Here is a 56,422-nt window from a genome sequence, read left to right on the forward strand (position 1 = left end):
GTCGGTGGCTGGCCGTAGGCCGGGGATCCGGAGGTGGGGTATCCGTAGGTGGGCTGTCCCGCCGGCGACTGGCCGTACGGTGCCGCTCCCGCGTTGCCGTACGGCTGGGTTGGTGGGGTCTGGCCGTACGGCTGAGCTGGTGGGGTCTGTCCGTACGGCTGGGTTGGTGGGGTCTGTCCGTCGGGCTGGGTTGGTGCCGTCTGGCCGTAGGGCTGGGCTGGTGGGTTCTGTCCGTCGGGCTGGGTTGGTGGGGTCTGGCCGTACGGCTGGGACGATGCCTCCTGGCCGTGCGGCTTGGGCGGTGCCGTCTCAACGTCGGGCTGAGTTGGCGCGTTTTGGCCGTAAGGCTGAGTTGGTGGAATCTGGCCGCCGGGCTGAGCTGGTGCAGTCTGAGCGAAGGACTGATTGGGCCACGGCTGGCCGTAGAGCTGGGTTGGCGACGTTTGCCCGTAGGACTGGGTTGGTTGCGTCTGCCCGTCGAGCTGGGGCAGTGAGGTCTGGCCCTCGGGCTGAGCTGGTGCTGCCTGACCGCCGGGCCAGGTTGGTGCGTTCTGGGCGTAGGGCTGAGTTGGTGTCGTCTGCCCGTACGGCTGAGCCGGGTGCTGCCCGTACGGCTGAGCCGGGGGCGTCTGCTCCCGGGGGTGGACCGGGGGCGTCTGCCCGTACGGTTGAGTCGGGTAGGGCTGAGCTGGTGGCATCTGCCCGTACGGCTGGGCTGGGGGTTGCCCGTACGACTGAGCTGGGGGCTGCCCGTACGGCTGAGCCGGGTACGGCTGAGCCGGGTACGGCTGAGCTGGGGGCTGCCCGTGAGATGCGGGTTGCGCCGCTGCCGGCGCCTGTCCGTCGAACCGCGGGTCGGTCGCCTTCTCGCTCGCGGGCGCCTGCCCGGACCCGTCTGCGCGAGGATCCACGGCCTCCGGTGCCGCGGCGGTATCGTCTCGCGGTTGTGGCGGCGCGCCATCCGGAACCTCCGCTGCGGCCGGAACCGGTGCGGGCGGGAATGCGGGTTCCGATGCCCGCGGCGGATCGCCCTCCGATCCGTTCTGCTGCTGCGAATCCTGACGCTCGTCGCTCATGGACGCCCCCTTCGTCGTGTGCCGGACACGACCGCTGCGAAGGACGCGTCCATCACCCACATGCTACGTGGGCGATGTCCGACGCGGGGGCTCAGGCCTCGCGGATGGCGCGCAGTGCCTCGGCGAAGAGACGTGCCCGTCGCGTGATCTCCGCATAGTCCTCGGACGCGAGTGCTGCGCCCGGGACCAGGTCGCCGCCCGCGCCGGCTGCGACCGCGCCCGCGTCGAACCACGTCGCGAGGTTGTCGGGGGTCACGCCGCCGGTCGGCATGAGCGGCACGTTCGGGAACGGACCGCGCAGGGCGCCGAGGAAGCTCGGGCCGCCCAGCGACGCGGGGAAGATCTTGACGACGTCGGAGCCCAGCTCGACCGCCGACATCACCTCGGTGGGGGTGAGCGCGCCGGTCATCGTGACGGTGCCGGTCGCCTTCATCGCCTGCGTCAGGTCGGGGCGTGTGCCGGGGCTCACGAGGAACGCAGCGCCGGCGTCGGCGGCCTCGCGAGCCTGCTCGGCGGTGGTCACGGTGCCCGCTCCCACGTAGGCGGATGCGCCATAGGTAGCGATGGCGCGCGCGATCACGGCGGCCGCGTCTGGCGTGGAGTAGGTGACCTCGATACCGCGGATTCCACCGGTGATCAGGGCGTCGATCGCGCGCATCGCGTGCTCGGGCGAGGGAGCGCGGAGCACGGCGAGCACACCGGTGGCGCGGACAGGGGCGAGGACGTCGGTCGTCATGTCAATAACCTCACTGGCGCGAAAGAGGGGGGAGGGCACCGGTGCGAGCCTACCCGGCTCAGCTGAGCCGTCGCGCGCTCGCGGACGCCGAGCGGCGGGGCCGAGCCGGGCGTGCTCGCATGCGGATTGCGGATCGTCCCCATACGGATCGAGGCCGCGCGGATTGTCCCCATACGGATCGCCCCGCATACGGAATCCGGATCGCAGATCCCGGGCCCAGGATCCCGGATCGCTGGTACGCGGATCGCAGATCGTTGCCACCAGACCCCGCGAGACTTCCGCGTGTGGGCGAGAATCGGCGCAATGCGGTGATTTTCGCCCACAGAGGGAAGTCTCGCGGGCTCTGGGGACACGCGACGCGGGACGCGGACGGGCGAATCGGCGTGGGGGTGCCCTTCGGAGGAGTTGCTCGCGTGGCTGATGGCCCGGGTCCCTATCGCGTCTCGTGCCGGGGGAGGGGTGACGATTGCGCTGACTGCGGACCTCGAGATGCGCCCGCAGATCAATGTCGGAGGCCTGTGCTTCGCTGAGAGCGGACGCCGTGACGTTGCCGAGCAGGCGCGGAGCGCGTAGCGTTGTCCGTCGCCTCGCGCGCACCCGCGTGAGGAAATCCTGCATCGGAGACAACGTGCTCGGAAGAATTCTCGTCCGGTACTTGGGTCGATATTGGCCGTGGCTGACCGCCGTCGTGGTGTTTCAGTTCGCGTCCGCACTCGCATCCCTATACCTGCCACACCTGAACGCAGACATCATCAACACCGGCGTCGCGACCGGCGACACCGGCTACATCCTGTCCACCGGTGGGTGGATGCTGCTGATCTCGCTCGGGCAGATCGCCGCATCGCTCATCGCCACATACTTCGCCGCCCGCGCTTCGATGTCGGCGGGTCGCGACATCCGAGCCGACGTGTTCGGCAAGGTCTCCGGCTTCTCCGAGCGCGAAGTCTCGCAGTTCGGGCCCGGCTCGCTCATCACCCGCAACACGAACGATGTACAGCAGGTCCAGATGCTCGCGATGATGGGCTCCACCATGCTCGTCACCGCGCCGCTGCTGGCCATCGGCGGCATCATCATGGCGCTGCTGCAGGACGTCGGCCTCTCCTGGCTGCTTGCCGTGGCCATCCCGCTGCTGCTGATCGTCGCAGTGGCCATCATCAGTCGCATGGTGCCGCTGTTCCGCTCGTACCAGACCAAGCTCGACGCCGTGAACCGCGTGATGCGCGAGCAGCTCACCGGTGTTCGCGTGGTGCGCGCCTTCGTGCGCGAGCCGATCGAGGAGGGCCGCTTCCGCGAGGCGAACACCGACATCCGCATCGTCGGTCGCAAGGTCGGTTCACTCTTCGTGGTGCTGTTCCCCGTCGCCATGCTCATCCTCGATGTCACCATCGTGGGCGTCATCTGGTTCGGCGGCATCCAGGTGGATGCCGGTCACGTGCAGGTCGGCACGCTGTTCGCGTTCATGCAGTACGTGATGCAGATCCTCATGGGTGTGCTGATGGCGAGCTTCATGACGATCATGATCCCGCGCGCTGCCGTCTCCGCCGACCGCATCAGCGAGGTGCTCGACACCCCGTCAACGCTGCCGGCTCCGGACCAGCCGGTCACGTCGTTCCCCGAAGCCGGAACGGTGTCCTTCACCGACGTGTCGTTCCAGTACCCCGGTGCCGACGCACCCGTGCTGTCCGGCGTCACCTTCCGTGCCGACAAGGGAGAGACCGTCGCCATCGTGGGTTCGACAGGCGCGGGCAAGACCACGCTCGTTTCTCTCCTCCCGCGCCTGTTCGATGTCACCACCGGTTCGGTCCTCGTTGACGGCATCGATGTGCGCGAGGCCGATCCGGAAGCGCTGTGGTCGCGCCTGGGACTGGTGCCGCAGAAGGCGTTCCTGTTCAGCGGCACGATCGCCTCGAACCTCCGGTTCGGGCGCGAGAACGCCACGGATGACGAACTCTGGCACGCCCTCGAGATCGCACAGGGTGCCGCCTTCGTCCGCGAGATGCCGGATGGTCTGGAGTCGACGATCGCGCAGGGCGGGACGAACGTGTCCGGTGGTCAACGCCAGCGCCTCGCCATCGCCCGAGCCATCGTGCGTCAGCCCGAGATCCTCATCTTCGATGACTCGTTCTCCGCGCTGGACCTCACGACCGACGCTCACCTGCGGGAGGCGCTGTGGCGCGAGCTGCCGGAGGTCACGAAGATCGTGGTCGCCCAGCGCGTATCCACCATCACCGAGGCCGACCGCATCATCGTGCTGGAGGACGGCACGGTCGCGGGCATCGGCACACACGAGGAGCTGCTCGCCAGCAGCGAGACCTACCGTGAGATCGTCGAGTCGCAGCTGGGGGTGGACGCATGAGTGAGACACAGAGCAAGACAGACGACGACGCCGCCGTCAAGGAAGAACTCGAGCAGGCGCAGGCCATGGCACAGGCCATGGAAGCGGGCGAGTGGGCGCAGGGCGGGAAGCCCAAGAACTTCTGGCCCAGCTTCAAGCGCATGATCGGTCTGCTGCGTCCGTACGCGGCCGCCTTCATCGGAGTGTCCATCCTCGGCGCCATCAGCGTGGTGCTCGCGGTGGCTGCACCGAAGGTGCTCGGTGAGGCGACCAACCTCGTGTTCGAGGGTGCGATGTCGAGCATTGCCGCGGCCATCCTCGGAGCGAGCGCGACTCCCGGAATGGACCAGGCCGCTGTCGTCGAGGCGCTGCGGCAGATGGGTCAGACCGACTTCGCGAACGTCATCAACGGGCTGCAGGACTTCGAGCTCGGTGCAGGCGTCAACTTCGACGCCCTGCGTCTGGTGATTCTCGCGGTGCTGGCGATCTATGTCGCCTCGGCACTGCTGAACTGGATCCAGGGTTACGTGGTCAACGTGATCATGGTGCGCGCCATGTGGTCGCTGCGTGAAGACGTCGAGGCGAAGATCAACCGCCTGCCGCTGGCGTACTTCGACAAGGTGCAGCGCGGTCAGCTGATCTCACGTGTCACGAACGACATCGACAACATCACGCAGACGATGCAGCAGTCCCTCTCCGGTGCGGTCACCTCGGTGCTCACCGTGGTGGGCGTTCTCATCATGATGTTCTCCATCAATTGGATCCTGGCGCTGATCGCTCTGGTCTCCCTGCCGCTGATGGGTGTCATCTTCGGTGTGATCGGTCCGCGTTCGCAGGCCGCCTTCAAGGTCCAGTGGGCCCAGGTCGGCAAGCTGAACGCGCGTGTGGAGGAGTCCTTCTCCGGTCACGCGCTCGTGAAGGTGTTCGGGCGTGAGAAGGCAGCCGCCGAGGCGTTCGCCGTCGAGAACGAGGAGCTGTACAGGGCTTCGTTCAAGGCGCAGTTCCTGTCCAACATCATGATGCCGGCGATGATGTTCATCGGCTCCGTGGTGTACGTCGGAATCGCCGTGGTCGGCGCTCTCATGGTGGCCGGCGGCACGCTCCGCCTCGGTGACGTTCAGGCCTTCCTGCAGTACTCGCAGCAGTTCACCCAGCCGCTCTCGCAGCTGGGCGGAATGGCCGCGGTGGTGCAGTCGGGCACGGCGTCCGCCGAGCGCGTGTTCGAGCTGCTGGACGAGGAGGAGCAGGAGCCCGACGCGACCGACGCACCGGCGCTGGTCGCCGGTCCGGGCGTCATCGAGTTCCAGGACGTGAAGTTCGCCTACTCGCCCGAGAAGCCGCTGATCACCGGCCTGTCTTTCCGGGTGGAGCCGGGGCAGACCGTGGCGATCGTCGGTCCGACCGGTGCCGGCAAGACCACCCTGGTCAACCTGATCATGCGCTTCTACGAGCTGGACGGCGGGCGCATCCTGTTGGACGGCCAGGACATCGCGGAGCTGACTCGCCACGACGTGCGCTCGCGCACCGGCATGGTGCTGCAGGACCCGTGGCTGTTCGCCGGTACGATCCGCGAGAACATCCGTTACGGGCGGGAGACCGCCACTGACGAGGAGATCGTCGCGGCGGCGGTCGCCACCCGTGTGGACAACTTCGTGCGTTCGCTGCCGGATGGCTACGACACCGTGCTCGACGAGGATGCGTCCAACGTGTCGGCGGGTGAGCGTCAGCTCATCACGATCGCCCGTGCCTTCGTCGCCCAGCCTTCGGTGCTGATCCTCGACGAAGCGACAAGCTCCGTCGACACCCGCACCGAGGTGCTGCTGCAGCACGCCATGGCTGCACTTCGCGAAGGACGCACGTCGTTCGTCATCGCGCACCGCCTCTCCACCATCCGTGACGCCGACCTCATCCTGGTGATGGAGCATGGCGACATCGTGGAGCAGGGCAACCACGAAGAACTCATCGCGAAGAAGGGCGCGTACTGGAACCTGTACCAGTCGCAGTTCGAGCACGCGGTGAGCGACATCGAGGAAGCGCCCGCAACGGGCACGATTCCGGTGCTCACCGGCGCGCTTCCCGTGGTCACGGGCTCTGTGGCTGTGGCGACGGGCGCCGAGACGGTCGCCGTCGATGCGGTCACGGTTGCGGAAGGTGCGCCGGTTCCCGGCGAGACCCCCGCTGCCGCAGCGGAGGAAGCCGGCACGGCCGAAGCCTCCGGTGATGGACGGGCTCGTTCCACCGACGCCTGACGGCTCGATCCGATGGGCCCGACTCCGCAGCTGCGGAGCCGGGCCCATCGGCGTTTTCGGTGGCGGGCGCCGTCAGCGGGGCAGCTGGCCAGCCCTGTCAACGGGCGCTGCCAGCGGGGCGCTGTCAGCCGGCGCTGTCGACGGGTGCTGTCAGCGGGGCAGCCCGCCGGCGCTGTTTCGGTGGCGGCCGGCGGGGCAGCCCGCCTGCGCTGTCGACGGAAGCCGTCGACAGGTGCTGTGCGGCCAGCGGGCTCTGTCGACGCGGTGGCAGCCGGCGGGGACTGGTGTCAGTGTCGCCCGAAGCGACGGTGGGCGGCCTGCTTGCTGACGCCGAGGGCGCTGGCAATCGCCTGCCAGGAGTAACCGAGATTGCGGGCTCTGCGCACCTGGGCTTCTTCGGCACGGGCCAGCTGCTGCCGGATGCCCGTGAGCCGGTGAAGTTCAGCGATCGGCTCGCCGGAATCCTCGGCGGCAATGGATGTCTCAGGCATGGGATGTCTCAGGCATGGGATGTCTCAATGGTCATGTCGAACCTCCAACGTCAATATAGGTTGACCCGTCGCCAGGTGTCAACACGTATTGACGCCTGGCTCGAGTGGCCGCTGTGCGACCGTGGTGGGTCGCCAGTGCATGAACATGCGCCAGATCCAGGAGGGATTCGCCGAATCGCTCCTGGATTCGGCTCATCTTCATGGATTCACGCCGTCCCCGTGCGTGTCAACGCGGCCAGACACGTGCCGACAGGGGTGGGCGCAGAGATCCCCCGTGAAACCATGGGGTTATGACGTCCGGTATCACGCAGCTGATCCCGCATCTCAGCGGATTCCTCGATGACTGGATCGAGCGGCAGCGTGTGATCCACACCGTGCCGGGGATCCAGGTGGCGGTGCGTATCGGTGCGGAGCTGCTCTACTCCCGTGCCTTCGGTGTTGCGGACACGGCGACGGGGGAGACGCTCGACACCGAGCACGTGTTCCGGATCGCTTCCCACTCCAAGACGTTCACGGCCACTGCCATCATGAAGCAGGTCGAAGGCGGGCGACTCCGCCTGGACGACACCGTGGCTCAGCACGTCCCGGAGCTGGCGGACGCTCCCCTCGGGTCATCCCGCATTCGCGAACTGCTCGGGCACCAGTCCGGCGCCGAGCGTGATGGCCGTGCCGCGGACTTCTGGCAGCGCGAAGCGCCCTTCCTCGACCGCGACGGCCTCATTGCCCAGCTCCAGCACGACCGGGTGTTCCCGGCCAACACCCACTTCCACTACTCGAACCTCGCCTACTCGCTCCTCGGGCTCATTCTCGAAGCGGTGACAGGCACCTCCTACGATGCGGTCATCCGCGATCTGCTGCGCCCGATGTCCGACGCCATGACCGAGCCGGTGCGGATCGGCCCGGAGCTCGGCGTCGACGGCGGGTTCGGTTTGCCGGAATACTCGGCGTCCGGTCACGGCATTCCTCAGGCCGAACGCGGCGCGGGCGACGACACCGATCGCACCCCGCCCGTCATTCCGCCGGTCGATACGCGTGCCGAGTCCGCGGCAACAGGGTTCTGGGCCAATGCGGAAACAGCGTCAGCGTGGGTGGCCGCACACGCCCTCGGTACGGGACTGTTCCTCACCGACGACACCAAGCGTCTGATGCAGCGGGACGAATCGCAGGTCTCGACGGGCGGGACGACGCGCTGGTACGGGCTCGGCTGGATCATCCGAAAGATCGGCGACCGTCGGGTGATCGGCCACTCCGGCGGATTCCCTGGACACATCACGCAGACCTGGGCTGATCCGAAGACAGGCCTCGCGGTCAGCGTCCTCACCAACCGGATCGACGGGCCGGCGAGCGCCCTGGCCACCGGCATCATCGCCCTCCTCGACCTCGCGATCGACGAAGTCAGCGACGGAACCGAGAACACGTCGGACGAACTTCTCGAGCCGGACGCCGCGGGGCGCTACCTCTCGCTGTGGGGCGACGTGAACCTGGTGTCGCTGCCCGGCGTCATGCTGCAGCTGTCCGATACCGGACTAGACCCGGCCGGCACGGCCGTCGTCATGCATCCCGACGACGACGGCGCTCTGCGAGCCGACGCGGAGTCGAGCTTCGGCGACGCCGGGGAAGCGGGCGATCTGCAGCGCGATGAGTCCGGTAGGGTCACCGCCGTCACCATCACGGGCGTCACTCACTACCGACCGGACGTCTATCTCTCCCGCGAAGCGGACATGCTGGCGCCCTGACGGGAGTCTCTGCGTCGCGGCCGCGCCATCATCGCGATGCGGGATGCGACGATGACCGCGGAACCACTTCGGGGGTGAGGACGAGTTCAACGTGTTCGTGGGTGTGCGCAGCACTCGTCTGCTGATCGAGCAGGTGCGCGGCGGCGATGCCGAGTTCAGCGATCGGCTGCCGCACCGTGCTCAGCGGCACCACCCAGTCCTTCGCGAACTCGATGTCGTCGTACCCAACCAGGGCGATGTCGCCCGGCACGGAGGCCCCGGCGGCGATCAGCGCACGGTACGCCCCGAACGCCAGCATGTCATTGCCGCAGAAGATCGCCGTGGGCCATTCGTCGGATTTCGTGGCTGAGAGCAGACGACGAGCGGCACTCTCCCCGTCGCTGATGCCGATGCCTCGCGTGTGCACCGGGATGAACGCCATGTCGGGGTCGAGACCGGCCTCGGCCAGGACTGCCCGCGCGCCCCTCGCCCGCTGTTCGAACTGCCGGAGTCGTCGGGGACCGGCGATGTAGCCGATCCGTTCGTGACCGCGTTCGAGGAGCATCGTGGCGGCAAGCCGGCCGCCCTGCTCATGATCGACCGTGATCGTGCACAGCCCGGAGCTGCCCGGATAATCCAGCAACACCATGGGCAGCTCCGCGTGCACCGCACGATAGTGCGCGGCAGCCGAAACGCCTCGGGCTGGTGCGAGGATGACGCCTCGGACCCGCTGCGCGGAGAGCATGGTGAGCAGCTCCTGTTCACGACGGGGGTCTCCTTCGGAATCGCAGAGCAGCACCACCTGTCCGTTGCGACGCGCGGCTTGCTCCACCGCGTGCGCGACGCCCATGTAGAACGGGCTCGCGATGTCGAGCACGACCAGGCCGATCACATTGCTGGTTGCTCCGGTGAGCACCCGAGCATGCTGGTTGGGAACGAAGCCGAGCGTGGTGATGGCCTGCAGGACGCGTTCGCGCAGGGCGGGACGAACGCGTTCAGGATGATTGATGGTGTTCGAAACGGTGCCGACGGAGACGCCCGCGTGCTCGGCCACCTCGCGGATTCGCACGGGCGCGAGGGAGGGCGCCGCCTCGGAACTCGACGGGCCGCCGCCGCCCGAGAGGTCGTCGTGTCGGCGCGCGGGCGTCACGCGTGCTCCCTGACGCGTCTCGCGATGAGGGGCGAAACCATGAGACCTCCTGGATCGACAGCGATCAGTGGGGCGAGCCGCAGGTACGGGATGTCACAGCTCTGCATCACCTGTTGAATCCTAGTGATTCTCCCGCTACGTTTGAAGCGCTTCAAGAATGAAGCGCTTCAAATCGAGCAACGACGCCAAAACACCGTGTGTCGCCTGTAGACATCTCATCGGGTGAGCAGCGACAGTGCGGGGCGTTCTGCCCGACGTACTGCACCAGAGACACCCACACGAGGAGACGTACATGAAGAAGCAGCGACGCTTCGCAGCAGTGATGCTGGGTCTGACCGCCTCGGTCGCCCTGACCATGACCGGTTGCACCGCCGGTGGAGCTTCGTCCGGCGGCGCGAACGCCGGCGGAGGCGATGCAGAGGGCGGCGACTACACGATCGTGATCGTCCCCAAGGACTCGACGAACCCGTGGTTCGTCCGCATGGAGGAGGGCGTCAAGAAGTACGCCGCCGACTCCGGCCTCAACGTCTATCAGAAGGGTCCGGCCGAGACGGACGCGACCATGCAGGCCCAGGTGATCCAGGACCTCATCGCGCAGGGCGTCGACGCGATCGGCGTCGTGCCGGTCGACCCCGGCGCTCTGGAGCCCGTTCTCAAGCAGGCGATGGACGCCGGCATCGTCGTCGTCACCCACGAGGGTGCGACCCAGGAGAACACCCAGTACGACATCGAGGCCTTTAACAACAGCGACTACGGCGCCTTCATCATGGACAACCTCGCCGAGGCGATGGGTGAGAAGGGCACGTACACGACCATGGTCGGTCACGTGACCAACGCCTCGCACAACGAGTGGGCCGATGGCGCTGTCGCGCATCAGAAGGAGGCCTACCCGGACATGACGCTGCTGGAGGCCGAGCCCCGCGTGGAGTCGCAGGACGACGGCGAGGTGGCCTACCAGACCGCCAAGGAGGTCCTGAAGAAGTACCCGGAGGTCACCGGCTTCGTGGGCACCAGCTCCTTTGACGCGCCTGGCGTGGCTCGCGCCATCGAAGAGCTCGGGCTCAAGGACAAGGTGTTCGTCACCGGCACCGGTCTGCCCGCAGCCAACAAGCAGATCCTCGACAGCGGTCTGGTGAAGAGCCTGACTCTGTGGGATCCGGCCGACTCGGGCTACGCGCTCGCGGCGCTCGCCACCAAGATCCTCGACGGCGAGAAGGTCGCGGACGGCATCGACCTGGGAGTCAAGGGCTACGAGGACATGAAGTTCTCGCCGGGCAGCGACAAGATCCTCGAGGGCAACGGCTGGGTCGTCATCAACAAGGAGAACGTGGACGATTTCGGCTTCTGAGCCGCGGGGTCCGCACCGGTGTGTGGACCCCGGTTCGCGGACCCGGCGAAGCATCGCCGGGTCCGCACCCCACCCGTCTCGTTAAGGAGAGAAATGACGGCACCCGTGCTGGCAGTCCGGGGCATCAGCAAGGCCTTCGCCGGCGTTCACGCGCTGAGCGACGTGTCGCTGGAGATCGCCCCGGGCGAGATCCACTGTCTTGCCGGTGAGAACGGCAGCGGTAAGTCCACGCTCATCAAGGTGATCTCGGGCGTTCACGCCCCGGACTCCGGAACCGTCGAGATGAACGGCGAGGAACAGCATCGCCTCACGCCCGTCGTGGCGATCGAGAACGGCGTCCAAGTCATCTACCAGGACTTCTCCGTGTTCCCCAACCTCACCGTCCTCGAGAACCTCGCCCTGCCTTCGGAGATATCCGAAGGACGCAAGGTCATCAACTGGCGTCGTATGCGCGTCAAGGCCGAAGCGGCCATCGCGAAGATCAACGTCGATATCGACCTCGACGCGAAGGTGGGGAGTCTGTCGGTTGCGCAGAAGCAGCTGGTCGCGATCTCCCGGGCCCTGATGACCGAGGCGAAGCTCATCATCATGGACGAGCCGACCACCGCTCTGACCAAGCGAGAAGTCGATGCCCTGTTCCGGATCATCCTCGACCTCAAGTCGCGCGGGATCGCGACACTGTTCGTGAGCCACAAGCTCGACGAGGTGTTCGAGATCAGCGAGAAGTTCACCATCATCCGCAACGGGCGCACGGTCATCACCTGTCTGCCCGAGGAACTGAACCGACGCTCGTTCTCCCAGTACATGACGGGACGGGAATTCGAGGAGTCGACGTTCTCCGGCCCGCAGGCTGAGGCTCCGATGGCACTGGAAGTCAACGACCTGAGTGTGGAGGGTGCGTTCGCCGATGTGTCGCTGACCCTGCGCTCCGGCGAGATCCTGGGCATCACGGGTCTGCTGGGCTCCGGTCGCACGGAGTTGGCTCTCGCGCTCTTCGGCGCTCTCGGAGTCGACTCGGGGGAGATCCGTCTGGGTGGCGTGCCGCAGCGATTCCGCAACGTGCGCGATGCGATTCGGGCCGGTATCGGATACGTGCCCGAGGACCGCCTGACCGAAGGCCTCGCGTTGGAGCGTTCGATCGGCGCCAACATCACGATCAGCGAGATCGACCGTTTCGTCTCTCGACTCGGTCTGCTCCAGCGCACAGCGCTGCGCGCCGAGCAACGCGCCTGGGTGGATGAGCTGCGCATCGCCACGCCGAACCCCGACAACGCGGCCAACACCCTGTCCGGTGGCAACCAGCAGCGCATCGTCCTGGCGAAGTGGCTTGCCACCAAACCCCGGGTGCTCATCCTCAACGGTCCCACCGTCGGCGTGGACATCGGCTCCAAGCACGACATCCACGAGACCCTGCGCCGTCTCGCCGCCGAGGGCCTCGCGGTCATCATCATCTCCGACGACATCCCCGAGGTGCTGGAGAACTGCAACCGCGTGCTCGTCATGAACGGCGGACGCATCAGCGGTCGTTTCGAGACGGCGGACGTCGCCGAATCCGACATCACTGCACTGATGAGCGATGACACCATCCACGCCATCAACGAGAAGGAGGTCTGAGATGACGAATCTCTGGCGCCGCGCGCGCAGCTCGAACGAGTTCTACGTCCTGCTCGTGATCATCGCCCTGAGCCTGGTGATCCAGTTCCGCAGCGGACAGTTCTTCACCGTCAACAACATCGTCGACATCGCCAACGCGATGGTCGTGCCCGGTCTGTTCGGAGTCGCCACCTTCATGGTGCTGGTCTCGGGCGGCATCGACGTCTCCTTCCCCGCCCTCGCCTCGCTGTCGGTGTACGCGACCACGCGCATGCTGGTCGACGCGGGGTATGACGGGGCCCTCTGGCTGCCGATCCTGCTGGTCGTGCTGCTGGGCGCGATCCTCGGTGCGTTCAACGGACTGCTGGTGTCCCGGATCGCCATCCCCGTGCTGATCATCACCCTCGGCACGGCGAACGTGTTCTCCGGCATCATGCAGGGCGCACTCAGCTCGGTGCAGATCCCCACGCTTCCGCCCAGCATGAGCGAGTTCGGGCGAGCATCGATCCTCACGGTCACCAACCCCGACTCCGGACTGACCTCGAAGCTTCCGATCTCCTTCCTCCTGCTCGTCGCGGTGGTCATCATCGCCTTCTTCGTGATGCGTTTCACCACGTTCGGACGGGGTCTCTACGCGGTCGGTGGTGACGAGAGCTCGGCGGTACGCGCCGGGTTCAAGGTGCGCGCGATCAAGTTCTGGCTCTACGTGGCCGTGGGAGTGATCGCTTCGCTGGCAGGACTCGTCCGCACCAGCATGATGGACCAGATGCACCCGACCAACCTGCTCGGCAGCGAGCTGATGGTCATCGCCGCCGTGGTCCTCGGTGGCGCGGCGATCACCGGTGGAACCGGCACACTGACGGGCACGATGCTCGGCACGCTGCTGATCGTGATCGTGCAGAACAGCATGATCCTCGTCGGCATCCCCACCTATTGGCAGAGCATCGCCCTCGGCGCGCTCATCATCATCGGCACCGGAATCTCCGCGCTGCAGCTGGCTCGCCAGCACCGCCGCAGTCGGATTCTGGCGTGAAAGGGGTCGTCATGAACAACTCGACGATCGAGAAGGCGCCCGCGGGCGTCATCGCGCGGCTGCGCTCCTGGGCGAGCGCCGACCCTCACGTGACCCGCCTCGCTGTTGTGCTCGTGCTCCTGCTCGTGGCGTTCGCCGTGATGAAGCCCAAGAACTTCGGCAACGTGGCGACGTGGCAGTCCATGGCGGTGCAGTTCCCCGAGTACGGCCTGATGGCGCTCGGCGTGATGCTCACGATGATCATCGGCGGCATCGATCTGTCCGTCGTGGCCATCGCGAACCTGGCATCCATCGCCAGCGCCGTGATGATGCTGTCGCTCGCGCCCAAGGGATCGGATGCGGGCATCGGCTACCTGGCCGCGTTCCTCGCCGTTCCCCTGTGCCTGGTGATCGGCGCGATCGCCGGTGCCTTCAACGGCTTCCTCGTGGCGAAGATCCGCATCCCGGCGATCCTGGTGACGCTGGGAACGTTCGAGCTGTTCACCGGTATCGCGATCGTGCTGACGGCCGGCAAGCCGCTCAGCGGGCTTCCGATGCAGTACAGCGAGGTGTTCGCGGCCCGCGTTGCCGGTATCCCCGTCCCCCTCATCATCTTCGCTCTCGCGGTGGTGATCGTGGCCGTGCTGATGAACCGGACGGCCTTCGGGGCGAAGCTCTACATGCTCGGATCGAACGAGAAGGCGGCGGCCTTCAGCGGCCTGAAGACCACCAGCCTGACCATTCGCACCTACATGACCTCCGGCGTGCTCGCCTCGGCAGCAGGCCTCGTGATGCTGGCGAACTACAACTCGGCCAAGGCCGACTACGGATCGACTTACACGCTGCTGGCAGTGCTCATCGTGGTCCTCGGCGGTGTGAATCCCAACGGCGGCTCGGGCAAGCTCAGCGGTGTCGTGCTCGGCATCGTCGTGCTGCAGGTGCTCTCCAGCTTCCTGAACACCTTCCCCAACATCAGCAACTTCTACCGCCCGCTGATCTGGGGCGGGGTGCTCCTGCTCGTCATCGTCATCAACCAGTGGTACAAGCCGGGCGGTCTGTCCCGGTTCTTCCAGAAGAGGAGTGCGTCATGAAGACGGTCAAGGATCAACACGTCGTCCTGGGAGCGGACTTTGCCGGATTCGATCTGAAGGAGGCGGTGAAGGCGCACCTGGAGGAGCGCGGCTGGACCGTCGCCGATCTCACACCGGACCGCGATTCCGCGCCGATGTACCACCGCGTCGGATTCCTCGTGGGCTCGCGCATCGCGGAGCAGGAGTACGAGAAGGCACTGCTGTTCTGCGGCAGCGGGATGGGCATCCACGTCGCCGCGAGCAAGGTGCCGCACGTTCACTCGGCCGTCGTGGAGTCAGTCGCCGCTGCGCGACGCGCCGCCACGGCGAACAACTGCAACGTGCTGGCGATGGGCGGGTTCTTCACCGGCCCTGCGCTGGGCATGGCGATGGCCGATGCGTTCCTCGAGGGCGAACTCGGCCAGGGGTATGAGGACTGGGACGGCTTCTACGAGTACCACCGCGTGGGCTATCAGGAGTGCGAGGACTTCGACTACGAGGCGTACAAGGCCAACGGCTTCCAGGTGCCGGACCCGAGCGTTCCGACGCTCGGTCCGGAGCCGCGCGGTCTGGCGTTCTGAGCGATCATGGCACGCGTACTTCTCGCCGGAGAGTCCTGGTCCACCACGTCGATCCACACCAAGGGATTCGATTCCTTCATCACCTCCGCCTATGCGGAGGGCGGCACCGAGTTCATCGCCGCCCTGCGCGCAGCCGGGCATGAGGTCACCTTCCAGCCCAACCATGTCGCGGCCGACCACTTCCCCTGGTCGGCCGAGGAGCTGTCGGCGTTCGACGTCGTCGTGCTGAGCGACATCGGAGCGAACACCCTGCTGCTGCCGAACGATGTGTTCGCTCGCGGTCAGGTGCGCCCGAACCGTTTGCAGGTGCTGGCCGACTGGGTCCGCGAAGGCGGGTCGCTGCTGATGGTCGGCGGTTACCTGAGCTTCCAGGGCATCGAGGCCAAGGCCAACTACCGCGCCACTCCGATCGCCGAGATCCTGCCGATCGAGATGGAGATCGGTGACGACCGGGAGGAGACGCCGCAGGGCGCCGCTCCCCGGGTGATCGCCGAGCACCCGATCACGGAGGGTCTGGGCGAGGAATGGCCCGTCGTGCTCGGATATCACCGCCTGCGGACGCGGACGGAGGCGACGGAGCTCGTCGCCGTCGACGGCCTGCCCTTCGTCGTCGTGGGCGAGGCGGGGGCCGGACGAACCGCCGTGTTCGCCAGCGACATGGGTCCGCACTGGCTGCCGGACGAGTTCCGCGTCTGGGACGGTTTCGCGACGATCTGGGATCGTCTCGTGCGCTGGCTGGCGCGGGAGAGCTGAGGCAGATGACACAACGGGGGCCCGGATTCCGGGCCCCCGTTGTGTCGTGCGGTAAGGATCCCGCTCAGCGAGGTTCGTAGCGGATGGGCGATACGGCGGTCCGGATCAGCGCCCGCAGGGCATCGACGTCTCCGGTGAGCGTGCCGATGGCGCGCGCCTGCACGAGGAGGTTTCCGATCGCGGTGGCCTCCACCGGCCCCGCTTCGACGGCCACACCCGCGCGCTGGGCGAGCAGACGGCACAGGAGGACGTTCTGGCTTCCCCCGCCGACGACGTGGATCGTACGCAGCGGCGTCCCGGCGAGATCGGCAGCGGCGTGCGCCGCTTCTGCGAACGCGTGAGCGAGCGATTCGACGATGGCGCGGCACACCTCTGCCGGCGTCGACGGGGCGGGCAGGCCGCGCTCGCGGTACCAGGCGGCGATCCGAGACGGCATGTCTCCCGGGGGCGAGAACCGCGGATCGTCGACGTCGAACACCGCGGCGACCGGTGCGGACGCCGCCGCCTCCAGAAGGGCGGTGAGGTCGAGGTCGTGGCCGGCCTCTCGCCAGGTCCGCAGCGATTCGGTGAGGATGAACGTGCCCATCGAATTGCGCTGCAGCAGCACGCGACCGTCCGCGCCGAGCTCGTTGGTGAATCCGCCCCGTCGAGCGGCGTCCGACAGGGCCGGGGTGTTCGTCTCCACTCCCACCAGCCCCCATGTTCCGCAGGAGATGTAGGCCGAACCGGCACCGGCCAGCGGCGTCGCAACGACGGCGGATGCGGTGTCGTGGGCGGCGACGGCGACGACCTGGGGCGGCCTGCTCGCGAAGGCGGCGGCCGCGGCAGGGAGCTCCGACGCGGCCGCCGCGACCGGGGAGTGGAGGGTGAGGCGGCCCAGCACGGTGCCCGCGTCCACCAGCTCCGCCAGCACACCGGCGGGGATTCGCGCCGCGTCCACCAGGCGCGGATCCCACGAGCGGGAGACCGTGTCGATCAGCCCGGTGGTCGATGCGAGGGTCCGTTCCGCGATCTGCACACCGGACAGCCAGGAGGAGAACAGATCCGCGGTCAGCAGCACGCTGTCACCGGGGTGGAGCCGGTTATGGGCCACATCATCGGCCAGCTGGTAGATGGTGTTGATCGGCATGGGCTCCACGCCGGAGATCCGGAACTGTTCGGTCGGATCGAGGCGCGCGGCCACGGCGGCCACGGCCTCCGCGGTCCGTTCGTCCCGGTAGTGGTGCGGATTCGCCGTGAGCAGGCCATCGCGGACAATGCCGTAGTCGACGCCCCAGGTGTCCACCCCCACCGAGTCGATCGGCGCGCGCAGGTGGGCCTCGGCAAGGCGGGTCAATGCCGAGGCCCACGTGCGCGTGATGTCCCAGCGCAGCGAACCGTGCTCCCGAACGACGGGGTTCTCGAACCGCGCGGGCGCATCCAGTCGGAAGCCCTGCGGAGTGACTTCGGCCATGATGACGCGCCCGCTGGACGCGCCGAGGTCGATCGCTGCGTGGACGGTCATCGCTCGATCATCGCAGGAAAGCCGCCGCGACCCCCGAGTCCACCGGGATGTGCAGGCCGGTGGTGCGGGTGAGCTCGGGACCTGTGAGGACGAACACCGCGTCGGCCACGTTCTCCGGCACGACCTCGCGCTTGAGGATGGTGCGGTTGGCGTAGTACTGGCCCAGGTCCTCTTCCTTCACGCCGTAAGTGGCGGCGCGGTTTGCACCCCAGCCCGAGGCGAAGATTCCGGAGCCGCGAACCACGCCGTCGGGGTTGATGCCGTTGACACGCACCCCGTGCTCGCCGAGCTCCACCGCGAGCAGACGCACCTGGTGAGCCTGGTCGGCCTTGGTGGCGGAGTAGGCGATGTTGTTCGGGCCGGCGAACACGCTGTTCTTCGACGAGATGTAGATGATGTCGCCACCGAGCTTCTGCTCGATGAGGATCTTGGCCGCGGCCTTCGACACCAGGAACGAACCCTTGGCCATCACGTCGTGCTGCAGGTTCCAGTCCGCCTCGGTGGTCTCCAGCAGCGGCTTGGACAGCGACAGGCCCGCGTTGTTGACGACGAGGTCGACTCCACCGAAGGCCAGCACGGCGGCATCGAGCGCGGCCTGGACGGCGTCTGCGTTCGCCACGTTCGCCGCGACGCCGATCGCGACGTCGGTGTTGCCGAGCTCGGCAGCAGCCGCCTGCGCCTTCTCCAGATCCAGATCGGCGACCACGACGCAGGCGCCCTCGGCGGCCAGGCGAGTGGCGATGGCCTTGCCGATGCCCGACGCGGCACCGGTCACGAAGGCGATGCGGCCGGCGTGGGACTTCGGCTTCGGCATCCGCTGCAGCTTCGCCTCCTCCAGTGCCCAGTACTCGATGCGGAACTTCTCCGCGTCGGAGATGGGGGAGTACGTCGACAGCGCCTCGGCGCCGCGCATCACGTTGATCGCGTTGACGTAGAACTCACCCGCGACCCGCGCGGTCTGCTTGTCCTTGCCGTAGGAGAACATGCCCACGCCCGGAATCAGGATGATGAGCGGGTCCGCGCCGCGCATCGCGGGCGAGTCGGCGGTGGCATGCGCGTCGTAGTAGGCCGCGTAGTCGGCGCGGTACTGCTCGTGCAGCTCCGCCAGGCGGGCCTGAGCCTCATCGATCGTGGCGGTGGTGGGCAGGTCCAGCACCAGCGGCTTGACCTTGGTGCGCAGGAAGTGATCGGGGCACGAGGTGCCCAGCGCGGCCAGAGGTGCGAGCTTCTCCGATGCGAGGAAGTCGAGCACAGCGTCGCTGTCGGTGAAGTGGCCGATCATCGGCTTGTCGTGCGAGGCGATGGCGCGCAGGGTGGGGGCGAGGGCGGCGGCGCGCTCACGGCGCTCCGCCTCCGGCAGAGCCTCGAACCCGGCGACGACGCCGCCGAACGGGGCCGGGTCGCCGTGCTCGGCGATGTAAGCCGTGGCGGTGTCGATGATCCAGCGGCTGTTGGCCTCGGCCTCCTCCGAGGTGTCGCCCCAGGCCGTGATGCCGTGGCCGCCGAGGATCGTGCCGATGGCCTGCGGGTTCTGCTCCTTGATGGCCGCGATGTCCAGGCCCAGCTGGAAGCCGGGGCGACGCCACGGCACCCACACCACCTTGTCGCCGAAGATCGTGCCGGTGAGCTGCTCGCCATCGGCCGCCGTGGCGATCGCGATGCCGGCGTCGGGGTGGAGATGGTCCACGTGCGCCGCGTCGACGAGTCCGTGCATGGCCGTGTCGATGGAGGGAGCGGCGCCGCCCTTGCCGTGCAGGCAGTAGTCGAAGGCCGCGACCATCTCGTCTTCACGGTCGACGCCCGGGTAGACGTCCACCAGCTTGCGGAAGCGGTCCAGGCGCAGCACGGCGAGGCCGGGCTCGGTGAGCGTGCCCAGGTCGCCGCCGGAGCCCTTGACCCAGAGCAGCTCGACCGGCTCGCCGGTGACCGGGTCCGTTTCGGTGCCCTTCGCGGACGTGTTGCCGCCCGCGTAGTTGGTGATGCGCGAGTCGGCTCCCAGGCGGTTGCTGCGGGAGAGCAGATCGGTGACGGCGGGGGTGGTCATGAGGCTCCTTCATGCGCGACGATGTCCTGCCACGGTAGCGCGCTAGCTTTCGTTCGTCAAACAAAATAGTTTCGTTTGAAACTCTCTATTCATGGCAGACTGGCCGAGGAAGGTGGTGACCATGTCTGAAGCGGACGATCGCGGGCTGCGGATCCTGGAGATCCTGGAGGACCGTGAAGAGGTCACCGTGCTCGATCTGGTCTCCGTTCTCGGCGTGTCCGCTGTCACCGTGCGCAAGGACGTCGAGAGCCTGGAACGACGAGCCCTCGCGGAGCGCACTCGAGGCGGCGTTCGTTCGCTGCGCGCCGGGGTTGAGGGCGCCTTCGGTGACCGCCTCGCGCAGGGCGTGCGAGCGAAGCAGGGGATTGCGGCGGCCGCGGCCGCGCTCGTTCCGGACGGAGCGGCCATCGCCGTCGACGCCTCCACCACCTCGTACTTCTTCGCGCTGGAGCTGCTTGCCCGACGCGAGCTCACGGTCATCACCAACTCCCTGCGCATCGCCGGTCTCCTCTCGGCGCAGTCCGACGCCGAGATCGTGCTGCTCGGTGGCGCGGTCCGGCGGGCGAGCGAGGCGACCACCGGTGCCGATCCGAGCGCGCTGCTCGGCTATGGCCGGATCCGCACCGCGTTCTTCGGGGCCGCCGGGCTGTCGATCGAGCGCGGACTGCTGGAGGCGTCCGTGGCGGAGGCCGAGACCAAACGGGCCATGGCCGCCATCGCGGATCAGGTCGTGGTGCTCGCCGATGCCCGGAAATTCACCGGGTTCGGCATGCACCCGGTGATCGCAGCGGATCGCATCGGCCACATCATCACCGATCACGCGCCGCCGAGCCTGCTCGAGGACTGGCAGCGCGTCGGCGTCCGCGTGGAGCCCATCTCCGCCGCCGAGTGATCGGCGATCACCCACCGAGTATCCCCCGCGTCCCGCGCACCGAAGGAGTTCCGCATGACCGCTCGCATCGACCCGTCCACCGTCTCAGACGCCCTCGTGGGCCTCACCCGTTCCCTAGGTGAGCCCCACCGTGACCTCGTGATCATGGCGGAGGGCAACACCAGTGAGCTCGTCGCCCCCGGCACCATCGTCGTCAAGGCCTCCGGGTCTGCGATGAGCGTTGCCGGGCGGGACGACTTCGTCGTCGTCGATGTCGAGCCTCTGATCTCGATCATGCGCGACGCCTCGTCGTCCCAGGAGGAGCTCAGCGCCGCCCTGACGGCCGTGGCCGATGGCGTGCTGCGCAAGGCCTCGATCGAGACGCTGGTGCACGTCGCGTTCCGTGCTTTCAGCGACGTCCGCTTCGTCGCCCACACGCACCCGACGGCCGTGGTGTCGTTGCTGGCGAGCGTGCACGCACCTGTGGCGTTCGCGGGGCCGGTCTACACGGAGGAGCTGCTGACGCTGGGCGTCCCGCTCTATGTTCCCTACGCGGAGCCGGGCATCGAACTCGGTCGCGTGGTGCTGGAGGCGATCGCGGACTATGTGGCACAGCACGGCCGGGTCCCGTCGCTGGTGCTGCTGGGAAATCACGGCATCATCGCGGCCTCGGACACCGTCGACGGAATCGAGGCGGTGTCGACGATGGCTGTGAAGAGCGCGCGTGTTCGCGTCGGGGCGCTGTCTGCCGGTGGTATCGCGCCCATCGATCCGGAACGAGTGGCGCACTACTTCCAGCGCCCGGACTTCATCGAGCGCAGCGCGCACCTGTCGGGCCGCAGCGCCTGAGCGAACTCAGTTCAGGCCGAACAGCTCCACGGGGTGGGTCAGTCGCCACCAGGCGTCGGGACCGGGAAGCTCGTCCGTCAACTCCAGATCGACCGTGCTGGCACCGAGCGCGCCCGTCACGGTGAGGGTCCCCGCCTTCGCGCCCGCGGAGGTGTCTTCGTCGAGCTTCAGCTCGCGCGTCACCGTCGGCAGCTTCTGCCAGAGGCTGACATTCGCATCCGCCGCGGTGCGCACCGTGCTCGTCGCTCCCCACGTCGTGGTCACCGTCGCGACCTCGGTGCCCGCCGGCACGGCCGTAGCCGGAGCGAGCAGCGCGGTCAACTGGTCGTACAGCGATCGCGATACCGCGTCACGGTCATCAGAGCTCTCCTGATCCAGCGCCACCGCGAACGCACGCACGCGGGTGCCGGCGATGTCGAGGTCCTTCGCCGACAGCAGGTTGTAGCCCTCGAGGGTTCCGGTCTTCAGCCCGACGACTCCCGGGTCGCCGATGATGCCATTGGTGTTGGTGACCAAGCCGGCACCGGGCAGCTCCGTGCTCTGCTTCGCGGCGATCTCGGCCACCACCGGGTTCTGCAGTGCGACCTCCGCAAGGCGGATCAGCGCCTCCGGAGTCGCCGTGTTCTCGTGGTCGATGCCGGTGGGCTCGACCACGGTGATCTCGGTGAGTCCGACCTTCGCCAGCCACGCGTCTGCGGCCGCCACGTAGTCGGCATCCGTCGGCCAGAACTCCTGCGCCAGTCGATCGGTGTAGTTGCCGGCCGAACCCAGGATGATGCCCTCGAGCATCTGGTACTCCGTGAGCGTCCCGTCGACGGGAACATCCAGCGCGGACTCGTCTGAGCGCAGGTAATCCCAGTACGCATCGCTGTCAGACTGCGTGAAGGAGAACTCCCGACCGGTCTGGCCGAGCTCCAGCGGCTCCGTGTCGAGCACCGTCATCACGGTCACGATCTTCGTGATGCTCGCCATCTGCGTCCGCTCGGCCGTGGAGGCGTAGGTCGGGCCACCCTCATAGCCGATCGCGGCCGAGCCGACCGCGGGCCACACGGGCTGCTGCGTGCTGGCGACGGCCGGCTCCACGGCGATCGGAGCGACGGTGGGGGGAACCGATCCGAGCGGCCACAGCAGCGTCGTCGCCACATATCCGCCGACGATGGCGACCAGGATGGCACCCGGGATCCAGCCGCTGCGGGCGCGTGGCAAGCCCACCCCGGTGAGCAGGTCGCGCGCGACGAGAGTGGCACCCGCCGGCTCTGCGGCAATGGATGCGGGATCCACCCACTCCAGGGCGCGCGTGGTCGGTCCGCTCGGCGCGGGCTCCGGCTCCGCCGAAGCCGAAGGAGCATCGTCAACCGCGGACGAATCCGCGACAAGCGCGGCCGCGTCGGCGGACCCTCGGGTAGCGGGTCCGGTGGGTGAGGCAGAGTGCACTCGCCTAACGTACCGTGACGTCGCCGGGGGAGCCCTGGTGGAGTGGCCTCCACCCTGAGAGGTCCCCTGGGCTCGACCCCGAATCACCCCTGAGCATTACTGCAATTTCCTATCGATCACGTTTGAATGGCGGGATGACTGCGACAGAGGAGTCCCGGCCGCCGAGCATCTCGGTGGTGATCCCCGTCTACAACGAGGCGCCGATCATCGCTCGCTGTCTGACGGCGCTGCTCCAGCAGACGGACCTGCCAGACGAGATCATCGTCGTGGATAACGCCAGCACCGATGACACCGCCGCGATCGCGAGTCGCTTCGCGCGGGTGCGTGTGCTGCGTGAGGAGCGGCAGGGGATCACCTACGCACGGCAGACCGGTTTCGATGCGGCGCGGTTCGATGTCATCGCCCGAATCGACGCCGACACCCTGGTGCGCTCGGACTGGATCGAGCAGATCCGCGCCGACTTCCGCTCCTCGCGGGTGGACGCCCAGGGTGGTGGGGCGGCCATCGCCGAGCTCTCGCCCGGAGAGCGGTTCTGGTTCTCGTGGTGGTATCGAGGCTTCCGGTTCTGGCACCAGCGCAGCATCGGGGTGCAGCCGATGCTCTACGGTTTCAACAGTGCGCTGCGGCGTGAGGCGTGGCTGGCCGCGCGCCGGCTCGTGAGTATGGGGGATGACCGGGTGAGCGAGGATGTGGATGTCACGATCGCGCTCCTTCGCACCGGACACGCCCTGCGGTTCTCGCCCAACATGATGGTGAAGGCTCGGCTGTTCCGATCCATTGACCGGGAGAAGCTGGCGCGCTATTACGCCACCGACAGCATGACCCTGGCGCGGCATCGCTTCGGCAATCCGAAGCGGTGGGCGCAGGCGGAAGAACTCATGTCGTGACCCGGCGGTGGTATCGATCGCCCCGATTCTGGGTCAGTGCGATCACTGCGGTGCTGGTGATCGCGATCGTCATCGGCGCCTGGCCCACGGTGGTAGCGGCGTTCCACAGCCTGCCGCAGGTCAATCCCTGGGTGATGGCGCTGCTGATCCCGGTGCAGCTGGCAAGCTTCGCGGTGACCGGGGAGTCGCTGTTCTCCTACCTGCGCGCTCGCGGTGAGCTGCGCGGGCTGCATCCGCTGGCGGCGATGCGGATGTCGCTGGAGTTCAACTTCGCGAACCACATGCTGCCCTCGGGAGGTGCCGCCGGCATCACCTACGCGAGCTGGAAGCTGGCGACCCTGGGAGTGGCTCCGGCGAAGGGCACCCTCGCGCAGCTAGCCCGATTCGGTGTCACCTTCGTCTCGTTCACCATCGTGCTCGTGGTGTGCTCCGCCTGGCTGATCCTGAGCGGTCGCGGCACCCCGCTGCTGTTGTGGGTTGCCGCCGGAGTCGGCGGGCTGGCCCTGGTGGTGACCGTGGGTGGCGTGCTGCTGCTGCGTCGCCGTCGTCCCGTCCATCGCTTCGCGGGGCGGCTCGCGGCACTGGTGAATGCCGTGGGGCGCCGGGTCGGACGCCCGCAGCTGGTGGCGCCGATCGTGCTGGTGCGGTTCTTCGACGGCCTGCATCTGGAGCTGCGTGCCGTGCTGGAGCAGCCCCGGGCGCTGCTGGCTCCCTTCCTCTGGACGTTCCTCGTGCATGCGTGTGATGCGGGACTGTTCTGGGTGGGCCTGGCGTCGTTCGGACTCTGGCCCGATCCCGCCCTGGTGTTCGTGGCGTACGGCATGGCCACCGTGGTGAGCATGGTGGTCGCGACGCCGAACGGCATCGGCGGCTATGAGCTCGTCATGATCGGTCTGCTGGTGTCGGGAGGACTGCCCGGAGCGACCGTCGTGGCCGCGATCACGCTGACACGAGTGATCCTGCTGCTGGGCACGATCGTGTTCGGGTGGGCCTTCTACCAGCACAGCGTGACGAGATCGAGCGCCGCCGCCCCTGTGGTCTGACCACAGTAAACTGGAGGCATGCGGGTGCGATCATGACGGGGACGAGCGGAACCTCCTGGCGGATCTGGGCAATCTGGACCACGGGTGTCGCCGCCTATGTGCTCTCCGTCGCGAACCGCACGTCTCTCGGCGCGGTGGGCGTCGATGCCGCGCACCACTTCGGGGCCGATGCCTCCACGCTCGCGATGTTCGCCGTGCTGCAGCTCGCCGTCTACGGTCTCGCGCAGATCCCCGTGGGCCTCATGCTCGACCGGTGGGGCGCGCGTCCGATCATCACGGTCGGCATGATCCTGATGGCCGTCGGCCAGTTGGTGATGGCGCTCGCACCCAATGTGGGCATCGCGATCCTCGCCCGGATGCTGCTCGGGGCCGGTGATGCCGCCGTCTTCCCCAGCGTGCTGCGCGTGGTCGCGACGTGGTTTCCCGCCCAGCGCGCGCCGCTGCTGGTTCAGCTCACCGGCATCGTGGGGCAGGCCGGGCAGCTGCTGGCGCTCGTTCCGCTTGCAGCACTGCTGCACGCGACGACCTGGTCCATCGCGTTCGGCTCACTCGCCGGCCTCGGAGTGCTGTTCGCGATTCTCGTCTTCGCGGTGATCCGCAATCGCCCGCCGGAGCGACAGGAGGATGTCTCGGTCAACACCGACACCGGTGCGATCCGCGTGGTTCGCTCCTCCATCGACCTGCGACAGAGCGTGGCCGACGCGTGGGCGCACCCGGGCACGCGCCTGGGCTTCTGGTCGCACTTCACGACGCCCTTCGCCGGCACCGCGTTCATCATGCTGTGGGGCGTTCCCTTCCTCACCGAGGGGGAGGGGTTGAGCACCTCCGCGGCCTCGGTGGTCACCAATCTGTACGTGGTCTTCGGCATGGCGGTGGGGCCGATCCTCGGCGCGCTGTCGAGCAGGCATCCACTGCGCCGCTCGAACATGCTGGTGCTGCCCACCGTGGGACTGCAGCTGCTGATGTGGGTGATCGTGCTGGTCTGGCCCGGGCCCGCTCCGCTGTGGATCCTGATCCTGCTGGCCCTGGCTCTCGCAACGGGCGGCCCTGCGTCGATGATCGCGTTCGACCACGCCCGCACCTACAACCCGGAGCATCGGCTGTCGACTGCCACCGGCATCGTGAACGGTGGCGGTTTCCTCGCGGGGCTGCTTGCGATCCTGTTCATCGGGCTGGCCATGGACCTGCAGGGTGCCGGGGATCCGACCCACTACAGCCTGGACGCGTTCCGCATCGCGATGCTGACACAGGTGCCGCTGTGGCTGCTCGGGGCGGCCATGATCCTGCGCGAACGGCGTCTGGTGCGCCGGATGATGGGTCTCACGCGCCCACGCTGACACCTTCCCGATGACGCTCCGGGTCCCCCCCCGGACCGCTGCGCTCGGGGATGGCTATACTCGGGGGACACCACGGGAGTCCTCGTCGAGGGCTGAGAGGAAGCGATCGCGCTTCGACCGTTGAACCTGATCCGGGTCATGCCGGCGAAGGAAGGGAATATTTTCGTGCATTCATCCACGTCTCCACAGCTGCACGCAGCGGCTCGCCGCATCGACACCCGCTGGCGGGTGGTCGACATCGTCGTGGCCAGCGTCATCGCGGTGGCCTGCGCCGCCCTGTTCCTGATCTGGAACGTCGCCTATGAGGGACCGTCTGCGCTGCTCAAGCCGCTGCTTCCCGGCGTGCAGGGTCTGCTGGCCGGCCCCTGGCTGATCGCCGGCGTGCTCGCCGGGTTCATCGTGCGAAAGCCCGGTGCCGCGATCTACGCGGAACTCGTGGCCGCGTCCATCTCTGCGCTCCTCGGCGCGCAGTGGTCGGGCCTGACCGTCGTCTCCGGCGCGGTGCAGGGGCTGGGCGCGGAGCTCATCTTCCTGCTGTTCCTGTACCGCGTGTGGAACCTGCCGGTGGCTGCGCTCGCCGGCGCCGCCGCGGGTCTCGCCTGCGGCATCAACGACCGCATCCTCTGGTACGCCGGCATGGACTCGCTGTTCACGACCGTGTACATCATCAGCACGACCATCTCCGGTGCGGTGATCGCGGGAATCGGCGGCTGGCTCATCACGAAGGCGCTGGCCAAGACGGGCGCGCTCTCGCGCTTCGCCGCCGGGCGCCAAGCCGCCGCGCGCGTCTGAATCGGCCGCGATGACGGCGGTGGCGCTGGAAGCGCGGGACTGGGGGGGGCGATACGCCACCCGCAAGGCCTGGGCGGTGACCGACGTGACCTTCCGGGTGGAGCCGGGGGAACGTGTGCTGCTGCTGGGTGCTTCCGGATCCGGCAAGTCGACGGTGTTGCACGCCTTCGGTGGCGTGCTCGGCGGCGACGACGAGGGTGAGGCCCGTGGTGAGCTCCTCGTCGACGGATCCCCGGCCACCGCCGTCCGCGGTCGCGTCGGACTCGTGCTGCAAGACCCGGACACGCAGGCGGTGTTGTCGCGGGTCGGTGACGATGTCGCCTTCGGACCCGAGAACCTGGGCGTTGCGGCAGACGAGGTCCCGATGCGCGTGCGTCGGGCCCTGGATGAGGTCGGGCTCGATGTCGCCCTCGACCGCTCCACCTCCGCCCTGTCCGGAGGCCAGAAGCAGCGTCTCGCGCTGGCCGGCGTCCTCGCCATGCAGCCGGGCGCGATCGTGCTGGACGAACCCACCGCGAACCTCGATCCGGAGGGGGTCGCCGAGGTGCAGGGGGCTGTCCGTCGGGCGCTGGAGTCCACCGGTGCCACGCTGCTGGTGGTGGAGCATCGGATCGAGGCCTGGCTGCCGGTGATCGACCGGATCATCGTGCTGGGTGAGGGCGGAGTGATCGCCGACGGACCCGTGGATCGCGTACTCGGTGATCGCGGCGCGGAGTTAGCCGCTGCCGGCGTCTGGGTGCCGGATCATCCGCCTCGTCGCCCCGCCGCTCCCGTGTCCGCACCGGGTGCGACGTTGCTTCGCGCCACTGCGCTTGCCGTGGCTCGCGTCCCCGGCCACCCCGTCGCCGGACCGCTCGATGTCGAGGTGCGTGCCGGTGAGGCATTGGGCATCGTGGGGCGAAACGGTGCCGGCAAGTCGACGCTGGCACTGACCCTCGCCGGTCTCATCCGACGGTCTGCGGGCACGGTGACGGCGGCCGCCGACCTGTCCGACGGCCTGCGCAGCGACCCGTACCGCTGGCGCTCGCGCGAACTGCTCACGCGGATCGGAATGGTGTTCCAAGAGCCCGAGCACCAGCTGCTCGCCACCACTGTGCGCGGCGAACTGGAGGTGGGACTGCGCGCCCTGAAGCGCTCCGAGGCGGAGATTCGCATCCGGGTCGATGAGCTGCTCGCGCGCCTGCGACTGGATCGTCTCGCGGATGCCAATCCCTACACGCTCTCGGGTGGGGAACAGCGCCGGTTGACGGTCGCCGCGGTGCTGGCCACCGGTCCGCGGGTGATCGCGCTGGATGAGCCGACCTTCGGTCAGGATGCGGTCACCTGGGCGGAGCTGGTCGCGCTGATGGCGGAGCTTCGCGACGAGGGCCGAGCGATCGTCGCCGTCACACACGACGCCGACGTGCTCACCGCGCTGCATGCCCGCACCGTCCGCGTGGGGGCGGACACATGACTCTCGCGATGCCGGTCGGCACCACCACCCGCCAGCGTGGCGGTCCGATCGCGCCGCGGTCGCCGCTGGCGAAACTCGGCGCGTCCCTGCTGTTGGCGCTGCCGCTGATCCTCACGCTCGACGTCGTCTCCGCGTCGGTCGCGCTGCTGCTCGGGCTCGGCTTCGTGTTCGCGTCGGGACTGCGTCCGAGGGAGTTCTTCCTGCGAACGATTCCGGTGTGGGTCGCGGCTCCTGCAGCGGCGGTCGGCATCGGCCTGTACGGACGCAGTTCCGGGGCCGAGCTTTTCGAGTGGGGCGCGATCCACGTGAGCGAGGGTTCGCTGGAGCTGGCGCTCGCCACCACGATCCGGCTGTTCGCCATCGGGCTGCCCTCGATCGCCCTGTTCGCCTCCATCGACCCGACCGACCTCGCCGACGCGCTGTCACAGCGCCTGCGGCTGCCGAGCCGTTTCGTGCTCGGCGCCCTCGCCGGGATGCGGCTGCTCGGCCTGCTCGCGGACGATGTGCGCTCGCTCGGGCTCGCTCGCCGTGCGCGGGGCGTCGCCGATCAGGGACGCATCCGTCGCGTCCTGGGCACGGCCTTCGCGCTGTTCGTTTTGGCGATCCGCCGCGGCACGAAACTCGCGACCGCCATGGAGGCTCGTGGCTTCGGCTCGTCCAATGCGCGCAGCTGGTCGCGTCCGTCGCCCTTCGGCGGTGCAGACGTCACCCTCATGGCGGTGGCCGCGCTGATCTCGGCGGTGGCGCTGACAGCGTCCATCGCCACCGGATCGTTCAGCTTCGTCCTCGCTCCAGGCTGACCGCGTCGTCGGTACGCTGGAGGGGTGCACGAAGCGCCCGAACGAATCGTCCGCCGATTCGCCGCGGCGGGAAACCTCGTCGTCTCCGGGCAGCGCACCGCGGTGGTGCCCGCCCACCCTCCGCTCGAGGATCTCCTACGCCGCCTCGGCGCGGTGATCTGCGACGTTCGTGACGCGCAATACGTCTACGCGGACGGTGATGCCGGCATTCGTCTCACGGCTCGGGACCTCGCCGACGGTGCGGTGGTGATCGAATGCGGCGATGCGGCAGCCTTCGAACCCGGGGCGCGGGCGCAGGCTGAGAACACTCGCAGCCCGTTCCTCGCGTTCCGTGAGGGCGATCGGCTGACACGCGTGCTGCCCTCGGGCGCTCGCCGAACCCCGCGTACCGACGTCGACGATGCGGACGCCCGCCTGCGGTGGGCGCATGACTTCATGCCCGCGTGCACGGCACAGACCCGGCGACTCGGCAGCGCCCTCGCCGGAACGAGGTTCGGGATCAGCATGGTGCTGGAGCCCAAGACGGCGAATCTTGCCCTGTTCCTGCGTGCAGCGGGCGCCCACGTGGTGCTCTATGCTCACGCCGACGAGACGGATCCTGCCATCGCCGATGCGCTGCGTCGTCGTGGCTTCACGGTGCACGCCTCCACCGATGAGTCGCGGCAGCTCGCCCATGCGCGCGCGTTCCTAGCGGAGGGTATCGACTTCCTGCTGGACGACGGATCGCACCTGATCCGGCTCGCGCAGCTCGACGGCGTGGCACTGCGGGGCGCTGCGGAGGAGACCACCAGCGGCCTGCGCCCGTTGCGGGCGATGGGCGACGCGCTGACGATTCCCGTCGTGGCCGTCAACGATGCGCGTATGAAGACTCGCTTCGACAACCGCTATGGCACCGGACAGTCGTGCGTCTTCGCTATCGCCGATCTGCTCGACGGGATCGGTCGCGGATTCGCCGGATCGCCGGTCACGGTGATCGGCTACGGTCCCGTCGGGGAGGGCGTCGCGCAGCACGCCCGCGCTCTCGGCGCTGAGGTCACGGTGGTGGAGCACGACCCGGTGCGAGAGCTCGAAGCGCGTTCGGCCGGCTATCCGACGACCGAGGCCGCGGCGGCTGTCGCGCGCGGTGGCATCGTCATCTCCGCGACCGGCATGGCGGGCACGGTGCCTACGCAGCTGCTGCGCACGGCACCGCCCGACACCGTGTTCGCGGTGGCGGGCGGAGTCATCGACGAGATCGAGCTGTCGGCGGGTGGGGAGTGGGAATCCGAACTCGCGCCGAAGGTGGAGCGGCTGCGGCTGGAGGACGCGCACACCGTTCTCGTGCTCGATCGCGGAGGGTGCATCAACATCACGGCCGGCGAAGGCAACCCCGTGCAGATCATGGACTACTCGTTCGCCGCCCAGCTCGCCGCCGCGCGCCTGCTCGCGGAGGGTGCGTTCCCGGACCCCGGGGTGCACCCGCTGCCTGCGGCCGAGGACGAGGCGATCGCCGCGCTCCTGCTCGACCGTCCGGTTCCCACCCGCACCGCATCCACCCCGGCAGACGCCGACTGGCTCCCAGCCCGTTTCCCCACCGCGCGCCCCCGTCCGCGCCCCACCCCATGACCCCGTCCCGAAACACCCAAGCAAGTCCGAGAAACCCCGCAACGCAGGGTTTCTCGGACTTGCTTGGGTGTCTCGCGGAGTGTGCATGAACCCGAGAGAACCATGACCGACGCCAGCGACATCACCCTGTACTCCGCCCGTCTCGTGGTGCCGATGACCGCACCCGCGATGCGGGACGGAGCCGTCGCGGTGCGCCACGGCCGGATCCTCCACGTCGGCGAGCGCGCCTGGGTGCGCGACATGCTCACCGATCGCGGCGAGCGCTTCGACGAGGTCCGCGTCGACGGCGCGCTCCTTCCCGGGCTCGTGAACGCGCACTCGCACCTGCAGTACTCCGGAATGTCCGAGGTCGGGCAGGGGCGATACGCGGGTTTCGACGACTGGGCCGACGCCTTCGACGCGGTGTACGAGGGCCCGCACGACTGGCACGCGGATGCCGTGGTGGGCGCGCGGCAGATGATCCGAGCGGGCATCACCTCCGTGGCCGACATCGTCACCGACGCCGCGGCGCTGCCCGTGCTGGGCGAGACGGGCCTGGGCGGCATCACCTACTGGGAGGTGATGAGCTGGACCAACGAGGACTGGGCCGCTCGCGGGCGCGAGCTGATCATCGCCGAGCTCGATCGGATTCCGCCCGTGCCCGGTGCCGGCCTGTCGCCGCACGCGCCATACTCGCTGGATACCGAACCGCTGCTGGAGATCCCCGACATCGTCCGCGCTCGCGGGCTTCGCACACATCTGCACCTGGGCGAGAGCGCCTTCGAGGGGGAGCGGCCGGGAACGGACCCCGGCGATCCCTGGCGCTTCGCCAAGCTGGAGAGCTTCCAGTCCCTGCGCGCTGCGGGCTTCGGTGCCAGTGCCACGGAGTTCGTGGATCAGCTCGGCGTGCTCGGCCCGGACTGCCACGTCGCGCACGGGGTCTACATGACGGCCTCCGACCGCGCGTTGCTGCGTGCCCGTGGCACATCGGTGGCGCTGTGCCCGCGCTCGAACGACGTGATCGGTCTCGACGCGCCACCGGTGGCCGCCTATCTGCGCGAGGGCAGCCCCGTCGCCGTCGGCACTGACTCGCTCTCCTCCAGTCCATCGCTGGATCTGATGGCGGACGTGGCGGCGCTCGTGCGCATCGCTCGCGCGCAGGGCTACGCCGACCGCGACCTGCACGAGCGGCTGCTGTCGGCTGCCACTCTCGGCGGTGCACACGCGATGGGCATCGATGTGGGCCCGGATCGCACCGGCTACCTGGCCGTGGGAGCGCGTGCGGACCTCGCCTGCTTCCGGCTCGACGACGTCGACCTCGGTCGAGAGGCGGGAATGGCCGACGGGCTTGCCGCGCTCGCGGAAGACGGTGCCGGCCGTGCGATCCGCACCGTGATCGCCGGCGAGACGTCCTTTTCGAAGGAGAACGAATGACTGACAGCGATGCGCGTGTGGCCCGCCGGACTCCCGACGGAGAGCTCATCGAGTGGATCGCGGTGCCGCAGCGCGCGGCGGATCTGCAGCTGGAGCCCCATCCGGAGGGCGGCTGGTACCGACGCACGTGGACCGCGCCGGTGGAGGTGACCGCGCACGGCGGCATCCGTCCGGCGGCCACCATGATCCTGTTCCTGCTTCCGGTGGGGGAGGCGTCGGCCTGGCACGTCGTGACCAGCGACGAGATCTGGCTGTGGCACGGTCCCGGACCCGTTCGCGTGCAGCACGGCGGTGACGGCGAGGGCCCGCAGGACGGTCCGATTCACGTGCTTGATGCCGCGAACCCGCAGGTCCTGGTTCCTGCCGGAACCTGGCAGCGCACGGTCCCTGCGGCGGAAGAGGCGCTCGTGTCGTGCGTCGTATCGCCCGGCTTCAGCTTCGCCGATTTCACCCTTGCCTGACGCGCGACGACCGAGCGATGCCCGAGCGGTGCCGGTGCGGGATGAAAACCGCATCGCGCAGTGTCGTGGCAGGAGCGTTTTCGATCTTTCACCCGGCCGATCCGCGCTCCCAGGTACCGGTTCCGCAACAGTGCGTCACCGTGTTCGGCGTCGCGGCACCCGGCCGCCTACCCTGGAATCAACCCGAGCACACGCGTGCGTCCGTGATCGTGCTCATGCGCCGCCGCGAAACCGAGTCCGCTCCCGAGCGCACTCCCGAATCCTGAGGTCCGTCATGCCTTCCATCCTCCGCTCCGTCCGTCACGGGCTGGTCGTCGCCGGTGTTGCGGCCGGCCTGCTCGCCCTCTCCGCCTGCTCCACTGGGTCCTCGGCCGACGCCGGCCCCACCGCCGACGGCACGCCCATCGCCGGTGCGGAGTCGTCGCTGCCCACCGTCGTCGAGGGCAAGCTCACCATCGCGACTGGTGAGCCCGCCTACGAGCCGTGGGTCAAGAACGACGACCCCGCCTCTTGCGAGGGCTTCGAGGCCGCCGTCGCGTGCGCGGTCGCCGAGCAGCTCGGCTTCACCACCGATGACATCACCTGGGTGCGCACCACCTTCGATGCGGCGATCACGCCGGGTGAGAAGGACTGGGACCTGAACATCCAGCAGTACTCCATCAGCGAGGATCGCGCGAAGGTCGTCGACTTCTCGTCGCCGTATTACACCACCTCCCAGGTGGTCGTGGCGAAGGATGAAGCCACCGCGAAGACCCTCGGCTCGATCGATGCGCTGAAGAAGGCGTCGGTCGGCGTCATGGTCGGAACCACCAGCTACACCACGCTCGTGGACGCGACCGGTGCGGAGCCGCAGGTGTTCAACACCAACGCCGACCTGGTCGCAGCGCTGCAGTCCGGCCAGATCGACGCCATCGTCACCGACCTGCCCACCGCGTTCTACGTGACGGGCGCGCAGGTCGAGGGCTCGGCCATCGTGGGACAGTTCGCCGACACCACCGGGGGCGACGAACTCGCCTTCGTGCTGCCGAAGGACTCGAAGCTCACGGCCGACGTGACCGCCGCCGTCGACGCGCTTCGCGAGTCGGGCAAGCTCGAGGAGATCACCACCAAGTGGCTCTCCACCGAGGCCGCGGTTCCGGTCCTCAAGTAAGGACGCGCGTCTCACGGCGTACGCTGCGCAGAGACGACGCGGACAGGAGTCCTCCCATGACAGCTGGTGGTCCGCCCACCGAGATCAGTGAGATCGAACGGGAACGCCGTGCCTTCCGGGCACGGCGTTCCCGCCGTTCCGTTCTGCTGAGCCTCGCCTCGACTCTGATTTTCGCGATCGTGATCTGGCTCGTGTTGGTGAACACACCGGGCTGGGCGAGCGTGCAGAAGACGTTCTTCGACGTCGAGTACGGCATCGAGGTGTTCCCGAAGATCCTGCAGGGGCTGTGGCTGAACGTCCGCGTGCTCTTCTTCGCCACGATCGGCGTCGCGATCTTCGCGACCGTGCTGGCGGTGGTGCGGAGCCTTCGCGGCCCGGTCTTCTTCCCGCTGCGCGCGGCTGCCACCGTCTACGTGGACCTCTTCCGGGGTATCCCGGTGCTGATCGTGCTGTACCTCGTGGGTTTCGGCATCCCCACGCTGCGGATCTTCCCGAAGGTCGACATGGCCGTGTGGGGAACCATCGCGCTGATCATCACCTATTCGGCCTACGTGTCCGAGGTGCTGCGTGCCGGCATGGAGGCCGTCCACCCGTCCCAGCGCACCGCGTCGCGATCACTGGGCCTCACCCATGCGCAGACGCTCCGCATGGTGGTGATGCCGCAGGGCGTTCGCAAGGTGACTCCCGCCCTGATGAACGACTTCATCTCGTTGCAGAAGGACGTGGGACTGATCTCGGTGCTGGGTGCCGTTGATGCCGTCCGCGCCGCGCAGATCCAGAACGCGCTCACCTACAACTACACGCCATATGTGGTGGCGGGACTGCTCTTCGTACTCATCAGCTTCCCGATGATCCGTCTCACGGACTGGTATTCGGCGCGAGCGCAGAAGCGTGAGCAGCAGGGAGGCCTGGTATGACCGAGCTGGTTCTCGATATCCGCGGCGTGAAGAAGAGCTTCGGCGAAAACCTGGTGCTGCGTGGCATCGACCTCGCCGTGCACCGGCACGAGGTCATCGTGTTGATCGGTGCGTCCGGTTCCGGAAAGTCCACGTTGCTGAAGACCATCAACCTCATCGAGCAGATCGACGACGGCCAGATCCTCCTGGAGGGTCACGACATCACCGATCCGCGGGTCAACGCCGACCTCGTGCGTGCCCGCATCGGTGTGGTGTTCCAGCACTTCAACCTGTTCCCGCACATGAACGTGCTCGACAACGTCACCCTCGCCGCTCGCAAGGTGTTCAAGACGCCGCGGCCGCAGGCGGAGGGACGCGGGCGGGTGCTGCTGCAGCGGATGGGCCTCGGTGACAAGGCCGGCTCGTATCCCGACCGGCTGTCGGGCGGACAGCAGCAGCGCGTCGCGATCGCGCGGGCCGTGATGACGGACCCCCAGGTGCTGTTGTTGGACGAGATCACCAGCGCTCTGGATCCTCAGCTGGTCGGCGAAGTCCTCGACGTGGTGCGCGAGTTGAAGGAGTCGGGAACCACGATCCTGATGGCCACGCACGAGATGGCCTTCGCCCGCAGCGCCGCCGATCAGGTCGTTTTCCTCAAGGACGGCGTGCTCATCGAGCAGGGACCGCCGGAGCAGATCTTCGATGCGCCGCAGCGCCCCGAAACGGCCGAGTTCCTGTCCCGCGTGCTCTGATCGCGCGTTCGCCGTTGCGGCGTGCCCCTCGCGTAACGCGTTCGGAAGGTGCATGATGCACCTACCCGAATCGCGCTGAGGGGGCGCGTCCGGGCGAAGGGAAAACGCGTGAGTGCGGTCAATGAAGACCTGCTGGCGGCGTCGAGTTCACGCCGGTGCTGGCGATTCGTGCGGGATGTGATCGTCATCGCCGTCGTGCTATTGCTGCTGGCCTGGGGATCGAAGGTGTTCTTCATCCGGGTGTTCTCGATCCCGTCTGCGTCCATGTCGGCGACACTGCAGGTGGGCGACCGGGTGATGGTCAATCAGCTGCAGGCGGGGGAAGGGAGCTTCTCGCGCGGCGACGTGATCGTCTTTCATGACAGTCAGGATTGGGTTCCCGATGTGCCCGCCACGTCGAAGAATCCTGTCGAGGTGATGTTGGAGACGCTGAAGATCATCGATCCGCCTGAGGAGCAGTACGTGATCAAACGTGTGGTGGGACTGCCCGGGGACCACGTGGTGTGCTGCGATGCCCAGTTGCGGGTGTCGGTGAACGGTGTTGCGGTCATCGAGCCGTACCTGCACGATCCGCAGCTGGGGTCGTCGTTCGGTCTGCCGTTTGACGTGGTGGTGCCCGACGGATCGGTGTGGGTGATGGGGGACAACCGGCAGAACTCGTCGGACTCCCGTCGCCACCAGACCCAGCCGGGGCGGGGATTCGTGCCGATCTCCGACGTGGTCGGCACCGCCCTTGCGGTGACGTGGCCGATCCGCGACTGGCGCACGCTGGCCGCAACGCAGGCCTTCGGCGACGTCCCCGCCACCACGGCGGTGGCGACGAAGTAGCCGGTCTCAGGGCACCGGGCTTGCGATGCGGCCCGCGCGCTACTCCGCCGGGAACCAGAGTGTCATCCGGAGACCGTCCTCCGGGAGATGCAGGACCTCGTACCGTCGCGGCTGCAGCTGCGCGCCGGTGCGCACGTACGTGGTCGACGCTCGTCGACGCTCGACGAGGTGCTCGCCCCACCACTGCGCGAACTGGTCGCTGGCTTCACTGAGCTCCGCGACGAAGCTTGCCAGGGCGGGCGCGCGCAGGTCGTCCGCGTTCGCGGCGCGCAGCTGAGCCACAGCACCGCGGGCCAGGTCTTCCCACTCGGCGAACACGTCCCGGGCGCGAGGATCGAGCAGGAGATACCGACACGTGTTCCGCTCGGCTGCAGGCACCTCCGCGAACCCGGCGAACATCGCGAGACCTTCCGGATTCGCGGCCACCATGTTGCTCAGCCGATCCAGCACGTATGCGGGGTTCGGGCGTACGGCTGTGACGAGAGCAGCGAGGCGCTGCGGAAGGATATCGGCGCTCGCCGATCCGGGGCTCATCGGCCGAGGCTCCCGCAGCCGCGCGGCATGAGTCCGCGCATCGGGGGTGAGACGCAGCACGCCGGCAAGAGCGTCCAGCACGGCCTCGCTCGGATGATGCTCGCGCCCCTGCTCCAGCCGCGTGTAGTAGTCGACGCTGATCCCCGCGGCGCTGGCCACCTCCTCGCGTCGGAGCCCGGTGATGCGTCGTCGCGAGCTTGCTCCGATCGGACTGAGCGCCGGATCGGTACGCCGAGCCCGGAGGAAGTCACCCAGCTCGTGCGACACGGTTCCTCCTCGTCTCCCGCCGCGGGGGTGCGGGACTCCTAGGAAGAATACGGTCTTCCCGGTGTCTCGACCTGCGGGCAGGCTGGAGGAACGCACGACGGAAGGAACCCCATGGCTGCCTACACTCACGGTCACGCCGAATCGGTGCTGCGCTCACACCGCTGGCGCACGGCGGAGAACTCCGCGGCCTACCTGCTCCCGCACCTCGATCCGGGGGCGCATCTGCTCGACGTGGGTGCCGGTCCTGGCACCATCACGGCGGATCTCGCGCAGCGGGTGGCTCGCGTGACGGCGACCGAGATCGGTGAGACAGAGCTCGATCTCACGCGCGCGACGATCATCGAACGCGGGATCACCACCGTCGATTTCAGAGTCGCCGATGTGCATCGGCTGCCGTTCGACGACGACACGTTTGACATCACCCATGCGCACCAGGTCCTGCAGCACGTGGCCGATCCGGTCCAGGCTCTGCGCGAGATGGCGCGCGTCACCCGTCCGGGCGGAATCATCGCCGTTCGCGACAGTGACTACAGCGCCTTCACGTGGTGGCCGGCTGCTCCCCAGCTGGACGAGTGGCTGCGCCTGTATCTGGATGCCGCGCGAGCCAACGGCGGCGAGCCCGACGCCGGGCGGCGACTGCTGAGCTGGGCTCATGCGGCCGGGCTGGAGAACGTCGAGGCGGGCTCCAGCACCTGGTGCTTCGCCAACGACGACGATCGAGCCTGGTGGGGCGGCATGTGGGCCGACCGCATCGTCGACTCCGGGATCGCGCGTCAGCTCGTCGAGTCGGGGGCTGCAACGCCGGGTGACCTGCGCGAGATCCGCGACGCGTGGCTGCGCTGGGCTGCACACCCGGACGGCTGGTTCTCGATCCTGCACGGCGAGATCATCTGCCGCGTCGCCTGATCACCACTACGAAACACCCAAACAAGTCCGAGAAACTCCGCAATGCAGGGTTTCTCGGACTTGCTTGGGTTTCTCGCCGGCACGTGGCGTCGCGATCAGCGATCCACGTAGCCCATGTGCTGCGCGTTGTAGCGATCGCCGGCGACACCGACCCTGCTCGCCAGCGCATCGAGCTCCGAGACCTCGTCCGCGGAGAGGGCCACTTGAGTCGCGGCGGCGTTCTCCTGAATGCGCGAAACACGGCGAGTGCCGGGAATCGGCACGATCCACGGCTGCTGGGCGAGCAGCCACCCCAGCGCGATCTGCCCGGCCGTCGCGTCCTTCTGCCGGGCGAGCATCTTCACCTGATCGACGAGGGCCTGGTTTGCGGCGAGGTTCTCGGGTTCGAAGCGCGGCACCCGCTGACGGATATCGCCATCGCCGAATGTCGTTGAGGTGTCTACGGTGCCCGTAAGGAATCCCTTGCCGAGCGGACTGAACGGCACGAAGCCGATCCCCAGATCGGCCAATGTCGGCAGTACCTCGGCCTCCGGGTCACGAGTCCACAATGAGTATTCGCTCTGAACCGCGGTGACGGGTTGGACGGCGTGCGCGGCGCGGATGGTGAGAGCAGACGCTTCGGAGAGCCCGAAGTGGCGAACCTTGCCCTCCGCGATCAGTTCTCCCACAGTGCCGGCGACATCCTCGATCGGCACGGCGGGGTCGACCCGGTGCTGGTAGAGCAGGTCGATCACGTCGGTGCGGAGCCGACGCAGTGAAGCCTCCGCGACGCAGCGGATCTGCTCCGGACGGCTATCGAGACCCGCCATCTGCCCGTTCCGGATGTCCCAGCCGAACTTCGTCGCGATCACCACGTCGTCGCGGATCGGTTCGAGCGCCTCGCCGAGGAGCTCCTCATTGTCGTACGGGCCGTAGACCTCGGCTGTGTCGAAGAACGTCACGCCGTGATCCGGCGCGGATCGCAGCACGGCGATCATGTCGTTGCGATCGCCGGGGTTGGGCCCGTAGCTCTGGGACATGCCCATGGCACCGAGCCCGATCGCGGAGACGTCAAGTCCTTGTCCGAGATGTCTGATGTGCATCATTCCTCCTGCGTGGTGAGTGCGTGTTCTGGATCCGTGCTCTGGACCGGGAAGTCCGCGCTGGCCGCTGAGCTGGCGAGCAGATCAAGACGCTCCTGGCTGGGCGAATCGGCGGCGGTGTAGATGAGGAACGAGAGCCCGGGTTCTGCTGTGAGCTCCATCCCCTCGTAGGAAAGGGTGAGGTCGCCCACGACATGATGGCGGAAGTTCTTCGTGCCAGAGCCGTGGCGGCGCACATTGTGTGCGCCCCATCGCACACGGAACGTGTCCGAGCGCGTGCACAGCTCACCGATGAGGTCATGCAGCTGCTTATCCCGGGGGTTGCGTCCGGCTTCAGTTCGCAGAATCGAGACGGTCACATCAGCCGCGGCATCCCAATCGGAGTAGAACACGGTGGCGCGCTCGTCGAGGAAACAGTATCGGGAGAGATTTCCGTTGCCGGGACCATCGAGCACCTCATCGTAGAAGGCACGACCCAGCGCGTTGATGGCGAGGATGTCCATCCTCCCGTTGCGCACAAAGGCCGGTCCTCGTTCAATCAACTCCAGGGCGCGAATGAGGCTCTCTCGGGGTTGCCAGATCTTGGGGGATCGTCGGCGCACGGGCTGCGCGGCTCCGTTGGCGGTGCGCGCGAGGTCGAACAGGTGCTCGCGCTCCGCATCGTCGAGCTGCAGGGCTCGCGTGACAGCTTCCAGCACCGCATCCGAGACACCGGCAAGATGCCCGCGCTCGATCTTCGCGTAATACTCCGGACTCACGTCCGCGAGCATCGCAACTTCACCTCGACGCAGACCTTCGACCCGTCGCTGCCCGGAGACAGCGAGGCCAGCTTGTTCGGGAGTGAGCCTCGCGCGGCGAGACATCAGGAACTCCCGGGCTTCCGACCTGCCGTCCATACGTCCACGCTACGTCCCGACGCGGTCACGAGGGATCCTCTGTTAGTACCTCCTTCACCCGGCCATCCCTCATCGCCGCGGAAGCGGATGTGATGGATAGGAGAGGAAGGATGAAGAACCCATGACAACGACCACGACCACGACCCCCGGATGGACCGGCGGACAGAACGCCTTCGGTGACTTCGCCCCCGGACTGGTGCACTATACCGACAGAGTTCTGTTCGACGAAGTCTGGGAACGCGAAGGACTCACCAAACGAGACCGGTCACTGATCACCATTGCCGCGCTCACCGCGATGGGCAAGACGGACCAACTGAGATTCCACCTGGCCTATGCCCAACAGAACGGCGTCGCCGTCGACGAGCTCAAGGAAGCGATTCTTCAGCTCGCGTTCTACGCCGGATGGCCCAACGGCATGGGAGCGATGAGCGTGCTGAAGGACATCGCCGACGCGTAACATCCGCCCCCAGACACTGCGGCGATCGCCCTCGATCCGCAGATCATCGGCCGCGTCGCCTGCAGGTCCACCGCGAAACACCCAAGCAAGTCCGAGAAACCCCGCAATGCAGGGTTTCTCGGACTTGCCTGGGTTTCTCGCGGCTACGTGGCGTTCCAGAGATCGCGGTAGTAGGCGAGGCGTTCGCGATCGGGGCTGAGGCCATATGCCTCGATGAGAATATCTTCGAAACCCGGGCCGTAGTTCCACTCCGTCGACATGGAGGCGACCGCGATATCGGCCCATCGATCCGCTGTCCCCAGGGCGCCGAGATCGACGTGTGCGAGAGGTGATCCGTCGTCATCGAGCAGCGTGTTGGGCACGCAGGCGTCGCCGTGGCAGACGACCAGGAGGTCGATCGGGGGCGCAGTCCGCAGCGCTTCGGGAACCTCGATTCCGCGGTCTGCGGCACCGGCGATCCGCAGGGGCGCCGACCAGTCGAACGGGCACTGCGCCACCGGAAGCGCGTCGTGCAGCAGGCGCAGGCCGCGGCCGACCGCGCGTACGGCGATCTCGGGTCGTGCGATCCAGAACGGATCAACGGCGCTGCGGCCCGGGATCGCACGCGTGACCAACCACTCCTGGCCGTCTTGTTCGCCGTGCTCGATCACCTCGGGGACACGCGTGTAGCGACCGGCCCACGCCAGTCGCTCCGCTTCCTCAGCGCGCGACGACTCGGGGTCGATCGCACCGTACTTGATGTATCGCCCGTCGTCCGTCGAGAAGGTGGCCATGCCCAGACTGTTCAGCCATACCGGAGTGAGCGCGGCACCTGCCGCCAGGCGAAGCACACGATCAGGAACCGGCAGATTGATCGCGGGAATGCTCATGCGTTCATCCTCTCCGATCCGATCCGGTAGCGTCGGATTCGGCCATCGTGGGCCGCAGAGATGAGGGAGCACCCGTGAGCAGCGTTTTCGTCATCGGCTCGACCAACGTCGACACCGTGCTGACCGTCCACCGCCACCCGGAGGTGGGGGAGACCCTCACCGCCACCGGCGTCTCGGTGCGCCCGGGCGGCAAGGGCGCGAACCAGGCAGCCGCGTGCGCTTCGGCCGGCGGCAGTACCGTGTTCGTCACGCGGGTGGGCGATGACCCGCTGGCGGATCGCTATCGCCGTCACCTCGTCGCGCGCGGTGTCGATGACTCCCAGCTCGGTGTCGTTCCCGGGCCCACCGGACAGGCGAGCATCGTGGTGGATGACCGTGGCGAGAACACGATCATCGTGGTTCCCGGCGCGAATGCCGCACTGGACGTGTCGGCTGTCGCGGCTCTCGAGGACGTCGTGCAGGCCGGAGACATCGTCTCGCTGCAGCTCGAGGTCCCCGTGGACGTCGTGCGTGCCGCACTCGAACTCGCGCGCCGTCGCGGTGCGATCGGCATGCTGAACCCGTCGCCGTGGCGCGAGGACATCGCCGACCTGATCGCGCTGGCCGACATCGTCGTGGTCAACGAAGCCGAGGCCGCGCAACTCGGACTCGACGACGACCGCGTCGTCCGCACCCTCGGTGCCGACGGTGCGAGCTGGGGCGATGTCCGGGTGCCCGCTCCGAAGATCGAGGCCGTCGACACCACGGGTGCCGGAGACGCGTTCACCGGCACGCTGGCGGCCTCACTGGCGCAGGGACTCGCCCGCGCTGCCGCGCTGAGCGCCGCCGTCGCGGCCGCGAGTGAGGCGTGCCTCGAGCCGGGCGCGCAGCGCTGGGCCCCCGGTATCTGACCCCGCCGTCGTCCTCTTCCGGAACGGCCCTTTCTTCCCTCACGCCTCCCTGAGTTATCGGTTGCGTGCCCCCGCGGCTCCTGCGCGCTCTTCGTCTCGCCTCCGGCTCGCCCAGGTACCGCCGTCGGTGGACCAACCCGGCTCCTGAGCGAGCGTCGGCGAGATGACGGGCCTGAGCGCACGGGGTCTCATCGCCATGCCCTCACGCAGAAGTTCGTGTTCGCGGCGAGAGAGCCGATCAACATGCGTCCTCGCGCTGACGTTTGAATCCCTGATCAGAGGCAAATTTCCCGACGCTCCGAAAACTTCCTCAAAAAATGTTCCGTGTTTTGCGTCATAGATGGCGTGGGTTGTCGTCTCTATGGGTGAGACACCGTATGCGGTTCCGGGGGGAGTTGCAGCAGTCGGTGCGAGAGGGGAATGGCGATCCGTCGCCATTCGGTGGGGCTGGACCCGATGAGGTCCCACCGATCCTCGTCTCGTGTGTGGAGCGCTGGGGGGTGCTTCCGGAGGGCGCGGGATTGAGGAGAAGTTGAGGCGGGGTGGTTGGCGAGGGGCCACCACCCCGCCTTCTTCGTGCGTGCACCCAGGTCCCGTGAGACTTCCGCCTGTGGGCGACAATCCACGCAACGCGGCGATTCTCGCCCACAGACGGAAGTCTCGCGTTGGCGCTACGCGCGGTGTTGGCTACACGTCGGTGTCGACGGGGGCGCCGAGGCGCTCGCCGAGCTCCATCGCGAGAACGCCCGCGTGATTGTGCATGGAGTCGCGAGCGCCGTAGACGATCGTCACTGTCGGGTGTGGCCGAAGCTCTTGCACGAGCGCGGTGAGGGCGGCGGCCGTCGGCCCGGCCAGCTCGGCGCGATAGGGGTCGACGAAGTCGCCCCAGTGTTCGTCGTCGGCAGCATGCCAGGCCTTGCGCAGCTCCGGCGACGGCGCGACGTCCTTGGCCCACAGATCCACGGCAGCACGCTCTTTCGTGAGCCCGCGCGGCCAGAGTCGGTCCACCAGCACGCGATACCCGTCGTCGGCACTGGGCCTGTCGTACACGCGCTTGAGCCGGATCTCCATGATCCTCACGCTACCCCTGGACGTCGGGGAACGCGGCTCGGGAGAATGAGAGCGGAACGTGGGGGTGACGTGGCACTCAGTCCCGCGTAGGCTGACACACGATGTCAACCCAGTGCCGTCCGGTGCGGTGAGCGGGGGAGGCCTTTCGTCTCGCTCCGCTCGCTCAGGAACCGAGTTGGCGCCTCAGGAACCGGGTGCGGTGTCGAAGTTCGAAGGAGAACACATGGATATCAGTGGGGCCGGGGCCCTCGTCACGGGCGGCGCAAGCGGGCTGGGCAATGCCACCGCGAAGCGACTCGCTGAGGCGGGCGCTCACGTCACGATCATCGATCTGCCGTCGTCGCGCGGCACGGAGGCGGCCGCAGAGATCGGCGGGACTTTCGTCGCCGCAGATGTGACGGACGCTGCACAGGTGGCGGACGCCGTCGCCCAGGCGAATGCGGCAGCACCGCTGCGCGTGGTCGTGAACTGCGCCGGGATCGCGCCGCCGGCGAAGGTGCTGGACCGCGAGGGCAATCCGTCGCCGCTGGATGCGTTCGCGAAGATCATCCAGATCAACCTGATCGGCACGTACAACGTGATCGCTCAGGCGTCGGCGGTCATCGTGAAGACCGAGCCCACCGAGGGCGGCGATCGCGGCGTCATCGTGAACACCGCATCCGTAGCCGCGTTCGACGGTCAGATCGGTCAGCCGGCCTACTCGGCGTCCAAGGGTGGCGTGCACGCCATGACGCTGCCGATCGCGCGCGAGCTTGCCCGCTACGGTATTCGCGTGTGCACGATCGCGCCCGGAATCATGGAGACCCCGATGCTCGCCGGTCTGCCGGAGGCGGCGCAGGCGTCGCTGGGTGAGCAGGTGCCCTATCCGCAGCGCCTCGGGCGCCCCGACGAGTATGCGCGACTGGTGATGTCGATCGTCGACAACGGGTACCTCAATGGCGAGACGATCCGCCTCGACGGCGCGATCCGCATGGCACCGAAGTGATCGGCGAACAGAAATGAGCGACAACATGACGGACGACGTCCTGCTGGTCAGCGTCGAGGATGGCCTCGCGCGGATCACCCTCAACCGGCCCACGCGCCTGAACGCGTTCGATGAAACGCTGGCGCGCCGCTGGGAGGCGGTGACGGCCGAGGTCGTGGCGCGCGACGATGTCCGCGCGGTGCTCGTCGATGCCAACGGGCCCGCGTTCTGTGCGGGTGGCGATGTCGCCGCGATGGCCACCGGCGGCGGGTTCGGTGCGGGCGGAATCGAAGCCCTCGCGCATGTCATCAACGCCGGCATCCGCAGTCTCACCGAATCGTCGATCCCGGTCGCGGTGGCCGCTCAGGGCACGACGGCCGGCGGCGGACTCGGCATCCTGCTGACGGGCGACTACGTGGTCGTGGGTGAGGGATCGAGGATCGGCAGCATCTACGCGAACATGGGCCTGACTCCCGACCTGTCGGTGACGGAGGCGCTGTCGCGGGCGATCGGAGAGCGTCGCGCGCTGCAGCTGGTGCTTACGGATCGCCTGCTCACGTCTGCGCAGGCGCTCGACTGGGGGCTCGTCGCAGAGGTCGTGCCCGATGCCGACGTGCGGACGCGCGGCGAGGAGATCGCCCGTGGCTGGATCTCGGGTGCCGCTCGCGCGTACGGACAAGCGAAGCGGCTCATCCGCTCCCGCCCCACGCGCACCGCTGTGGAGCAGCTCGCCGAAGAGGCGCGCACCATCGGTGAGGCCTACGGCACCGATGAGGCGCAGGTGCGCATCCAGGCCTTCGCGGCGAAATCCGCGGGCAAGACGAAGTAAGCATGCCGCCCGCCGTTTCGCTGCGGGCAGCCGGTCGCGGCCTCGTCGCCGCATCGAAGGGAACCTCATGACCGAACGCAATCTCGCCGGAAAGACGATTCTGATGTCCGGCGGCAGCCGTGGCATCGGCCTCGCCATCGCGCTCAAGGCGGCCGCCGACGGCGCTAACATCGCGCTGCTCGCGAAGACCGACACCCCGCACCCCAAGCTCGAGGGAACGATCCACACCGCCGCCGAGCAGATTCGCGCCGCGGGCGGACGCGTGCTGCCGATCGTGGGCGACGTCCGCAACGACGACGATGTGACCGAGGCCGTGCTCAAGGCGCAGGGCGAGTTCGGCGGCATCGACATCGTCGTCAACAACGCGAGCGTGATCGATCTGTCACGTTCGCTCGATCTCGCCGCGAAGAAGTACGACCTGATGCAGGACGTGAACGTGCGCGGCACGTTCATGCTCAGCCGCACCGCCGTGCCGATTCTGCGCGAAGCCGGCAACCCGCACATCCTGTCGCTGTCACCGCCCCTGAACATCACGCCGAAGTGGCTGGGTGCGCACACCGGATACACGCTGGCGAAGTTCGGCATGACGATGGCGACGCTCGGTCTGGCGGCGGAGTTCGCATCCGACGGGATCGCCGCCAACACGCTGTGGCCGCGCACGACGATCGCCACCGCCGCCGTGCAGAATCTGCTGGGCGGCGACCAGGTGATGGCCGCGTCGCGCACCCCTGCGATCTACGCCGACGCCGCATACGCCGTTCTCACGCGCGATTCGCGCGAGAACACGGGCAACACGTACATCGTGGAGGACGTGCTGGAGGAGGAGGGTGTGACGGACTTCTCCGGCTACGCCGCCGTTCCCGGTACTCCCGACGATCGGCTGTTCCCCGACATCTTCCTGGGCTGAGACACGTCGCGAGCGCATGATCATGCGCCGAATCCATGACGGAATCGACGGATTGGTCATGGACTCGGCTCATCCTCATGCGTTCACGACGCACCGGTGGTCGCGAAACGGACGCCTGGGCGTGGCATAGCCTCGACACATGAGTGATGCGTACCTGGCCGGACTGTTCTCCCTCACCGGGCGCACCGCCGTGGTCACGGGCGGAAGCTCCGGGATCGGTGAGGGCATCGCGCACGCTCTCGCCGGAGCAGGTGCCCGGACGATCCTCGTCGCCCGGCGCGCCGAGGTGCTGGCGCAGGCGGCCGACCGCATCCACGCGGCGGGGTTCGACGCCGACACGGTCCCGGGCGATGTCACCACACGCGCGGGCGTGACGGCGATCGCTGATGAGGTGCTCGAGCGGTTCGGCACCCCCGACATCCTGGTGACCGCGGCGGGTATCAACCTGCGTCCCCCGATGATCGAGATCGACGAGGACGTGTGGGACACCACGATGGCGGTCAATCTCGACGCGCCGTTCCTGCTCGGTCAGCGCTTCGCGCCCGGGATGATCGAGCGTGGCTACGGCCGCCTCATCCACGTGAGCTCGCAGCAGGCGCAGCGCCCCTTCGCGAACAGCGGCGCGTACGGCGTTTCGAAGGCGGCGATCGAGGGATTGGCACGGGTGCAGTCCGAGGCATGGTCATCGCACGGCGTCACCTCGAACGCGCTCATTCCGGGCTTCGTTCCCACGCCGCTCAACACGCGACTCTCGTCGAATCCCGAGACCGTCGCCGCGCTCGCGGCGCGCACGACGGTGGGGCGCAACGGGCTTCCCGAGGACTTCGCCGCCGCTGCCGTCTTCCTCGCCGGCCCCGGATCGTCCTATGTCACCGGCCAGGCGATCGCTGTCGACGGCGGGTTCTCCGTCCACTGATCCCGTTCCTGACGCGTGACGGCAGCGCGCTAGGACGGCAGTTCCGACTCAACCTCGCACCCGCAGGACTCCCGAGTCACCAGCGTTGGTGCGAACCCGGTGTAGGCGGTGTGTTCGTCGTGGTGCACGATCGCCTTCACCGCGGCGCGCGCCATCTCCTGGATCGGCTGACTCACCGACGTGAGCGATGGCCAGGTGTACCGGCCCAGGGGGCTGCCGTCGAACGACGCCACGGCGATGTCCTCGGGGGCTCGAACCCCGCGCTCCGCCAGCGCGCGGAGGAACCCGATCGCCTGCTGATCCGCGCTGATGAACACCGCCGGCGGGCGGTCGGTCATGTCGGCGAACTCATGTCCAGCTCGGTACCCCGCCGCCATGCCGAAATCCACGCGCAGCACGGGGCCGGCCTCGAGTCCGCGCTCGTCAAGCGCCGCGCGCCAGCCGTCCTCGCGGGCATCGCGGGTGCCGTCGCGGTACGTGCCGATCACCAGGCCGATGCGGCGGTGTCCGTGGTCGGCGAGGTGCCCCACAGCCACTCGGGCCCCGGCCTCCAGGTCGACGCCGATCGCGTCGATGCCGTGCACCATCGAGGCATTGAGGAAGACGATGGGCACTCCCGCCTGGCGCAACGGCGCGAGTGCGGCGTCCGACATCGGCGTGCACAGGAGCACTCCGTCGACGCGGCGTCGCGCGAAGTGGCGGATATGGCTCAGGCCGTCATCGCCGGTGATGTCGGTGGTCGCGATGAGGACGTCCAGGCCGTGTCGTGTGGCCTCTCGCTCGACCTCCTCCGCCAGGCCCGCGAATAGGGGGTTGGCGAGACTCGGGAGCACCAGTCCGATCGCCTCGGTGGACCCGAGTCGCAGGGCGCGAGCGGCGGGGTTCGGCTGATAGCCCAGCATCTCGATCGCCTCGCGCACCCGGGCCTCGGTGGCGGGGGAGACGTGTTTGGTCTCGTTCACCACGTAGCTGACGACCGCGCTGCTCACTCCGGCCAGCCGCGCGACGTCGTCTCGCGTGGCTCGCGCACGCGCGTTCTGCTGGTCTCGGGGCGACACGTCGATCAGTCTAGGTCCGCTGCCCGGCGGCGAGACGCGTGAGCGTCACGCCGCCGGGCGAGCATCAGGCCAGCGATTCCGGAGCGTCGCCGAAATCCGGAACCGGCAGGCGTTCTCCGCCGCGCAGCGCGGACTGATGGGCGACGATGCCGGGCACCGTGTAGCGCGCTGCCTCCCAGGCGTTCACCGTCGGGATCGTGCCGTACGCGACAGCGCGGGCGAAATCGTCGACCAGGAAGTGGTGGCTTCCCTCGTGGCCGTTGGGCAGTCCCTGCAACTCGATCGGAAGTCGACCCGCATCGTGCACCGGGGCGAGCCCGGAGACGAACGCGTCGCGCAGTGCGGGATCCACGTCGGCCAGCGACGGGTCATCCAGGCTCATGCTCGGACGCGACTCGAGGTCGACCGTGATGTCGGTCCACCCCTCCTTGTCCTGCCAGACCGAGGTCTCGACGAGCTGCTCGAAGCTGCCCTCGGTGCCGAAGATGCGGAAGCGGCTCTCGCGGAGGTGCGACGGGTAGCCGACGCGGCGGAACTCGTTGATGCGCATCGACCCGCCGTCAGCCATCTCGAACAGCGCGGTGGCGTTGGAGAAGTCGTTGTCGAACATGCTGACGTCCTTGTCGAAGACGCCGTCACCGCGGTCATCGCGCACGCCGATGCAGCTGACGCTGACAGCGTGACCGCCGGTGGCGCCGAGCACGCCGCCGATCGCGTGGGTCGGGTAGTGCATGGGTGGGTAGCTGGCGGTGCTCTTCCACGCTTCGCCGCCGCTGTACTCGTAGGCGGCGTAGAAGCCAAGGTCCATGTCGTGAACGTAGTCGCCCTCGGCGTAGAAGATGCGACCGAAGGCACCGGACTCGCGCTGCTTGCGGCCGTAGACGGCCGCCGGGTTGTAGTAGCTGGTCTCGCCCATCATGTACGTCAGCCCGGTTTCGCGAACCGCGTCGATGATGTTCGAGACCTCCTCCACGGTGAACGCCATCGGGACGGCCGAATAGACGTGCTTGCCTGCGCGCAGCGCCTGCACAACGAGCGGGCCGTGAGTCCAGCGCTGGGTGAAGATCGCGACGGCATCGACACTGCTGGCGAGCAGGTCGTCGAACGTTGCGAACGTGCCGGCGAGACCCTGTCGCTCCACCAGCGCTTCGGCGCGATCGGGGAGCAGATCCGTTACGAAGATGTCCGTCACGAGGGGGTGGGCGTGCCAGAGCTTGGAGAACTGGCCGGAGAACTGCCCGGCACCGACGATGCCGAGCGAGAAGGGGCGGGGTGTGGTCATGCGGCGAGTCTGGCATTTCGGGGTTACACGAGTCAAGTTCCAAATTTCGATCCTCAATGCCCGGAAAAACAACCAGGAATGGCTCTTGCGCTCATCACGGTTACGCGTGTAGCTTGCCGGGAGGTCGTTCACTGACAACGGAGTACGGATGACGAATACACAGACGCTACGAGCCGCTACGGCTCAGCAAGCGGCTCGGAGCAGAGCCGGCGGATCGGGCAGACGGCGCTCGCGCAGTGATGTGCGGATAGCTCTCGTCTTCATCGCACCGGCCCTCATCGGGCTGCTGCTGTTCTATGTGGTGCCTACCGCGCGCGGGCTCTATCTGAGCTTTACGGAGTACAGCATCCTCGGCGAACCCGAGTGGATCGGCACCCGAAACTACGAACGCATCGCGCAGGATCCGCTGTTCTGGAACGCGCTGGTGGTGACGATCGAGTATGTCGTGATCAACATCGTGCTGCAGACGTCGATCGCGCTCTTGCTCGCCGTGCTGATGCAGCGCGTGGCCAAGTCCACGTTCGTGCGCGGCACGCTGCTGATGCCGTATCTGATGGCCAACGTGATCGCGGCCCTGCTGTGGTTCTGGATGCTCGACTACCAGATCGGCATCGTGAACCAGGTGATCGACTGGATCGGCCTGCCCCGGGTCGCTTTCTTCGGAAATCAGGAGTGGGCGATCCCGACGCAGGCGCTGATCAACACCTGGCGTCACGTCGGCTATACCGCGCTGCTGATCTTCGCGGGTCTTCAAGCCATTCCCGGCACCGTCTACGAGGCGGCGGCCATCGACGGTGCGGGGCCGTGGCGGACCTTCTCTCGCATCACGCTGCCACTGCTGCGTCCGGTCCTCGCCCTCGTCCTCGTGGTGACGGTCACCGGATCGTTCCAGGTCTTCGACACGGTCGCCGTCACCACCGCCGGAGGACCCGTCAACGCCAGCCGCGTGCTGCAGTACTACATCTTCCAGCGCGCCTTCAACGAGCAGGACTTCGGGTACGGGTCCGCCCTCGCCGCGATCTTGTTCATCATCCTCGCCATCGTGGCCGCACTGCAGATGAAGTTCCTGCGCGGCAACGAATCGGATCTGGACTGAGTGGAGAGCACCATGACCGAGACCATGAACATCGTCGTTCCCGGCCGCGCGCGCCGCCGGCCACGCAATGCCCGCTCCGTGCTCGCCTGGATCGTCATCGGGATCGCGATGGCCGTCAGCCTGCTGCCGTTCTACTGGGTGCTGCGGACTTCGCTCTCGCTGAACTCGAAGCTGGCCAGCGGATCGGCGGATCTGTTGCCCGTCGGCTTCAATTTCGGAGCGTACGAGCGGGTGTTCGGCCTGCAGAGCCCCGCGGAGGCGATCGCCCAGGGCGGATCGGGCGCCTCCATCAACTTCTGGCAGTACCTGGGCAACTCGTTCCTGTTCGCGGGGATCACCACGATCTGCGCGGTGTTCTTCAGCTCGATGGCCGCATACGCCTTCTCCCGCCTGCAGTGGCGCCACCGTGACAAGGTGTTCGGCCTGTTCCTGGCCACCGTGCTGGTGCCGCCGATCTTCACCGCGCTGCCGAACTTCCTCATGGTGCGAAACCTCGGACTCCTCGGCACGATGCTCGGTCTGGTGCTGCCGTACCTGTTCATGACTCCGTTCGCGATCTTCTTCATGCGGCAGTTCTTCCTGAACATGTCGCGGGAAGTCGAGGAGGCCGCGATGCTCGACGGAGCGCAGCACTGGCGCATCTTCTTCCAGATCGTCCTGCCCAACGCGGCCGCTCCGCTGGCGACGCTGGCGCTGCTGACCTTCATCGGCCAATGGAACGAGTATTTCTGGCCGCTGCTGGTCTCCGATGAGAGCACCCGCGTGCTCACGGTGGGACTCGGAGTGTTCAAGTCCCAATCGCCGCAGGGGGCCCCGGACTGGTCCGGCCTGATGGCCGCCACCCTCATCTCGGCGCTGCCCGTCCTCATCATCTTCCTCGCGTTCGGAAAACGGATCGTCAATTCGATCGGCTTCTCCGGCATGAAGTAATCCCCTGCACCACTTTCGAAAGGACCCCTCGATGAAGAAGAAGTTCCTTGCTGCCGCAGCCGCCCTCTCGGTCACCGGCCTCGCGCTTGCCGGCTGTTCCGGCGGCGGTGACGGTGGAGACTCGGCCGGCACCATCAACTACTGGCTGTGGGACGCGAACCAGCTCCCCGCCTACCAGCAGTGCGCGGACGATTTCCATGCCGCGAACCCCGACCTCACGGTGAAGATCACCCAGCTCGGCTGGGACGACTACTGGAGCAAGCTGACCAACTCGATGGCGGCCGGCAACGCACCGGACGTGTTCACGGACCACCTCGCAAAGTACCCCGACTTCCTCAAGACGAAGCAGCTCGTCGCACTCGATGACGTCAAGATGGGCGATTACGCCGACGGTCTCGCCGACCTGTGGGTGGGGCAGGACGGCACGCGATACGGCGTCCCCAAGGACTGGGACACCATCGCGCTGTTCTACAACAAGGCGATGCTCGCCGACGCAGGGTTGACGGACGCCGACATGGCCGATCTCACCTGGAACCCCGAGGACGGCGGCACGTACGAGAAGGTGATCGCTCACCTCACCGTGGACGAGAACGGCAAACGAGGGGATGAGGCCGGGTTCGACAAGAACAAGGTGGCGGTCTATGGTCTCGGTCTCGCCAATTCCGGTGGCGGCAACGGCCAGGCGGAGTGGAGCTACCTCACCGGTACGACGGGCTGGACTCACACCGACAAGAACCCGTGGGGCACGCACTACAACTACGACGACGAGCGCTTCCAGGACGCGATCGCCTGGTGGGCCGGGCTCATCGAGAAGGGCTACATGCCGAAGCTGGAGACGACGGTCGGTGCGAACATGGCCGACACGTTCGGCGCCGGCAAGTCGGCGATCAACGCGCACGGCTCGTGGATGATCGGTCAGTACACCGGCTACGAGGGCATCGAAGTGGGCATCGCGCCGACGCCGGTGGGCCCCTCCGGCACGAACGCCTCGATGTTCAACGGTCTCGCCGACTCGATCTGGGCGGGCACCAAGAACAAGGACGCAGCCATCTCCTGGGTGGAGTACCTCGGATCCTCCGCCTGCCAGGACGTCGTCGGCGAGCACGCGGTCGTGTTCCCAGCCATCTCGTCGGCTGCGGAGAAGGCGAAGGAGGCCTTCGCGGCAAAGGGCGTGGACATCGAGCCCTTCCTCCAGCACGTCACCGACGGCACCACATTCCTCTTCCCGATCACCGACAACGCGGCCAAGATCGACGGCATCATGAAGCCCGCCATGGACGCGGTGCTCTCGGGCCAGGCCCCGGCGTCGTCGCTCACCGCGGCGAACGATCAGGTGAACGCTCTGTTCGAGTGAGGTGAGACGTCGGGGGTGCCGCGGGCCCGAGCCCGTGGTGCCCCTGTTTCATGCGGTGCTAGCGTGCGGTCGGCCGTCCGACTGGCTCTCCAAATCAGGTTCAGAGTGCTGTGAAATGAAGCCGAGCCGCTCGCGCTCCCGAACGAGTTGTCGGTACTTGCGGGTCTCCTGCTCGGCTGCGAGTGGGACGAGCAGGTGCGCAAGATTGACGATGGCACCGCAGCCTGCCGCGAGCACGCCAGCAACGCCGAGCAACGCACCAGGCTGTGCGTAGCCACCCGCGCCGATCAAGAAACTGAGGGCGAGGACGAACGAGCCGCACCACCCCGCCGCGTGTGCGACACGAGTTCGCAGGCGGATTGCAGGGAGATCCTTCGGGTTGCCGTCGTGATTGGATTTCGCAATCGACAGCCACATGCGTTGTGCCCTCCTCGTTGCTGAGAGTGCGGTCATCAGAAACGGCATGGAGCAAACCAAGAGAGCGAGGACCAGGTGGACCGGTGTGAGGTGGCGGTTACCCAGTAGCAACACTGAAACCGCTGCCACCAGGGTCACCGTCGCGCCGCCACACACGACAGCAGGCAAGAGCGCAAGAAGCCACCGCAGCGCTCGTGCTCTCGCCCGGAGCGTATGGTCCGGGCTACCAGGGAGCGGTATGAGCTTGTACTGCGCTCGCACAAGGTCGCGCATTCGACCGCGAGCGTCTTCGAGAGCCTCGAACGACAGCCGGCCGATTGCGACGGCAATCACAAAGCCTGCAGCGCTGGTGATCGGAACACCGATGAGTGCGCCGCTGATGTGTTGGCGCTCGGATACTGCACCCACGAACCAAATGATCATCACCAACACAGACCACGCCGTGAGGAAGCTGCTGATCGCGATGACAGTTCCAGCTGTCGAAGAAGCGAACGAGCGATCTTCGCCCCATGAAGCCGGCATCGTCGGCACGATCGCGCTCAAGCCGGCGATGACAGTAAGGAGTACGGGAACACTCCAACTAGCGTGGGCTGCCGAATCGTTGACCACCGTCGTGACCCACGTCCACACTTCAGGTGTGCCGATACTGCCTGGGACGCCCGTTCGAAAGCTGATGACGAGAACTCCGATGAGAACCAGGCCGTAGCAGAGAACCAGGGCCAACGCGAGAATCGGGCCGATTGCTTCGCTGAGTCGGCGAGTGGCGAAGCGCGGACTGGGCTGAGGTCGAGACATGTTGTTCCTCCTGCTGCACGAGCCTTGCAGCAGATACGAACGAACAACGTGTGATCGGTCAGGCTGTGGAAACCTCCGGAACGCGCGTACAAGTGGGCTGCCGTAGCAATCACGGGTAACGGGGTGTACGCCGCGTGAAGGCAGCGATGTCGCCCGGACCCTGGCATGCCACCATCGCGGCCCGGGCTGAACACATGAACATGCGCCGGATCGATGAGCGGATCGCGGAATCAGTCCTGGATCCGGCGCACGTTCATGCGTTCGCGCACGGTGACCGCCGCGTGCGTAACACGCGTGACACACCGCCGTCGCATACTGGAGGCATGACAGCGCTGCAGCAGGAGATCATCGACGCCCTCGGTGTGAAGCCGACGATCGACGCCACCGCGGAGGTGGAGCGTCGGATCGAGTTCCTGACGGAGTACCTGCGCACCACGGGCGCGCGCGGTTACGTGCTCGGCATCTCCGGCGGGCAGGACTCGACCCTGGCCGGACGCCTCGCGCAGCTCGCGGTCGAGCGACTTCGCGCGGAGGGGCGCGAGGCGACCTTCGTGGCGATGCGACTGCCGTACAAGGTGCAGCACGACGAAGCCGATGCGCAGGCCGCCATGTCGTTCATCGGTGCGGATCGTGAGCTCACCGTCAACATCGCCGAGGCGGTGCAGGGGATGGAGAACGCGATCAAGACGGCTGGCGACGAGATCAGTGACTTCAACCGCGGCAACATCAAGGCGCGCACCCGCATGATCGCGCAGTTCACCGTGGCAGCGCAGCACGGGCTGCTGGTGATCGGAACCGACCACGCCGCGGAAGCGGTGACGGGATTCTTCACGAAGTTCGGCGACGGCGCAGCCGACCTCACGCCGCTCGCGGGGCTGAACAAGCGCCAGGGTCGCGCGCTGCTGCGTGTTCTGGGGGCACCGGAGCATCTGGCCACGAAGGTTCCCACCGCCGACCTCCTCGACGACAAGCCGGGTCGCACCGACGAGGACGAACTCGGCCTCACCTACGAGCAGATCGACGACTTCCTCGAGGGCAAGACGATCGATGCTGCGGCGGCCGGGAAGCTGGAGGCCAAGTACCTCGCCACCGAGCACAAGCGCCACCTCCCCGTGGCTCCGTTCGACACCTGGTGGCGCTGACCTCGCGCTTCGTCTCGCTGGCGCAAGGTCAGCGGTCTTGTTCTGGTTCCTGAACGCACTTTGTCGCTCACGCGGGTCCTGCGTGCTCATCTTGTGACGACACGAGGACGCTCACCAACCGGGGGTCGCGAGAGTCCAGCTTCTCAATCCGTGAGCGAGACGAAGGGCCCTCGTGAGGTGCTGCACATCAGGGGCAGCATGTCGCGAGGCCGTGTTGGTCTCGCTGGCGCAGCTCGGGGTGTGCGGTCGTTTCGCTGCGTGACAGGGACCGAGGCGCGCTCTGCTCAGGGGGTCGCGCGGGCGGCGTCGAGGAGCATGACGACCTCCGTGAAACCGCGCGAGACTGCGTGTTCGCGGGGCGTGACGCCGTCGCCATCCGCGATGTCCGGATCAGCGCCGGCATCCAACAGCATGCGCACCGTCTCGATGTGATCCGCGGATCCCGTGCCGAGGATGATCGCCTCGAGCAGCGCGGTCCAGTGCAGGTTGTTGATGTGGTCGACGTCGACTCCCGCGTCGATCAACAGACGCACGGCGGCGACGTGACCGTGCTCGCTGGCCGGGATCAGCGCCGTGCCGCCGTACCGGTTGGTGCTCGTCACGTCGGCGCCGTGGTCGAGCGTGAGCGCCAGAATGTCCGTGAGTCCCTCCGCGCCGGCATAGAGGTACGCGCTGTCCTGAATCGCGTCGGCAGCATTGGGGTCGGCGCCTTCCGCCAACAGGAGGCGCACGATGTCGACGTCCCCGGCGCGTGTGGCGATGAGTACGGCGGGACGATCCGAATCGCCCCGCACATCGGGGTCGGCGCCGTCGGCGAGGGCGGCACTCACTGCTGTCTCATCGCCGCTGCGGACAGCGTCGAGCAGGCGTTCGTCGGCGTACGCGGGCTTCGCCGCGGGGCCGGTGCAGGCAGTGAGCAGGATGGCTGCCGCCGCAGTGATGACGATCGCGATCGGAGTTCGGCGCATGGTTCGAGCCTAATGGGATACCAAATCCCGTTGTTCATGGTTGGCTGTCAGATTCCTGCCGGTCTGCGATTCAGCGCACCGGTCGCGCCTGCCGCCCGGGGCGTGAGGTCGCTGTCACCGTGTGCTCAGGACCCTGAGTTGCGGCGAAGACATGACCCGAGTGAGGCGACTGCTCGCGCTGTGATGAACGTCCGGGGGCCGTTCGTGGGCGCGTTTGCTGTCTCGAAACGAGGACGATGTCGCGAACGGAGGACGGGGGCTGGGCTGTCGTCCTCCGTTGGCGCAAATGTCCTCGTTTGGGGACACACCTGCGCTTCGCGACGCGCCCGCACTTGGCGACCCCTCCGTACTGCGGGACGCCCGTCACGTTTCTCGAGCCTGCCACCCTGTGGCGGCTGAGCGGCTTCGACGGCCAGACTCCAGCGGGGGGACGCAGTTCGACCTGGGCCCGTTCCTGGGCGAGTTCGCCGTCTCGAAACGAGGACGATGTCGCGAACGGAGGACGGGAGTCGGGCTGTCGTCCTCCGTTGGCGCAAATGTCCTCGTTTGGGGACACACCCGCAC

General features: G+C 67.6%; 50 protein-coding genes, 1 pseudogene and 1 riboswitch. Of the genes and pseudogenes, 35 read left to right on the forward strand and 16 right to left on the reverse strand.

The genetic code is table 11. The features are described 5' to 3' along the window. Window positions 1-1,076 (reverse strand): annotated as a pseudogene (locus ACI3KU_RS09865) (hypothetical protein); the annotation flags it as partial. A 91-nt stretch (window positions 1,077-1,167) separates the two neighbouring features. Then, entirely contained in the window at window positions 1,168-1,812 is a 645-nt protein-coding gene (locus ACI3KU_RS09870) for a bifunctional 4-hydroxy-2-oxoglutarate aldolase/2-dehydro-3-deoxy-phosphogluconate aldolase (RefSeq protein ID WP_404922140.1), read from the reverse strand. A 628-nt stretch (window positions 1,813-2,440) separates the two neighbouring features. Between ACI3KU_RS09870 and ACI3KU_RS09875 the strand changes: the two genes are divergently transcribed. Then, window positions 2,441-4,168 (forward strand): ABC transporter ATP-binding protein, encoded by a 1,728-nt coding sequence (locus ACI3KU_RS09875; RefSeq protein ID WP_404922141.1) that lies wholly within the window; start codon window positions 2,441-2,443, stop codon window positions 4,166-4,168. Next, window positions 4,165-6,396 carry an ABC transporter ATP-binding protein gene (locus ACI3KU_RS09880; RefSeq protein ID WP_404922142.1) on the forward strand — a complete coding sequence of 744 codons (2,232 nt, stop codon included), beginning with the start codon at window positions 4,165-4,167 and terminating at the stop codon, window positions 6,394-6,396. The genes ACI3KU_RS09875 and ACI3KU_RS09880 overlap by 4 nt, the downstream gene beginning before the upstream one ends. A gap of 287 nt (window positions 6,397-6,683) precedes the next feature. Here ACI3KU_RS09880 and ACI3KU_RS09885 read toward each other — a convergent pair whose 3' ends face one another. Beyond that, a complete protein-coding gene (locus ACI3KU_RS09885) occupies window positions 6,684-6,887 on the reverse strand; it encodes an AsnC family protein (RefSeq protein ID WP_404922143.1) in 204 nt (67 codons plus the stop codon). Between the two features lie 290 nt (window positions 6,888-7,177). On the opposite strand from ACI3KU_RS09885, the gene ACI3KU_RS09890 reads away from it, so the two are divergent. Next, the gene (locus ACI3KU_RS09890) at window positions 7,178-8,623 is read left to right on the forward strand and encodes a serine hydrolase domain-containing protein (RefSeq protein ID WP_404922144.1); all 1,446 of its coding nucleotides are present in this window, start codon (window positions 7,178-7,180) and stop codon (window positions 8,621-8,623) included. 28 nt (window positions 8,624-8,651) lie between these two features. Here the strand turns inward: ACI3KU_RS09890 and ACI3KU_RS09895 are convergent, their stop codons facing one another. Beyond that, window positions 8,652-9,752: a LacI family DNA-binding transcriptional regulator gene (locus ACI3KU_RS09895; protein WP_404922145.1), complete on the reverse strand. Its 1,101-nt coding sequence runs from the start codon at window positions 9,750-9,752 to the stop codon at window positions 8,652-8,654. 292 nt (window positions 9,753-10,044) lie between these two features. On the opposite strand from ACI3KU_RS09895, the gene ACI3KU_RS09900 reads away from it, so the two are divergent. The 6 genes from ACI3KU_RS09900 to ACI3KU_RS09925 all read left to right on the forward strand — a co-directional run bounded on the left by ACI3KU_RS09900 (window position 10,045) and on the right by ACI3KU_RS09925 (window position 16,109). Continuing rightward, complete coding sequence (locus ACI3KU_RS09900; RefSeq protein WP_404922146.1) at window positions 10,045-11,100, forward strand: autoinducer 2 ABC transporter substrate-binding protein; 1,056 nt, start codon at window positions 10,045-10,047, stop codon at window positions 11,098-11,100. A 93-nt stretch (window positions 11,101-11,193) separates the two neighbouring features. Continuing rightward, window positions 11,194-12,714 (forward strand): sugar ABC transporter ATP-binding protein, encoded by a 1,521-nt coding sequence (locus ACI3KU_RS09905; protein ID WP_404922147.1) that lies wholly within the window; start codon window positions 11,194-11,196, stop codon window positions 12,712-12,714. Window position 12,715: 1 nt separating this feature from the next. Continuing rightward, window positions 12,716-13,726 (forward strand): ABC transporter permease, encoded by a 1,011-nt coding sequence (locus ACI3KU_RS09910; protein WP_404922148.1) that lies wholly within the window; start codon window positions 12,716-12,718, stop codon window positions 13,724-13,726. Between the two features lie 11 nt (window positions 13,727-13,737). Further along, a complete protein-coding gene (locus ACI3KU_RS09915) occupies window positions 13,738-14,796 on the forward strand; it encodes an ABC transporter permease (protein ID WP_404922149.1) in 1,059 nt (352 codons plus the stop codon). Next, window positions 14,793-15,356 (forward strand): RpiB/LacA/LacB family sugar-phosphate isomerase, encoded by a 564-nt coding sequence (locus ACI3KU_RS09920; protein WP_404922150.1) that lies wholly within the window; start codon window positions 14,793-14,795, stop codon window positions 15,354-15,356. Before ACI3KU_RS09915 ends, ACI3KU_RS09920 begins: the two co-directional genes overlap by 4 nt. A 6-nt stretch (window positions 15,357-15,362) precedes the next feature. Beyond that, entirely contained in the window at window positions 15,363-16,109 is a 747-nt protein-coding gene (locus ACI3KU_RS09925; RefSeq protein WP_404922151.1) for a glutamine amidotransferase, read from the forward strand. 64 nt (window positions 16,110-16,173) lie between these two features. Here ACI3KU_RS09925 and ACI3KU_RS09930 read toward each other — a convergent pair whose 3' ends face one another. Together ACI3KU_RS09930 and ACI3KU_RS09935 are read right to left on the reverse strand one after the other, a co-directional pair. Then, entirely contained in the window at window positions 16,174-17,613 is a 1,440-nt protein-coding gene (locus ACI3KU_RS09930; RefSeq protein WP_404922152.1) for a rhamnulokinase family protein, read from the reverse strand. 7 nt (window positions 17,614-17,620) lie between these two features. Further along, window positions 17,621-19,657 (reverse strand): bifunctional aldolase/short-chain dehydrogenase, encoded by a 2,037-nt coding sequence (locus ACI3KU_RS09935; protein ID WP_404922153.1) that lies wholly within the window; start codon window positions 19,655-19,657, stop codon window positions 17,621-17,623. Window positions 19,658-19,778: 121 nt separating this feature from the next. Here ACI3KU_RS09935 and ACI3KU_RS09940 point away from each other — a divergent pair, with 121 nt between their 5' ends. Next, on the forward strand, window positions 19,779-20,549 hold the full coding sequence (locus ACI3KU_RS09940; protein WP_404922154.1) for a DeoR/GlpR family DNA-binding transcription regulator: 771 nt from the start codon (window positions 19,779-19,781) through the stop codon (window positions 20,547-20,549). A 54-nt stretch (window positions 20,550-20,603) separates the two neighbouring features. Next, the gene (locus ACI3KU_RS09945) at window positions 20,604-21,377 is read left to right on the forward strand and encodes a class II aldolase/adducin family protein (RefSeq protein WP_404922155.1); all 774 of its coding nucleotides are present in this window, start codon (window positions 20,604-20,606) and stop codon (window positions 21,375-21,377) included. A 6-nt stretch (window positions 21,378-21,383) separates the two neighbouring features. Here the strand turns inward: ACI3KU_RS09945 and ACI3KU_RS09950 are convergent, their stop codons facing one another. Next, a complete protein-coding gene (locus tag ACI3KU_RS09950) occupies window positions 21,384-22,811 on the reverse strand; it encodes a D-alanyl-D-alanine carboxypeptidase (protein ID WP_404922156.1) in 1,428 nt (475 codons plus the stop codon). 134 nt (window positions 22,812-22,945) lie between these two features. On the opposite strand from ACI3KU_RS09950, the gene ACI3KU_RS09955 reads away from it, so the two are divergent. The 13 genes from ACI3KU_RS09955 to lepB all read left to right on the forward strand — a co-directional run bounded on the left by ACI3KU_RS09955 (window position 22,946) and on the right by lepB (window position 36,228). Beyond that, window positions 22,946-23,698 carry a glycosyltransferase family 2 protein gene (locus ACI3KU_RS09955; protein ID WP_404922157.1) on the forward strand — a complete coding sequence of 251 codons (753 nt, stop codon included), beginning with the start codon at window positions 22,946-22,948 and terminating at the stop codon, window positions 23,696-23,698. Further along, complete coding sequence (locus ACI3KU_RS09960; RefSeq protein WP_404922158.1) at window positions 23,695-24,741, forward strand: YbhN family protein; 1,047 nt, start codon at window positions 23,695-23,697, stop codon at window positions 24,739-24,741. The genes ACI3KU_RS09955 and ACI3KU_RS09960 overlap by 4 nt, the downstream gene beginning before the upstream one ends. Window positions 24,742-24,773: 32 nt before the next feature. Then, window positions 24,774-26,078 carry a nitrate/nitrite transporter gene (locus tag ACI3KU_RS09965; RefSeq protein WP_404922159.1) on the forward strand — a complete coding sequence of 435 codons (1,305 nt, stop codon included), beginning with the start codon at window positions 24,774-24,776 and terminating at the stop codon, window positions 26,076-26,078. Window positions 26,079-26,140: 62 nt separating this feature from the next. Then, a riboswitch (TPP riboswitch) is annotated at window positions 26,141-26,249 on the forward strand. Next, window positions 26,244-26,870, forward strand: a complete 627-nt coding sequence (locus tag ACI3KU_RS09970) for an ECF transporter S component (protein WP_404922160.1) — start codon at window positions 26,244-26,246, stop codon at window positions 26,868-26,870. It overlaps the preceding riboswitch by 6 nt. Window positions 26,871-26,880: 10 nt before the next feature. After that, window positions 26,881-28,323 (forward strand): ABC transporter ATP-binding protein, encoded by a 1,443-nt coding sequence (locus ACI3KU_RS09975; protein WP_404922161.1) that lies wholly within the window; start codon window positions 26,881-26,883, stop codon window positions 28,321-28,323. Beyond that, the gene (locus ACI3KU_RS09980; protein ID WP_404922162.1) at window positions 28,320-29,123 is read left to right on the forward strand and encodes an energy-coupling factor transporter transmembrane component T family protein; all 804 of its coding nucleotides are present in this window, start codon (window positions 28,320-28,322) and stop codon (window positions 29,121-29,123) included. The genes ACI3KU_RS09975 and ACI3KU_RS09980 overlap by 4 nt, the downstream gene beginning before the upstream one ends. Window positions 29,124-29,147: 24 nt before the next feature. Further along, entirely contained in the window at window positions 29,148-30,728 is a 1,581-nt protein-coding gene (locus ACI3KU_RS09985; protein ID WP_404922163.1) for an adenosylhomocysteinase, read from the forward strand. Window positions 30,729-30,830: 102 nt separating this feature from the next. Continuing rightward, window positions 30,831-32,141, forward strand: coding sequence for an amidohydrolase family protein (locus ACI3KU_RS09990; protein WP_404922164.1), 1,311 nt, complete (start codon window positions 30,831-30,833; stop codon window positions 32,139-32,141). After that, window positions 32,138-32,602 carry a cupin domain-containing protein gene (locus ACI3KU_RS09995; RefSeq protein WP_404922165.1) on the forward strand — a complete coding sequence of 155 codons (465 nt, stop codon included), beginning with the start codon at window positions 32,138-32,140 and terminating at the stop codon, window positions 32,600-32,602. The genes ACI3KU_RS09990 and ACI3KU_RS09995 overlap by 4 nt, the downstream gene beginning before the upstream one ends. A 274-nt stretch (window positions 32,603-32,876) precedes the next feature. After that, complete coding sequence (locus tag ACI3KU_RS10000) at window positions 32,877-33,752, forward strand: transporter substrate-binding domain-containing protein (protein ID WP_404922166.1); 876 nt, start codon at window positions 32,877-32,879, stop codon at window positions 33,750-33,752. Between the two features lie 56 nt (window positions 33,753-33,808). Beyond that, window positions 33,809-34,669, forward strand: a complete 861-nt coding sequence (locus ACI3KU_RS10005; RefSeq protein ID WP_404922167.1) for an amino acid ABC transporter permease — start codon at window positions 33,809-33,811, stop codon at window positions 34,667-34,669. After that, complete coding sequence (locus tag ACI3KU_RS10010) at window positions 34,666-35,400, forward strand: amino acid ABC transporter ATP-binding protein (RefSeq protein ID WP_404922168.1); 735 nt, start codon at window positions 34,666-34,668, stop codon at window positions 35,398-35,400. Before ACI3KU_RS10005 ends, ACI3KU_RS10010 begins: the two co-directional genes overlap by 4 nt. A 108-nt stretch (window positions 35,401-35,508) precedes the next feature. Next, entirely contained in the window at window positions 35,509-36,228 is a 720-nt protein-coding gene (lepB, locus tag ACI3KU_RS10015; protein WP_404922169.1) for a signal peptidase I, read from the forward strand. Between the two features lie 39 nt (window positions 36,229-36,267). Here the strand turns inward: lepB and ACI3KU_RS10020 are convergent, their stop codons facing one another. Beyond that, window positions 36,268-37,029 carry a helix-turn-helix transcriptional regulator gene (locus ACI3KU_RS10020; RefSeq protein WP_404922170.1) on the reverse strand — a complete coding sequence of 254 codons (762 nt, stop codon included), beginning with the start codon at window positions 37,027-37,029 and terminating at the stop codon, window positions 36,268-36,270. 111 nt (window positions 37,030-37,140) lie between these two features. Here ACI3KU_RS10020 and ACI3KU_RS10025 point away from each other — a divergent pair, with 111 nt between their 5' ends. After that, window positions 37,141-37,935: a class I SAM-dependent methyltransferase gene (locus ACI3KU_RS10025; protein WP_404922171.1), complete on the forward strand. Its 795-nt coding sequence runs from the start codon at window positions 37,141-37,143 to the stop codon at window positions 37,933-37,935. Window positions 37,936-38,030: 95 nt separating this feature from the next. Here ACI3KU_RS10025 and ACI3KU_RS10030 read toward each other — a convergent pair whose 3' ends face one another. Then, window positions 38,031-39,017 (reverse strand): aldo/keto reductase, encoded by a 987-nt coding sequence (locus ACI3KU_RS10030; protein ID WP_404922172.1) that lies wholly within the window; start codon window positions 39,015-39,017, stop codon window positions 38,031-38,033. Further along, window positions 39,017-39,775, reverse strand: coding sequence for a helix-turn-helix transcriptional regulator (locus ACI3KU_RS10035; RefSeq protein ID WP_404922173.1), 759 nt, complete (start codon window positions 39,773-39,775; stop codon window positions 39,017-39,019). The genes ACI3KU_RS10030 and ACI3KU_RS10035 overlap by 1 nt, the downstream gene beginning before the upstream one ends. Before the next feature lie 259 nt (window positions 39,776-40,034). Between ACI3KU_RS10035 and ACI3KU_RS10040 the strand changes: the two genes are divergently transcribed. After that, window positions 40,035-40,370: a carboxymuconolactone decarboxylase family protein gene (locus ACI3KU_RS10040; protein ID WP_404922174.1), complete on the forward strand. Its 336-nt coding sequence runs from the start codon at window positions 40,035-40,037 to the stop codon at window positions 40,368-40,370. A 143-nt stretch (window positions 40,371-40,513) separates the two neighbouring features. On the opposite strand, the gene ACI3KU_RS10045 is transcribed toward ACI3KU_RS10040, so the two are convergent. Beyond that, window positions 40,514-41,239, reverse strand: coding sequence for a phosphotransferase (locus tag ACI3KU_RS10045; RefSeq protein ID WP_404922175.1), 726 nt, complete (start codon window positions 41,237-41,239; stop codon window positions 40,514-40,516). 74 nt (window positions 41,240-41,313) lie between these two features. Between ACI3KU_RS10045 and ACI3KU_RS10050 the strand changes: the two genes are divergently transcribed. Beyond that, complete coding sequence (locus ACI3KU_RS10050) at window positions 41,314-42,129, forward strand: ribokinase (RefSeq protein WP_404922176.1); 816 nt, start codon at window positions 41,314-41,316, stop codon at window positions 42,127-42,129. Window positions 42,130-42,816: 687 nt separating this feature from the next. On the opposite strand, the gene ACI3KU_RS10055 is transcribed toward ACI3KU_RS10050, so the two are convergent. Beyond that, complete coding sequence (locus ACI3KU_RS10055) at window positions 42,817-43,200, reverse strand: DUF488 domain-containing protein (protein WP_404922177.1); 384 nt, start codon at window positions 43,198-43,200, stop codon at window positions 42,817-42,819. A 223-nt stretch (window positions 43,201-43,423) separates the two neighbouring features. Here ACI3KU_RS10055 and ACI3KU_RS10060 point away from each other — a divergent pair, with 223 nt between their 5' ends. The 4 genes from ACI3KU_RS10060 to ACI3KU_RS10075 all read left to right on the forward strand — a co-directional run bounded on the left by ACI3KU_RS10060 (window position 43,424) and on the right by ACI3KU_RS10075 (window position 46,816). After that, window positions 43,424-44,185 (forward strand): SDR family NAD(P)-dependent oxidoreductase, encoded by a 762-nt coding sequence (locus ACI3KU_RS10060; protein ID WP_404922178.1) that lies wholly within the window; start codon window positions 43,424-43,426, stop codon window positions 44,183-44,185. A gap of 25 nt (window positions 44,186-44,210) precedes the next feature. Next, complete coding sequence (locus ACI3KU_RS10065; RefSeq protein WP_404922179.1) at window positions 44,211-44,993, forward strand: enoyl-CoA hydratase/isomerase family protein; 783 nt, start codon at window positions 44,211-44,213, stop codon at window positions 44,991-44,993. A 67-nt stretch (window positions 44,994-45,060) separates the two neighbouring features. Continuing rightward, complete coding sequence (locus tag ACI3KU_RS10070; protein WP_404922180.1) at window positions 45,061-45,900, forward strand: SDR family oxidoreductase; 840 nt, start codon at window positions 45,061-45,063, stop codon at window positions 45,898-45,900. Between the two features lie 139 nt (window positions 45,901-46,039). After that, window positions 46,040-46,816, forward strand: coding sequence for an SDR family NAD(P)-dependent oxidoreductase (locus ACI3KU_RS10075; RefSeq protein ID WP_404922181.1), 777 nt, complete (start codon window positions 46,040-46,042; stop codon window positions 46,814-46,816). A 29-nt stretch (window positions 46,817-46,845) separates the two neighbouring features. On the opposite strand, the gene ACI3KU_RS10080 is transcribed toward ACI3KU_RS10075, so the two are convergent. Together ACI3KU_RS10080 and ACI3KU_RS10085 are read right to left on the reverse strand one after the other, a co-directional pair. Then, window positions 46,846-47,874, reverse strand: coding sequence for a LacI family DNA-binding transcriptional regulator (locus tag ACI3KU_RS10080; RefSeq protein WP_404922182.1), 1,029 nt, complete (start codon window positions 47,872-47,874; stop codon window positions 46,846-46,848). 64 nt (window positions 47,875-47,938) lie between these two features. Beyond that, on the reverse strand, window positions 47,939-49,156 hold the full coding sequence (locus ACI3KU_RS10085) for a Gfo/Idh/MocA family protein (RefSeq protein WP_404922183.1): 1,218 nt from the start codon (window positions 49,154-49,156) through the stop codon (window positions 47,939-47,941). A 148-nt stretch (window positions 49,157-49,304) separates the two neighbouring features. Between ACI3KU_RS10085 and ACI3KU_RS10090 the strand changes: the two genes are divergently transcribed. From ACI3KU_RS10090 to ACI3KU_RS10100, 3 genes are read left to right on the forward strand one after another with little or no spacing between them, the layout of a single operon-like run. Beyond that, complete coding sequence (locus ACI3KU_RS10090) at window positions 49,305-50,252, forward strand: carbohydrate ABC transporter permease (protein ID WP_404922184.1); 948 nt, start codon at window positions 49,305-49,307, stop codon at window positions 50,250-50,252. 12 nt (window positions 50,253-50,264) lie between these two features. Then, on the forward strand, window positions 50,265-51,182 hold the full coding sequence (locus ACI3KU_RS10095; RefSeq protein ID WP_404922185.1) for a carbohydrate ABC transporter permease: 918 nt from the start codon (window positions 50,265-50,267) through the stop codon (window positions 51,180-51,182). Between the two features lie 31 nt (window positions 51,183-51,213). Continuing rightward, the gene (locus tag ACI3KU_RS10100) at window positions 51,214-52,536 is read left to right on the forward strand and encodes an ABC transporter substrate-binding protein (protein WP_404922186.1); all 1,323 of its coding nucleotides are present in this window, start codon (window positions 51,214-51,216) and stop codon (window positions 52,534-52,536) included. 48 nt (window positions 52,537-52,584) lie between these two features. On the opposite strand, the gene ACI3KU_RS10105 is transcribed toward ACI3KU_RS10100, so the two are convergent. Continuing rightward, window positions 52,585-53,748, reverse strand: a complete 1,164-nt coding sequence (locus ACI3KU_RS10105) for a hypothetical protein (RefSeq protein WP_404922187.1) — start codon at window positions 53,746-53,748, stop codon at window positions 52,585-52,587. A gap of 323 nt (window positions 53,749-54,071) precedes the next feature. Here ACI3KU_RS10105 and nadE point away from each other — a divergent pair, with 323 nt between their 5' ends. Continuing rightward, window positions 54,072-54,890: an ammonia-dependent NAD(+) synthetase gene (gene nadE / locus ACI3KU_RS10110; protein WP_404922189.1), complete on the forward strand. Its 819-nt coding sequence runs from the start codon at window positions 54,072-54,074 to the stop codon at window positions 54,888-54,890. Window positions 54,891-55,174: 284 nt separating this feature from the next. Here nadE and ACI3KU_RS10115 read toward each other — a convergent pair whose 3' ends face one another. Continuing rightward, entirely contained in the window at window positions 55,175-55,858 is a 684-nt protein-coding gene (locus ACI3KU_RS10115; RefSeq protein WP_404922190.1) for an ankyrin repeat domain-containing protein, read from the reverse strand. Between the last annotated feature and the right edge of the window lie 564 nt (window positions 55,859-56,422).

Source organism: Microbacterium sp. ZW T5_56 (assembly GCF_044987425.1).
In the GTDB taxonomy this organism is placed as follows: Bacteria; Actinomycetota; Actinomycetes; order Actinomycetales; family Microbacteriaceae; genus Microbacterium.

Excerpts from the sequence above, each read along its gene's own strand:
- ACI3KU_RS09870 (WP_404922140.1), bottom strand. The coding sequence starts at position 1,812 with ATGACGACCGACGTCCTCGCCCCTGTCCGCGCCACCGGTGTGCTCGCC.
- ACI3KU_RS09880 (WP_404922142.1), top strand. The coding sequence starts at position 4,165 with ATGAGTGAGACACAGAGCAAGACAGACGACGACGCCGCCGTCAAGGAA.
- ACI3KU_RS09885 (WP_404922143.1), bottom strand. The coding sequence starts at position 6,887 with ATGCCTGAGACATCCATTGCCGCCGAGGATTCCGGCGAGCCGATCGCT.
- ACI3KU_RS09890 (WP_404922144.1), top strand. The coding sequence starts at position 7,178 with ATGACGTCCGGTATCACGCAGCTGATCCCGCATCTCAGCGGATTCCTC.
- ACI3KU_RS09900 (WP_404922146.1), top strand. The coding sequence starts at position 10,045 with ATGAAGAAGCAGCGACGCTTCGCAGCAGTGATGCTGGGTCTGACCGCC.
- ACI3KU_RS09905 (WP_404922147.1), top strand. The coding sequence starts at position 11,194 with ATGACGGCACCCGTGCTGGCAGTCCGGGGCATCAGCAAGGCCTTCGCC.
- ACI3KU_RS09910 (WP_404922148.1), top strand. The coding sequence starts at position 12,716 with ATGACGAATCTCTGGCGCCGCGCGCGCAGCTCGAACGAGTTCTACGTC.
- ACI3KU_RS09915 (WP_404922149.1), top strand. The coding sequence starts at position 13,738 with ATGAACAACTCGACGATCGAGAAGGCGCCCGCGGGCGTCATCGCGCGG.
- ACI3KU_RS09920 (WP_404922150.1), top strand. The coding sequence starts at position 14,793 with ATGAAGACGGTCAAGGATCAACACGTCGTCCTGGGAGCGGACTTTGCC.
- ACI3KU_RS09925 (WP_404922151.1), top strand. The coding sequence starts at position 15,363 with ATGGCACGCGTACTTCTCGCCGGAGAGTCCTGGTCCACCACGTCGATC.
- ACI3KU_RS09930 (WP_404922152.1), bottom strand. The coding sequence starts at position 17,613 with ATGACCGTCCACGCAGCGATCGACCTCGGCGCGTCCAGCGGGCGCGTC.
- ACI3KU_RS09935 (WP_404922153.1), bottom strand. The coding sequence starts at position 19,657 with ATGACCACCCCCGCCGTCACCGATCTGCTCTCCCGCAGCAACCGCCTG.
- ACI3KU_RS09940 (WP_404922154.1), top strand. The coding sequence starts at position 19,779 with ATGTCTGAAGCGGACGATCGCGGGCTGCGGATCCTGGAGATCCTGGAG.
- ACI3KU_RS09945 (WP_404922155.1), top strand. The coding sequence starts at position 20,604 with ATGACCGCTCGCATCGACCCGTCCACCGTCTCAGACGCCCTCGTGGGC.
- ACI3KU_RS09955 (WP_404922157.1), top strand. The coding sequence starts at position 22,946 with ATGACTGCGACAGAGGAGTCCCGGCCGCCGAGCATCTCGGTGGTGATC.
- ACI3KU_RS09965 (WP_404922159.1), top strand. The coding sequence starts at position 24,774 with ATGACGGGGACGAGCGGAACCTCCTGGCGGATCTGGGCAATCTGGACC.
- ACI3KU_RS09975 (WP_404922161.1), top strand. The coding sequence starts at position 26,881 with ATGACGGCGGTGGCGCTGGAAGCGCGGGACTGGGGGGGGCGATACGCC.
- ACI3KU_RS09980 (WP_404922162.1), top strand. The coding sequence starts at position 28,320 with ATGACTCTCGCGATGCCGGTCGGCACCACCACCCGCCAGCGTGGCGGT.
- ACI3KU_RS09990 (WP_404922164.1), top strand. The coding sequence starts at position 30,831 with ATGACCGACGCCAGCGACATCACCCTGTACTCCGCCCGTCTCGTGGTG.
- ACI3KU_RS09995 (WP_404922165.1), top strand. The coding sequence starts at position 32,138 with ATGACTGACAGCGATGCGCGTGTGGCCCGCCGGACTCCCGACGGAGAG.
- ACI3KU_RS10000 (WP_404922166.1), top strand. The coding sequence starts at position 32,877 with ATGCCTTCCATCCTCCGCTCCGTCCGTCACGGGCTGGTCGTCGCCGGT.
- ACI3KU_RS10005 (WP_404922167.1), top strand. The coding sequence starts at position 33,809 with ATGACAGCTGGTGGTCCGCCCACCGAGATCAGTGAGATCGAACGGGAA.
- ACI3KU_RS10010 (WP_404922168.1), top strand. The coding sequence starts at position 34,666 with ATGACCGAGCTGGTTCTCGATATCCGCGGCGTGAAGAAGAGCTTCGGC.
- ACI3KU_RS10025 (WP_404922171.1), top strand. The coding sequence starts at position 37,141 with ATGGCTGCCTACACTCACGGTCACGCCGAATCGGTGCTGCGCTCACAC.
- ACI3KU_RS10030 (WP_404922172.1), bottom strand. The coding sequence starts at position 39,017 with ATGCACATCAGACATCTCGGACAAGGACTTGACGTCTCCGCGATCGGG.
- ACI3KU_RS10040 (WP_404922174.1), top strand. The coding sequence starts at position 40,035 with ATGACAACGACCACGACCACGACCCCCGGATGGACCGGCGGACAGAAC.
- ACI3KU_RS10045 (WP_404922175.1), bottom strand. The coding sequence starts at position 41,239 with ATGAGCATTCCCGCGATCAATCTGCCGGTTCCTGATCGTGTGCTTCGC.
- ACI3KU_RS10055 (WP_404922177.1), bottom strand. The coding sequence starts at position 43,200 with ATGGAGATCCGGCTCAAGCGCGTGTACGACAGGCCCAGTGCCGACGAC.
- ACI3KU_RS10060 (WP_404922178.1), top strand. The coding sequence starts at position 43,424 with ATGGATATCAGTGGGGCCGGGGCCCTCGTCACGGGCGGCGCAAGCGGG.
- ACI3KU_RS10065 (WP_404922179.1), top strand. The coding sequence starts at position 44,211 with ATGACGGACGACGTCCTGCTGGTCAGCGTCGAGGATGGCCTCGCGCGG.
- ACI3KU_RS10070 (WP_404922180.1), top strand. The coding sequence starts at position 45,061 with ATGACCGAACGCAATCTCGCCGGAAAGACGATTCTGATGTCCGGCGGC.
- ACI3KU_RS10075 (WP_404922181.1), top strand. The coding sequence starts at position 46,040 with ATGAGTGATGCGTACCTGGCCGGACTGTTCTCCCTCACCGGGCGCACC.
- ACI3KU_RS10085 (WP_404922183.1), bottom strand. The coding sequence starts at position 49,156 with ATGACCACACCCCGCCCCTTCTCGCTCGGCATCGTCGGTGCCGGGCAG.
- ACI3KU_RS10090 (WP_404922184.1), top strand. The coding sequence starts at position 49,305 with ATGACGAATACACAGACGCTACGAGCCGCTACGGCTCAGCAAGCGGCT.
- ACI3KU_RS10095 (WP_404922185.1), top strand. The coding sequence starts at position 50,265 with ATGACCGAGACCATGAACATCGTCGTTCCCGGCCGCGCGCGCCGCCGG.
- ACI3KU_RS10100 (WP_404922186.1), top strand. The coding sequence starts at position 51,214 with ATGAAGAAGAAGTTCCTTGCTGCCGCAGCCGCCCTCTCGGTCACCGGC.
- ACI3KU_RS10105 (WP_404922187.1), bottom strand. The coding sequence starts at position 53,748 with ATGTCTCGACCTCAGCCCAGTCCGCGCTTCGCCACTCGCCGACTCAGC.
- nadE (WP_404922189.1), top strand. The coding sequence starts at position 54,072 with ATGACAGCGCTGCAGCAGGAGATCATCGACGCCCTCGGTGTGAAGCCG.
- ACI3KU_RS10115 (WP_404922190.1), bottom strand. The coding sequence starts at position 55,858 with ATGCGCCGAACTCCGATCGCGATCGTCATCACTGCGGCGGCAGCCATC.